This window comes from Devosia sp., assembly GCF_017744655.1.
Lineage (GTDB): Bacteria > Pseudomonadota > Alphaproteobacteria > Rhizobiales > Devosiaceae > Devosia.
The window spans coordinates 1-57,671 of the sequence record NZ_JAGIAW010000006.1; the positions used below are offsets into that span (position 1 = coordinate 1).

Consider the following 57,671-nt stretch of genomic DNA (forward strand, 5'->3'; position numbering starts at 1 on the left):
ATGGCCCGAGCCACCGAACAGCCGATCATGGCCACCTTCGCCATAGATCAGGTCGTCGTCATCGCCGCCGAAGACATCGTCATCGCCATCATCGGCAAAAATGATATCGCGGCCTGCGCCTGCATCGACGAAGTCATCACCGGCACCAGCCCGGATCACGTCCACACCGGCATTGGCGATGATGTAATCCGTCCCGGCAAAGCCGAACACCAGGTCCCCACCAGAGGTTCCCAGCAACACATCATCCTGCGGCGTACCAAGAATGGGACCACCAACTACAGGCGCATCATCGTCACCATCATCATCATCATCCCAGTCATCATCGTCGTCGCCTGGGACATCGTCGTCTTCGCCACCGATCTGAGGGCCACTGCCGGCTGCCACGTAGGAAATGCTGTGCTGGCCATTGGTCAGCGTGGTGACGCCATCGGTGGTGGACGAGGTGTATTCGGCGGGATCAGCGCCATTGGGCAGTTCGATGACATCCTCGGGACGCAAGGTGCCGATGATGGTGTCGTGACCGCCGTTTGAACGGAACACGATGCGGTGCGCCGATGTCAGGGCCGAGATGTCTACCGTGTCGTCGCCCACGTCACCTTCGATGGTGATGGTGTTGAGGCGCAGGCTCGTAGTCGAGAAATCGCCAAAAATCTGCACTGTGTCGCCACCGGCCGGGCCATTGCCGGACGGGTCGATACCGTTAATGCGGATTTCTTCGATCTCGCGGAGTTCGGCGATAACCATCGCAGCAGCCAGACCAACCTGTCGGGTGATGACGATCTCGGTCGAAGCCGCCGAGGCGAAGCCGGCGGTTGCCGCCGCGGCCTTGGTATAGATGCGGTAGGTTTCGGACGCGGTATTGCCATTGACCACAAACGTGTCGCCGGCCGTGCCTTCGGTGCCGCCATCGACGATGTCGCGACCGTCAGTGGGGCCCGTGTCATTGGCGTTCCAGATGATGGTATCGTCGCCGGCATCGCCGTTGATGGTGTCGACGCCGGAATTGGGGCCGAGGGCCACGACCACATTGTCGATGTGGAAGGATTCTCCGGTCTCAAACCCGCCTGTGGCCACGAAGCGGATCGCCGAATGGGCAGGGTTGAGGGGGGAGGAGAAGTTGGAGGTCGCGTTTCCACCCAACGTGCCCAATGTTTCCCAGACGCTGCCATTGAGCGCCTGAACCACTACCGTTTCACCCGTATCGAGGCCGACCGCCTGATAGTCGAAGGACAGTGTGGGGGCCGTCGCGCCGGTCAGATTGATGGCGCGCTGGATGGAATCATTGTTGTCGGTGCCGGAAGCAAAGGTCAGACGGCCACCAGTCACCAGAATGTCGCCGCCGGTCGCGCCGCCATTGTCCGAGTTTTCGGACCAGTTGCCGGCAAAATTGACGTTTCCGTTGTTGTTTGAGTAGGAGGCGGACAGGAAATTGTCGACCATGGTGCCGTTTGCGATGCCCTGGCCACCCGAGAGCGTGTCGTTGCCGTCGCCGCCGTTCAGCGTATCGGCCCCCTCCCCGCCATTGATGACGTCATCGCCGCCGCCACCGCTCAAGGTATCATTGCCGCCCAGACCATTGATGGTGTTCGCCTGGCCATTGCCGGTGATGGTGTTTGCGCCATCGGTCGGAGAGCCGAAAGCGGGCGGAGGAGTGTTCGAGGCGAGAATGAAGTCCGCGCTGGTGATATCGTTGCCGTCTACTTCTTCGATGTAGATCGTGCCGATGACAGCATTGGAGGCATCACGCACAGTGACCCGCGTGTCATCCACGACGCCGTCTTCCACGTCCTGGATGGTAACCCGCGAGGCGAAGTTCGCGGCCGTGATGCCAAGGGCGCTCAGATCGATCTGATCCTGACCGCCGCTGGCGTTGGCGTCGAAGCCGTGGATGGTGTCGTTGCCGAAATTGGCCGCCGTGTAGCGGACAATGTCGTTGCCATCATTGGTGATGCCGGAATTGGTGTTGAGATAGATGGTGTCGTTGCCTTCCCCGCCGATCAGGATGTCGGTGTCGTTGCCGGCGCCGCCATGCAGGATATCGTCGCCGGTTCCGCCATCGATGAGGTCGGCGCCGTCGCCGCCATTGATGGTGTCATTGCCGGCACCGCCAAAGAGCTGGTTGGTGCCGCTATTGCCGGTGATGACATTGTCGAGAGTGTTGCCGGTGCCGTTGACGCCATTGGCATTACCGGACAGCGACAGGTTTTCGATGTTGGCGCCGAGGACATAGTTGGCGGCGGAGACGACCGTGTCGATGCCGCCATTTTCGGCCTCGATCACGACGTCGCCGGCCGTGACGAGATAGGTATCGTTGCCGCCGAGGCCGCTGAGCGTATCAACGCCTGCGCCGCCCTCGATGACGTTGTCGAGTTCGTTGCCGATACCGATGAAGGTGCCGGCACCCGTATAGGTCAGGTCTTCGACATTGGCGCCGAGCGTGTAGGTAGCCAGATCGGTGCGGACTTCATCGATGCCGCCGCCCAAGGCTTCGACAACCACATCATCGACGTCGTCGACGATGTAAGTATCATTGCCCAAGCCGCCGACCATGGTGTCGGCACCGGTGCCACCGTCGAGTTCGTCATTGCCGGCACCGCCGACAAGGAGGTCATCGCCGGCATTGCCGAAGAGGTCGTCATTGCCATCGTGGCCGAAGAGCAGGTCGTCGCCATCGGCGCCGACGAGGTCATCGCCGCCGGTCGAACCGGCAAGGAGCGTATTGACTCCGGCAGCCCCGGTGCGATCGCCATTGTCGTCGGTGCTGAGGGCATAGTCGCCGTCGAAGGCATAGCCTTCATAGGTCGCGCCATCGAGGTTGACGGTTTCGACGGCTTCGCCGGTGGTGGCGAAGTGATCGGTTACAGTGACCGACTGACCGTTGAACTGCAGGACCAGATCTTCGCCGGCAGTGCTGGAGGCGTTGAGGCTGGTGAGTGTTGCGGCGCCGATGACAATGCGGTCCGTGCCGCTGGTTTCCTGGATGGTGTCGTTGCCATCGCCGGGATTGAAGACGTAGGTGTCGTCGCCTGCCCCGCCGTTGAGCTGGTCGCCGGCGGCAACTGTCGTCGAGGTCGTGTAGCTGATCGTGATCTCGTCGATTTCGACGTTCTCAGCCGTGCTGTTGATGGCCGAGGTTTCGAAGCGGATGCGGGCAGTTGTCGAGAAGGGTCCAGTGACGACATGGCTGCGGGTGCCGCTATCGTCGCCCGTGATCGTGTAGAGCGTCGTGTAGTTGACGCCATCCGCCGCGAACCGCACCCGAACTTCTTCGCCAGTATCGAGACCGTCCGCGTCATAGGTGTATGTGATGGTGGCAGTCGTGGCTGCGGACAGATTGACGGCACGGGAGATCTCGGCACCGTTCATGCCGTTGCCGCCGTAGAAACGAAGCGCGTTGTTGCCGTCGTCGATCCGGATCTGGTTGGTCTGGCCCGTGCCGTCGTTTGTCTCGGTCCAGCTTGTGTTCCAGTTGAGCGAACCGCTGGAATTGCTGGAGCCGGAACTATTGAAATTGTCTATATAGGTCGACGTTGTCGTGACCGTTGTGACACCGTCGGCGCCGCCGATCAGAACGTCGTTGCCGTCGCCGCCGTTGAGGGTGTCGGCACCGTCGCCACCGAGGAGAACGTCGTCGCCGACGCCGCCATTGAGCGTGTCATTGCCGTCGCGGCCGGAAATCAGATCGTCGCGGCCGAAGCCGATATCGACGGCCGTGCCATTGAGGGTTTCGCCCGCAGCGGTGCCTTCGATGACATTGAGATAGCGGTTTTCGCTGAAGGCCAGCAGTTCGATGTTGCGGAAGGTGTCCTTGCCGTCCGAGAGCGGGTTGGGCGTGCCTTCGCCTTCGGGCTCATCATCATTGTTCTGCGGCTGGACGAAGCCGGAGTGATCGATGAAGAGGCTATCATCGGAGTTGAGGCCGAACGTGTAGTTGGCGCGGACATCGGTATAGACGGCGCGGTCGAAGTCGCCGGCGACATTGCCGTTGACGATCTCGCGGACGATGCTCAGCGCGCCGGGATTGATGGCGCCTTCCAGCATCCAGGTCGCCAGGGACTTGGTCACTGCAATGGCGTTTAGGGTGCCAGCGGGGACCAGTTGGCCCTGCGTGTTCCTATAGAGCGTGACCGGACTTTCCAGATAGTCGGCGGAGAATGGCGTACCCAGCTTCGAGGTGCCGGCGATGCGGACGTTGAGCCACATATCGCCGTCGATGATGTCGTTGCCGGCGAGACCCTTGATGGTGTCGCTACCGCCACCGCCGAGGATGATATCGGAGGCGTCGGCCGTTTCGAGGACGACGGATTCGATGACGCCGTTGCGGCCGGTCTGCTGGGTACGAGTGATGTGGGCGACGAGCGCCCGCAGGCCGTCGATGAGATCGACATTCTTTTCGAGAAGCGCGTTGGAATAGCTGTCGAGGGGAGAGCCTTCGGCAGGGATGGCGGCCGTGCCTTCGAGTTCGGCGCGCGTGTTTACCGCGACGCTGCGGCCCGTGAGGGTGTCGTTCTTGTTCCAGCCCGAGAGACCTTCGACGAGGTCGAAGCGGTCGCGCAGGATGAAGGCCTCCTGGGTTTCGAAGATCGGAATGCCGAGGTCGGTATTGGCAGCCTGGCTGTCGCCCTTGTGGATGGCCCAGTCGAAGCCGGCCATGCCGTTGTTGCGCTGAATGCCCTCGCTGTTCTGGAACATGATGTCGTCGCCGGATTCGGCGTCGTAGTCGGTGTCGCCGCTGCCGCCATTGAGGACGTCATGGCCGACGATGGTGGAATTGAAGAACAGTTCGGAGTTTTCGCCGGCGAGGGTATCGAAGCGCTCGCCGCCTTCGATCCAGTCGTCGCCCTCGTTGCCGGTGAGGAAGTCCATGCCGCTGCCGCCGAGAATGAAGTCATTTTCGGTGCCGCCGAACACGCGCTTGCCGTCGGGGCCGGCGATCAGGAAATCGCTGCCCTGATTGCCGAAGATCAGCGACAGGCCGGAGCCGCCATGGATGACGTCATTGCCTTCATTGCCGTGCAGGAAATCGGCTTCGCCGATATCGGTACCGGCATTGGTGATGATGTCATCGCCCTCGCCGCCAAAGACCTTGTCGACGCCATAGCCGGCCTCGATGCGGTCATTGCCGCCCTTGCCCCAGATGGCGTCGTCGCCACCGCCGGAGACGATGACATCGTCTCCCTCGGTGCCGCCGATGGTGAAGTGTTCATTGCTGTTGACGCGGATGTAGGCGGCGACGGTGGTGGTGTCGCCGATGGCGATCAGATTGCCGTTGGCATCGCGCCGCTCGACGATATTGGCGAAGGGCAGGAAGGGGTCGTCCTGGACCGGATCGTCGCCAAGTTGCTTGCTCGGATCCATTTCCAGGGTGGGCATCTGGAAGGCCGAGAACAGATTGCCGGGCAAGGTGGTCGAGTGCTCGTCGCCGAGGTCGGTATTGCGCATGACCAGTTCGGCAAAGCTGTTGTTTTCCAGCTCGTTGAGGAGGTTGAGGCCTTGCGTGCGTGACAGATAGTAGAACCGGTCGGCATCCTGCAGGTTTTCCATGGTCATCTGGAAAACGAAGGCGAAGGTCGAGCCCAGCATGCCGCCGAAGGACATCTTCTTTTCGGCGAGGCCGCCGATCCAGAAGTCGACGTCATTGAGACCGCCGAGCTTGCCGCCGGCATATGCGCCTTCGGCATTGAGGAAGTCCAGGCGGTCGGCTGGCGCACCCTCGCCGCCCAGGACGAGCAGGGTTGCGGCCTCGCGCAGTTGCTCGATGGTCTTGGGATTGGCCTGAGTGTTGACCAGCGTTGAATGCGTGCCGTAGGCCGCGATGAAGTTGATGATCGAAGCCGGATTCATCAGGTTGAGCGCGAAATCGGCCCAGCTTTCATAGGGCTTGAGCAGCGTATCGCCGGTTTCAGTGTAAAAACGCTGGCGCGCTTCGTTAAGCGGCGGCGTACCCACATCGCGGCCACGGGCGAGGTTGATGGTGGCGAGATCGAGCGGGATGCCGAGCAGTTGGTTGCGCAGCACATCGGTGACGAATTCGTCGATGGCGCTGCCGGTCTGGCGGCTCATGCCGCGGATGATCGCACCAGAGGCCTCTTCGGCAGAACCCAGGGAGTCGTATTTGACGGGGTTGAGGAAGCCTTCGAACAAGGTGATGTCGTTCTGAACCGGCTTGCCGTCGGGACCCATCTCGATGACGGCAATGTCCTGGCGCAGCATCGAATGGCCAAAGCGATAGACGACGTGGGCGAATTCTGCGGCGATGCTAGGATTGATATCGGCGGCTGGTTCGAACAGGAACACGTCGATATCGGGCTGCATCATGCGGCCGAATTCTTCGAACACCAGATGCTGGTATTCCATTTCGTTGGTGAAACGGCCGGCCTGGAAGAGGCGTTCGCCGTTCCAGACCAGGGCGTTTATATCGGCCGCAAGTGTCGGAATGGCGTCAACTTCGATCAGCAGCCATTCGTTGAGGAAGTCGAGATCGCCGCCTTCGAGCGCGATCTTTTTGACCATTTCCACCACGCGGTTGTGCTCGGAGTGGAAGACCTGGTGAACGGCGGTCAGGGCGATGTTTTCGTTGACGCGACCATCGCCGGCGATGAAGTGACGATCGAGCAGTTCGTTGTCATAGGCCGTCGGACCACGCTGGCCTTGCGGTCCGGGCGTGCCGTCGGCATTGGCGTAGCCGAGGTCGGAGTCCGAGTCTTGCTGCAAAACGCCGGCCTGGGACACGATCGGGACCGCGGCATGAGCAATATCATCGAGGAAGGCGTGGCCGGTGAGCGTGACGCCCTGGGCGCTGACCGGGGTCAGGAGATTGCCTTCGCGCAGCACATCGTCGGGGGTGCCTAGGATACCGTCTGGCCCCCAGTTCACCACCAATTGGGGGAAGCCGTTGGGTCCTGGGATGAAGTTGCCGTATTCATCGGCAGCGATCAGGGGGATATTGCCGACATTGAGGTCGGTGAGTTCGATGCCAAGCTTGATCCTGGCCTCATGCTTGATGTCGGCCCAGGTGGCCAAGCCGCCATTGCTCCCTTCGAGTAGCATGCCGGTAGCAACCGGCTTGCCGTCCAAGAGAATGTACTCGCGCATGAAGACCTGTTTGGAGGCCGTCGACGCATAGGTCTGGTTCTGGTCGATCCACGGGGTGGTCAGGTTCTTGGGGCCGGGGCCATCGTCGGCCGTGCCGAGAATGCCATCGGCGCCGGGATTGACGGTCACGCGGGTGAGCGGGATGTAGTTCTGGCCGCCTGGAACATAGAGCGGGTCATCGGGCGAGAGCGGCACATAGACCGTGCCGTTGCCACCTTTGGCGACGAGATCGAGGCCGTGGTCGAAGAACTGGCCGAAGATGGTCATCCAGCCGTTAAAGGGCGAGGAAAGTCCGTCGTCGGGTGAGACGTTGGGCAGGAAGATGGTATTGCCGTCCATCTCCACGCCATAGGCGCCGAGCAGGGACGTGAGGTGAGACTGGGCGACGGCGAGATCGGGCGCGGTCTGCAAGGCGGCGTCGAGGTCCGCCTGTGCTTCGGCGAGGGCATTTGTGGCCGGGCCGACGACATCGGCCAAAGCCTGCGCGGATGCAGCGGCATTGGCGGAGGCAAACGTCACATCGGCCTGGGCAGTAACAAGCGCAGCCTGCATGAGATCGGAATGCGCAATGGCGTCAGCAAAGGCGGTGCTCTGATCGGCGTTTGGAATGTTGTCGGTGAGGAGCGCGGCGACTGCGGCAACAGCCTCAGTCGCAGCGGTTTGAGCGGCTGCAAGAGCTCCTTCCGCGGCGGTCAGCAAGGCCTGATCGTCGGCCGCCGCAGCAATCAGTGCGACCGCACCAGCGCTCGCCTGCGCCAAGGCCGCCTCGGCGACATCGACGGCGGCTTCGAGGCTTGCGATCTCCTGAGGGGTCGCGTTCCCCGCCGCGGCGGCGTCGACTGCGCGCTTGGCATCGACGATCTGGCCGAGAATTTCATAGAGCTGTTCGTTGGGAACGCCGGCCAGGGTCAGCGCCGCGGCTATGGCGGCCGGATTGTTCAAGGTCTGATCGACGACGAGATTGGAGATGATCCGCGGATCAGCGTCGATCACCGTGCCACTGCCCGCACCCGGCTGCGAACCCGTACGCGGGCCGGCATTGGCATAGTCGTTGTTGGTGTACCAGGTCTCCATATTCGGGAGCGGGTTGAAGTCGTACTGGTCGCCATCCGCGTCGTTGAGATAGGTCGGCGTGAAAAGCCCCGGAAAGCTCTGATCGGAGGCGCCCCAGTTCTCCCGGCCGGGCAGCAGGTTGTTGTAGCTACCGTCGACAGTGCGGAGGCCGTAGGGCAAGAGATGCGCCTGGGCCAAGCCATCATTGCCGCCATAGCCGGCGACCAATGCCGCAAGATCTCCGCCAGCGGCGTGTGCTTCCGCGATCTCGATCTGCTTCAGGATGAATTCCAGATCGTGCTTTACGAGCGTTACCATTCTCATCTCCCAAACAATCGAAAACGCTGCTGGGGCCAAACACTGAGCGCAGGGGTTTTCGTTGTGGAGACGCTAAAACGGCAATGCGTTGGCCGTAATATCGGTAGGTCCTGAGACTTTTTCCCTTGAAGTCGGAACCGGTCCTATCGGCGTGGCTAGCGTGCGACTAGCCAAGTGGCTAGGGCCTTGGTCGAGCGTTTTTGCCCGCGCTTCAAGAAGTTGCGCAGTTCGGCGTTGTTGAAGTCAAAATATTGGAGGATGGTAATTGCTCCGGCGCATAGTGTTGGCCGGAGAAGACGGGGAGATCGAAAGTGCGTTGGGGGAGTCTACTGGCACCATGCTTGCCTGAGAGACGTTTCGGGACATGATTGGGCTCAGGCAGCATGTTCAGGGTGCTGTTCTGCGCTGGCGCGACCTCGAGCTGGCAACGCAATACCTGATCGCCAGCGTAACCGTGGTGGTGCTGGTCAGTGTCGTTTCAGGCATGCTCATCAGCTCGGTTCTCAATCGTAACGCGATCGACGATCGATCCGAGCGCACCGCACTTTTCCTCGAAGGCGTTTTTGCCAATGCGCTGCAAGACGTGGCCGAAGATGGCACCCTGTCGCCCGACAGCATCGCGTATCTAGACACCGTTATGGCCAATGAGGATTTTGCGGCACGCTTTCCTTATCTTGAGGTCTGGCTGCCGAATGGCCAGATCATCTATTCAAATTCCTCGTTGCTCATGGGGCGCCAGCTCGCCCTGCCCATCGAGGCACAGCACGCCTTTGCCGACTCGGTTCGCTGGACCTTTGCGGACCTGGACGCCGAAGAGCACACATTGCGCCGTTTCCAGTCGCCCCTGCTCGAAGTCTATGCACCGGTGCACCGGCTGGGGAGCAACGAGATCATCGCGGTCGCGGAAATCCACGAGACGGCCGAAACGCTGGAGCGCTCGCTGAACAGCACCAATCTGCTCGTCTGGTCGTTGGTCGTTGCAGGGGCTTTGGTCGCCATCATCATCCTCTTCGGTATCGTGCAGAGGGGCAGCCGCACCATTCAGGCGCAGCGGCTTGACCTTGCCGAACGATTGAAGGCGTCGCTGCATTTGCGGGCGCAGGTCGGCGAGGTGCGCAACGCTGCGGCTCTCGCCGAAAAGCGCCTGAAACTGGCGAGTGCGGACCTGCATGACGGGCCATCCCAGCTCATCAATTTTGCGCTGCTCAAGGCGCAGGAAAGCGCGCTGGCGAAAACGCCGGCCGAGCGCGCGCGGATATTGAACGCGATGCGCACGTCGCTGATTACGGCATTGTCTGAAATCCGCAGCATCAGTTATGGACTCATCCTGCCCGATATCGCCAATCTCTCGCTCGACGCCATCGTCGACCTGGCGATCGAAGCGCATGAGGCGCGCACCGGGGCGAGCGTCGTTCGCGAGGGGGAGTTCGGCGCCGCCAATGCCGGCCTTGAAACGCAGATCGCGCTCTACCGTATCGTGCAGGAGGGATTGAACAACGCGTTCCGACACTCCCAGGATTCGATCGTCACCGTGACCTGCGCCATGTCGGGGCAAAGGGCGCGGATGGAACTGCGTAATGCGATATCGATGGCGCGGCCGCGCGAACTGCTTGAACTGTCAGGGATGGGGCTCGACGGGCTCAAGGCGCGTGTGGAAATCCTCAATGGTACATTTGCGGCGCGGCGGATCGGCGACGAATTTTCGCTGGAAGTGAGCCTCGATGTGGAGGGGCCAGATGAGTGAGGTCACCACCGTCGTCTTTGTCGACGACCATGCCATTTTTCGCGCCGGGCTGGCCCAGGCACTCGCGGCATCCGACAAAATCTCGGTTGTGGCGCAAGGTGGCAGTCCGGCCGATGCGATAGAGCTTGCATCCCGGCACCGGCCCGACATTCTGCTTCTCGATCTCTGGATGCAGCGGGCCAGCAGCGTGGGGCACATTCGCTCGATTCTCGAAGTGAGCCCGGGCACGAAGGTTGTCATCCTGACCGCTTCCGAGGAAGGCCAGGACGTTGTGGCGGCGATGAGCGAGGGGGCGGCGGGGTTCGTTACCAAAGAAACGTCTCCGGACGACCTTATCGCCATCATCAACGACGTGCAGAACGGGGAGACCTATCTCTCCTCGCAATCGCTTGCCGGCTGGCTGACGACGCTCAACAACGCCTCCAAGGCAAATGCCGATCGGATTTCGATCTCGGCACTCTCCGAGCAGGAACGGGCCGTGTTGCGGGCCATCGCGAGGGGCAGCAGCAACGGGGAAGTGGCGGAACATCTCGGGATCAGCACGGCGACGGTAAAATACCACCTTGGCCGCATTTTCGTAAAACTCGGGGTACGCAACCGCGTGGAGGCGGCCGTCTTTGCGCGCAGTATGTTCGGGGGGGAGGCCTGATTTAGCTCAATCGGCGCAGGGCACTGGGCGGGGTTTGGCTGACGCGGCTCCAGGCGCGGCGGAGCTGGCGGCTGGAATTGAAGCCGGATTTTTCCGCGACGCGCTCGATATCGAGGCGGGTTTCGGTCAGCAATTGCTGGGCGAGGGCGACGCGGAGCTTGTTGAGATAGTCGGGGATGCTCATGCCCGCGTGGTCGTTGAAGATACGGCTCAGATGACGCGGGCTGGCATAGGCGATGGGCGCGAGGGTTTCGAGGGACCAATCGCGGGTGGGGTCGGCCGTGATGGCGTCCTGCACGCGATGGATGGCGGGATGGATGTGATTGCGGCCTTCGAGCCAGGGGGATAGCTGCGGATCAGTGCCGGCGCGGCGGAGATAGACGACGAGCTGCCGGGCCACGGCGGCTGATGTCGCCGGGCTCGTGAGGCGGCCGATGATGTGGAGCATCAGGTCGATGCCGGCCGTGATGCCGGCGCTGGTATAGCGATTGCCATCTTCGACATAGAGGCGGTTTTCCAGCACTTTGGCAGAGGGTGCGACGGCGGCGAGTTCGCCGCAATCGGAAAAGTGCGTGGTGCAACTGACGCCATCGAGAAGGCCGGCGCGGGCGGCGAGCAGCGCGCCGGAGCAGATGGAGACGAGGAGGGTTTCGGGCCCGACCACGTGGCGGAGCCAGGCGACAGCTTCTTCAGCGCCAGCATCGAGCGGATCCATGGGATGGCCGGCATGCAGGGGCTCTTCGGTGTGGCCGGAGAGGATGATCATGGCGCCCTGCTCTATCGTCTTCGGCAGTGGCTCGATGGCGGAGATTTTTAGGCCGATGGAGGTCGTCACCTCGGGTAAGGCGCCGACATAGCGGACGTCGAATTGCACCTGATCCTGGGCGCGATTGGCGTAGCGCAGGGCTTCCACAGGCCCCGCGACGTCGAGCAGCAGCGTCCGCGCCGGCAGGACGACATAGGTCGGGATGCGGCGCGGAGATGATGTCATGCGGCGGCGGCCTTGGGGGCACCTGCGAGGGCTTCGGCAATAGTGCAGACGCGGGCGAAGCGGCCGTCAAGGACCGCAGCGGTGCGGGCCTTCAGCTCTTCGACGGCCCAGGTTTTGCCGGTGGCGTCGGTGAGCGGCATAGTGTGGGTCGCTTCGGTGACATAGTCGACCTGCCAGCCGAGGTCGGAGCCATGGCGGGTGGTGGTTTCGCAGCACTGCTCGGTGCGGATGCCGGAGACAACGAGGCGGCGGATGCCGTTTTCGACGAGAAAAACTTCGAGCGGCGAGCCGACGAAGGCCGAGTGGCGCTGCTTGATGAACTCGAGGTCGGGCTTGTCGAGGGTGAGTTCGCTGAGGGGTTTCACAAAGCCAGAAGCGAGCGAGAAAATGCCTTCGGGCTCGCCATGGAGGACGCGGACGATCTTCCAGCCCCTGGCTAGGGCACCATCGATCAGGGCCTGCTGGTTTTTCAGATAGGTGGGGCTGTCCACTTCGTGCCAATTGGCGCGCTGGCGAAAGCTTTCCTGGGCGTCGATGACGAGAAGAGCCGTGTCGGTCATTTCTGGACACTCCATTGTGTTGGATATGACGCGATCCTAGGCCTTCTGTCGAGGATTTCGAGGCACAGGCGAGACGACGAGCGGACAAAAAAAGACAAGCATGAACATTAGTTCCGGCCAAGGTCCTTCTCGGCCAGTTCGCGGAACGCGTCGGGGACGGAGTTTTTGCGCTCAAGATGGGCGGAGGCGTAGCCGATGGCGTCGCGGCCGAAGCGGGTACGGGCTTTGTCCATGGCGCGGTCTGCCGACCAGCGGGCAGCGCCCTGGCGCGAGCCGGGGCGGCGTTTCTCGTCGTCGAGACCGAGAGAGAGTTCGAGCTGGATCTGGCGCTGCTCCTCGATATGCGAGACCGAGACGGCGAGCAGCGAGATCGACTTTTCCTTGGGGTGGTCAGCGAGGGCCTGGCGGACCAATTCTTCGGCGATTTCGGCGACAATCAGGGTGGCGGAGACGGGTGCATCGAGTGTCATGGCGCGGGTGACGGTCCGCATATCGGCAAAGCGGACGCGGACGGTGATGGTACGACCCGCGAGGGATTTTGCCCGCAGGCGCGAGGTGACGCGATCGGCCAGATGCTGGAGCACGGGGCGGAAAACGGCCTGGGTGGCAGGCTGGCGACCGAGGGCGGATTGGGCGCCGGCGGAGCGGGCACGATGCTCCCTGACGATGGCGCGGGTGTCGCGGTTCCAGGCGAGATCTGAGAGCTTTTCGCCCGCTGCATCGCCGAGAAGGCCGCGTAGGGAGTGGCCGGGCGTGTTGGCAAGCTGGCCGATGGTGAGGATGCCTTCGGCCTTGAGCTTGCCTTCGGTGACAGGGCCGACGCCCCACATGAGGCCGACGGGTAGATCGTGCAGGAAATCGAGTTCGGTGGTCGGATTGACGACGACCAGACCATCGGGCTTGGCGACCTGGGAGGCGACCTTGGCGAGGTGTTTGGTGCGGGCAACGCCGACAGAGATGGGCAGGCCAAGTTCGTCGCGGACGCGGCGGCGGATGGTTTCGGCGATTTCGCGCGGGGAACCGAAAAGGTGGGTGCAGCCGGCGACGTCGGCAAAGGCTTCGTCGATGGAGATGCGCTCGATGAGCGGCGTGTAATCTTCAAGGATGGAAATGGCTGCGTCGCCGAGGCGCTGGTACTGGTCGAAATTGCCGCGGACGAAGAGCAGGTGCGGGCAGAGTTCGCGCGCCTTGCGACCAGACATGCCACCGCGGACGCCAAAAGCCTTGGCTTCGTAGGAGGCGGCGAGCACGACACCGCCGCCCACGGCCATGGCCTTGCCGCGCAAGTCCGGGTTTAGAAGCTGCTCGACCGAGGCGTAGAAGGAGTCGAGATCGGCGTGGAGGATCGTTGGTTCTCTCGACATGTTGCCACCGATGCCAATCCTGCCCGATCTAACTGTTCTCTATTTGTTCCATTGAATGTGAGAGAGTCAAGCGCGGCGTCTATGTCGTGTGTGGGTCATTGGAGTGGGCCGGCAAATCTCGGGATGAGCGCCGGTGACAATCGAGGTGGGGAATGTTGGAGAAAAATAACCGCGGCGGGAACCAGCGGGCAGATCGCGCGTTGTGTCAGTATCGGAAAGCGATTGAAAATATCGAAGACCGATAAACGGCCCCGAAGGCGAAAGCCTCCGGGGCTTTTTGCTGTCAGGCGACAGCCTTTTCCACGTGATGGCGGCCGATGGGTACGATCATCGGCGTATCGGAAATGGGATCGACGACAATGCGGGAGTTCATGACGAAGACTTCGCGGACGACCTCTTCGGTCATGACATCCACGGGGCGACCTTCGGTTACGATCTTGCCGGATTTCATCGCGACGATGTGATCGGCGTAGCGACAGGCGAGGTTGAGGTCGTGGAGGACGACCACCACCGTGCGGCCGCGCTCCTTGACGAGATCGGTAAGCAGATCAAGGACTTCGACCTGGTGGTTGATGTCGAGAAAGGTGGTCGGCTCGTCGAGGAGAAGGAGGTCGGTCTGCTGGGCGAGGGCCATAGCAATCCAGACGCGCTGGCGCTGGCCGCCTGAAAGTTCGTCGACGGGGCGATCGGCAAGCTCGCCCATATCGGTGGCGCCAAGGGCTTCGGCGACAGCGGCGTCGTCCTCGGGTGTCCAGCGGCGGAACCAGCCTTGATGAGGATAGCGGCCGCGGCCGACGAGGTCGGCGACGGTGATGGCGTCGGGCGCGATGGGGGATTGAGGGAGGACGCCGAGAAGGGTGGCGACTTCGCGCGTCGGCATCTGGTGGATGGGTTTGCCATCGAGATAGGCGGCGCCCTTTGTGGGCGTGAGCAGACGCGCGAGCCCGCGCAGCAGGGTGGACTTGCCGCAGGCATTGGCGCCGACGATGACGGTCAGCTTGCCGGCGGGTACATTGAGATTGAGATCGGAGACGATTTCGCGGTCGGCATAGCCGAGGTGCAGACCGGCGGCCATGAGCTGGTGGTTTTGCGTCATGTTCGTCTCCTTCAATTCACCCGGCCGGAGCGGCCGGATACGACGAGCAGCCAAAGCAGGAAGACTGCGCCGAAGCCGCCGGTGACGACACCGGTCGGCAATTGCATGTTTGGCAAAGCGTGTTGCGCCAGAAGGTCCGATACCAGCATGACCAAAGCGCCGACGAGGGCGGCCTGCGGAATGCCCCGCCCTGCCCCGCCCGTAAGGCGGCGGGCGATGGGGCCTGAGACAAAGGCGACGAAGCCGACGGGTCCGACTGCGGCCGTAGCGAAAGCGGCGAGGGCAACGCCTGTAACCAAAAGGCCGAGCCGGGTTTGCTCAACCCGGGTGCCGAGAGCATGGGCGGTGTCGTCGCCCAGCTCCAGACCATCGAGGCCGCGCACGAGCATGACCAACAATGGCAGGGTGATGACGAGCGTGATGGCGAAAACTACGGAATCGCCGGGGCGCGCCGCATTGAGGCTGCCGACGAGCCAGGCCATGGCCTGCTGCACTTCCATAAGGCGGGCGCGGGTGAACAGGTAGGAAATGACGGCGCTGAGCATGGCGGCGGCGCCGATGCCGATGAGCACGACGCGATAGGCGGTGACGCCATTGCGCCAGGCGAGAATGTAGATGGCGAAGGCCGTAAGCAGAGCCCCGGCAAAAGCGCCGAGGGAGACGGCAAGGCCGGTCCAACCGAGGACGATGATGCAAAAGACGGCGGCGGCGCTGGCGCCGTGGGCGATACCGATAATATCGGGGCTGGCCAACGGGTTACGCAGGAGCGTTTGGAAAATGATTCCGGAGAGACCGAAGGCGGCGCCCGAGAGGAGCGCGAGGAAAAGACGAGGGACGCGGACCTGCAGGACGATGAAATCGACGCCCTTATTGGTGATGCCGGTCAATGGGGAGAAGAGCGAGCGAAGGATTTCTTCAGGCGGGACCGGAAAGTCGCCGAGGGTCAAGGCGGCGGCGCTGGCGAGGACCAGAGCCAGAACCAGGCCAAGGGTGACGCGGCGGCTTTTGCTTTCGCGCTGGTGGCGGCCCCCTGCAATGTTACTGGCGTCGATGGCTGTCATCAGAGAGCCGCCAATTTGCGGCGCCGGACCAGGGCGATGAAGAAGGGCGCGCCGATGAAGGCAGTGACGATGCCCACCTGCACCTCGCCTGGCGGGGCGATGACGCGGCCGATGACGTCGGCGCCGAGAAGAAGGATGGGCGCCATTAGCATGGAATAGGGCAGGATCCAGCGATAGCCGGGCCCGGTAATGGCGCGGGCGACATGGGGGACGGTGAGACCGACAAAAGCGATGGGGCCGGCGGCGGCAACGGCTGAGCCGGCGAGGACGACGGAGGCGAGGCCGGCAAGGCCACGGGAGAGGCCGATGCGTTGACCGAGAGAACGGGCAACGTCGTCGCCCATGCTAAGGCCGTCGAGAAGGCGCGCCGTGGCGAGGGCGAGCGCGGCGCCGACGAGAATGAAGGGGCTGACCTGGAGGGCGATGTCCATGGAGCGGCCGGCGAGCGAGCCGACCTGCCAGAAGCGCACTTCATCGAGGGTGCGCGGGCTGGTGAGGAGGACCGCGCTGATGATGGCTTGCATGACGGCCGACATGGCGGCGCCGGCAAGGGCCAGTTTGATGGGCGTGGCGCCTTCTCGGCCGAGCGAGGCGACGGCATAGACGACCAGCATGGCGATACCGGCGCCGATGAAGGCGAGCCAGACATAGAGGCTGAGCTGGGTGATGCCGAAGGCGGAGACGCCGATCACCACAAAAAGGGCGGCGCCGGAATTGATGCCGAGAATCGATGGATCGGCCAAGGGATTGCGCGTGGCGCCCTGCAGGACCGAACCGGCAAGGCCAAGGGCGGCGCCGACGAGAACGCCGACCACGGTGCGCGGCAGGCGCAGGTCCCAGATGATGCGGTGTTCGGTGGAATTGGGATCGTAAGAGAAGAGGGCGGACCAGACCATGTCGACGGGAATGGGCCGTGCGCCGGTCGCCATTGAGAGCAGGACGATGGCAGAGAGCGTCACGCCCAGGAGGGCGAGACCGAGGCCGAGCGCTGTTGCCCGGCCTGTCCTATTGTTCGCCTGCTCCGCTGGCATCAGGGGGTAAGGTCGGCGTTGGCCGCGTTGATGGCCTTGGTCAGTTCGGTGAGTGCGGCGGCGTAGTGGGTGTAGTTGCGCAGCCAGAAGGCCGGCCATTCTGCAACCTGACTGGCCTTGGCGCCGGGATTGAGCGTCCATGTGGGCTGGGCCAGCGCCGTCTTCATGGTGGCTGGTGAGCGGTTGTCGACCAGGATCAGGTCGGCCGGGTATTTGTCGGCGTTTTCCCAGCTGACGGTCTCGAAGTAGTTGTTGCCGGCGGCATCGACACCTTCGGGCTCGACGAGGTCGAGGCCCCAGGACTGCATGTCGAGGAGTTCCGCAGCGCCCGCGGGGTCAGCGACGTAGAGGGCATCGTCGCCGGCATAGACGGCGAGCACTCTCAGGCCGGGCTTGGCGGAGATGGCGGCCTTGAAATCGGTCAGGGCGGTTTCGAAAGCCGCCTTCTCGGCAGCAATGGAGGGCTGGGCGAGATCGGCGCCGAGGCTGGCGGCGAGGGTTTCATAATCCTCGATCATGCCCAGAATGGAATCGCCGGCCGTGACGCCGGTGATGGGGGCGAGTTGGGTCAGCAGCGTGACGACGTCTTCGCCGCCCGACCAAGTGGCGTTGCGATCCCACCATTCGGCGAGAACGAGATCTGGATTGAGGGCGGCGGCCTTTTCGATATCGACCTCGCCCCAAGCCTGGCCGATGATTTCGATCCCGGTGAGATCGAGACCCTGCAGGGCCTTGGCATCGGCTATCGGGCCATCAGCATAGATACCGACGGGGCGAATACCGAGGGGGATGAGGCCGGCGGCGGCGTCCTGGCTGGCGATGATGCGTTGCGGGGCTGCGTCGAGCGTGACCGTCTGACCCGATTCATCGGTATAGGTCCAAGGTTCGGCATGAGCGGCGGCAGCCAGTGCGAGGGATGACAGGGCTGCGAGAGCGAGGGCGCGAAGGGTCATGGGCTCACCTGGTTGCAAAGTGCGCGTTTTTTGCCTTCGTAAAACTGAATGGTCAAGTCAAGTTTTGGCGGTTGGGGATGGTGGGAGCGTCTCGCGGAGAACACAAGCTTTCACCCTCCCCCGGGATGTCATCCCCGCGAAAAGGCGGAAGTCCGCTTTTCGCGGCGAAAGCGGGGACCTCCGTTTCAAAACAGGGGTTCCCGCTTTCGCGGGTATGACACCGAGGATGGATAGGATGGGGATCGTCGATACCGGACCTGGCACGACCTCACGCAGGTCGGCGATATTGGTAGATGCCGACGTCGATGGAGCCTTCGGTGAAACCGGCTTCGCAATAGCTCAGGTAATAGACCCATTTGCGCTTAAAGGTTTCGTCGTAACCGAGCGGGGCGATCATGGGCCAGCGTTCGAGGAAGCGCTCACGCCAGAGTTTTAGGGTCTTGGCGTAGGACAGGCGGAAGGTTTCGACGTTTTCGAGAACGAGGCCATACTTTTCGCCGAATTCGCGCATCACCGTCTTGGTCAGCAGCATACCGCCGGGGAAGATGTAACGCTGGATGAAGTCGGGACCGCTGCGATAGCCGTCGAAATCAGCTTCGTTGATGGTGATGGCCTGGATGGCGGCGGTGCCGCCCGGCTTCAGGCGATCATGCACGGTCTGGAAATAGCTCGGCCAATTGTCCTCGCCTACCGCCTCGATCATCTCGATGGAGCCGATATGGTCGAACTGCCCTTCGGTGTGGCGATAGTCTTCGAAGACCAGGGTGGCGAACTTGTCGAGGCCCTGGCGCGCAAGGCGCTCCTGGCCGTATTTGAGCTGTTCGGCGGAGAGAGTGATCCCACGCAGATTGGCCTCGTAGTCGCGGGCGACGGTTTCGGCAAAGCCGCCCCAGCCGCAGCCGATTTCGAGCACGGAGGAGCCGGGCGTGACCCCGGCCATATCGGCAACACGACGATATTTGGTGCGCTGGGCTTCTTCGAGGCTCTGATCGCCGGAGGTGAAGACCGCTGAGGAATAGGTCATCGAAGGGTCGAGCCATTGGCCATAGAAGTCATTGCCGAGGTCGTAGTGCTCGGCGATGTTCTTCTTGGAGCCTTCGAGCGTGTTGCGGCGCGACATGTGGTAGTGGAGATCGGTGGCGGCGCGGCGGAAAAAGCCGTTGCCGGCGCTCTCGAACATGTCGCGGTTTTGCAAGAAGAAGCGGAACAGCGCCGTGAGATCGTCGACCTCGATATCGCCATTCATATAGGCGGCGGCAAAGCCGACCGTGCCGCGGCGCATGGCCTCGGTGATGACCTTGAAATTGTTCAGTCGCAGGACGGCGTGTTCGCCCGTCTTGGTATTGCCCATGGTCCGCGTGCGGCCATTGGGCAAAATGACGGTCACGGCCCCGAACTTTGGGTGGCCGATCAGGGCAAAACCGATCTTTTCGACCAGAAAGGAGGCAAAACGCGTCCATGGCGTTACGCCGGTATTGGAGTGGTCTACTGCTGTTTTACTCATTGCGCCGCTACATCCAACCATCGCGATGCGGGCCGGAGCGAGCCAGGCAAAATGCACAGCTTCGGCCGCGGGGTCATCCCCTTGAGCCGAAGCAATAGTGCTTCCCAGTGGATGCCCATCAATAGTTTAACGGGCATTAACGGATATGCAAGCAGCAGTTTGATGCCCGATGCCGGACCGACGGAACCCGACCCGCAGGGAGCCAGAGGCTCACGAGGATCGTTGAAAAAATGATTCCGGGAACTGACCCAAGCCGTTGATGGGCCAAGCCTCCCGGCGCTGGCGAAAGCACTTAATGAAGCACGCACGTCGCTGTTTCCCCCGTAGTCTCATCTCGACTACGAGGTGAGTAACGCGTTGGATCAGATAGAGTTTCCTCCTTATCGCGGAATGCGCGCGATATCGGTGAGGCGGAATTGGACCTGTTCGCGGCCCTGATAGTGGTCGAGTGAGAGGCTGCCGGCAAAATGCAGGGGCTGTTCGCCATCGCGCAGCAGGATATCGCCGAGGGGCGTGCCGGCGGCGCGGAAGGCGATGGCTTTCAGCTTTGCGCCATCGTCGGACGACAGGGTGAAGCTGACATGACCGCCCTTGCCGACTACCTGGGCGAAGCGCGCCCGATGGGACGGGAAGGCGAAGACCGGGCCGGGATTGCCGGAGCCAAAGGGGCCGGCACGTTCGATATTGTGGAGGAGGTCGACGGTGGCGCCACGGGCCGTGAGAGCGGCATCGACCTTGAGTGCGGACGCCGCGCGGGCCGTGGTGACGCTGTTGCTCAACTGATCGGAGATGAAGGAGCGGAAGGGGCCGAGATCGCCGGGGCGGAGGGTGACACCGGCGGCCATGGCGTGACCGCCGCCTTTGGGGACCAGGCCGGCTTCGACGGCTGCAATCACCGCACTGCCGAGATCGACGCCGGGCACAGAACGGCCTGAGCCGGTGCCGGTGCCATCGGGGTGGAGGGCGATAGCGAAGGCCGGGCGATCGAAACGCTCCTTGAGGCGCGCGGCGACGAGGCCGACGATGCCGGGATGCCAATTGGCCGAGGCGAGGACGAGAACCGGGGGCCCCTCGCCTGCCCCGATTTCGGCAGCGGCGACGGATGTCGCTTCTTCGACGGCTTCGACCTCGATGCGCTGGCGTTCGGTGTTCAGCTCGTCGAGCTTTGCGGCGATGACGAGGGCCTGGTGCTCGTCATCGAGGGCAAGGAGCTGGGTGCCGAGGGCGGCGTTGCCGATACGACCGCCGGCATTGATGCGGGGGCCGATGAGGTAGCCGAGGTGATAGGGATTGAGCGGGCCGCTGACGCGCGAGGCGAGGGCCAGCGCGGCCATGCCTTGATTGTCACCGCGGCGGGCGACTTCGAGGCCGCGCAGGACGAAGGCGCGGTTGAGGCCCACGAGAGGCACGACGTCGCAGACGGTGCCGAGGGCGACGATATCGAGCAGTTTCAGGAGATCCGGCAGGCCGGTATCGCCGCGCTGGCGCAGGGTGCGGTTTACGGCGACCAGAACCATGAAGGTGACGCCGGCGGCGCAGAGATAGCCGAGGCCAGAAATGTCGTCGGGGCGGTTGGGATTGACCAGGGCCGTGGCGGGGGGAAGGTCGTGGTCGGAAAGGTGGTGGTCGATGACGAGGACATCGACGCCGCGGGAGCGGGCGTGGGCGATGGGACCATCGCTGGTGGTGCCGCAGTCGAGCGTGATGATGAGCGAGGCGCCGGCATCGATCAGCTTGTCCATGGCCGCGATATTGGGGCCGTAGCCTTCGAAGATACGGTCGGGGATGTGGACCTGCGGGGTGAGGCCGAAATGGGCGAGATAGCGCACTATCAGGGCGCACGAGCTGGCGCCATCGACGTCGTAGTCGCCGAAGAGCGCTATAGACTCGTTGTCGGCGATGGCGCGGGCGAGACGACCGGAGAGATCATCCATGGCCGTCAGCGTCGAGGGATCGGGCATCAGGTTGCGGATGGTGGGTTCGAGATAGGCTTGCGCGCTATCGATATCGACGCCCCTGCCCGCGAGGATGCGCGACAGGATGTCCGAAATGCCGGCACGTTGGGCGATGGCGGTGGCCATGCGCGCGCCCGACGCGTCCAGACGGTCGACCCAGGCCCGGCCGAGAACCGACTGAGTGACGTCAAGAAAATTGCGGCGCGTTTCCAGCATGGGCTGGTGTTAGGCGATTTGGCGGGACTGGTCGAGAGCTAGGTTGCCGGTGGCGGCGTTGCAGCCACCGGATCGTCGGCCAGCCGCCCAAATAGGGACATGTCCAAACGCTGACCATCGAGCACCATCTTTTGGCGCTGTTTGCCTTCATAGAGGAAGCCAGCTTTGAGCAGGACGCGATCCGACTGCTCATTGCCCTCGAGCGTCCAGGCTTCGAGCCGAAAGAGACCCATTTCTCTGTGGCCGTGCTGTGCCACGGCGCGGAGCGCTTCGGTGCCATAGCCGCGGCCCCAAAAGCCCGAGCCGATCTCGTAGCCGATAATGCCGGTCGATTGCTCGTGGTCGATGGAGTTTATGCGGATACAGCCAAGAAGTTGGCCGGTCTCCCTATCGCGGATCATCCAGGCGAACCCCTTACCGGTCTTGCCGATGCGAACCATCCAGGCCACCACGCCCTGCGTGCGCTTTTGCGTCGGATTGCGTGGCAGGTTCGAGCGGTGTCCGCTGGCCGGATCGGCTAGAATTGGGTGGTATTCGCGCCAATCTTCGAGAACGGCGGGCGTGAGGCGCAGGCGAGCGGTCTCAAGAGGAAGGGACATGACCTACCTTGCGTGCCTTGCCTTGATCCAGCGGGTGGTCTGGCTCCAGGAGCGCATGACGACGGTTGAGGTTTCGACCCATTGGCGGCGGAGTTTTACGCCTTCAACCAGGGAGCCGTCGGTAATACCGGTAGCCGAGAACAGGACGTCGCCGGAGGCGAGGTCGCCGACATTGTAGACGCGGTTGGCGTCGGTGATGCCCATTTCGCGGGCGCGAGTGCGCTTGTCGGGGGTGTCGAGGATGAGTTTGCCCTGCATCTGGCCGCCGATGCAGCGGAGGGCCGCCGCGGCTAGCACGCCTTCGGGGGCGCCGCCGGAGCCGAGATAGATGTCGACGCCGGTATCCTCGGTGTTCACGGCGTGGATGACGCCGGCAATGTCGCCATCGCTGAGAAGTTTCACCGAGACGCCGGCCATGCGGAGCTCTTCGAGGAGGCCGGCATGGCGCGGGCGGTCGAGGACGATCGCAGTGATTTCTGAAACAGGGACGCCCTTGGTCTTGGCGAGGGCTTTTACATTCTCGGTGGCGGACCACTCGATATTGACCGTGTCGGCCGGATATTCGGCGCCGATGGCGATCTTGTGCATGTAGACGTTGCGGGCAACATTCAGGAGGCCGCCGCGCTCGGCCATGGCGAGGACGACGAGGGAATCGGGCTGGTTCTTGGCGCAGAGGGTGACGCCTTCGAGGGGATCGACGGCGATGTCGACCTCGGGGCCGTCGCCGGTGCCGGCGGGCTGGCCGACATAGAGATCATCACACTCGAATTCCTCGCCCTCGCCGATGACGATGCGGCCGGCAATGGAGACGCGGTCCAGCTCGGCGCGCATGGCTTTTACGGACGCCTCGTCCGCCGCTTTTTCGTCGCCCTTGCCGCGCCATTCGGCGGCCGCGATGGCGGCGCGCTCGGTGACGCGCACCATTTCGAGGGTCAGCGAGCGATGGAGGTGTGCCGGCGATCTGCCGTCATCGGCCTTGCTGAGCTTCATTTTCTCTCCCGGTGCCTGGCACCGGGAGGGTGTCAGAGCTTCTCGATGCGAATTAGCTGCGGTTCGCCGACTATGAAACCGTCCGCAGCGATTTGCGCAAGCGCTTCGCGCACGGATGATTCCAAAGTCTGTTGGGTAATCATCACAACGGTGCGTGAAGGCGAGCCATCGGGGGCGATGGCCTTCGCAGCCAGGTCGGAGCGCTGGATGACCGAATCGATGGAGATCGACTTTTCGCCCATGCGGGTGGTGATGGCGGCGAGTGCACCGGGCACATCCTTGGCGGCGAGGCGGATATAGAAGCCGCCTTCATGGGCGCGAGCCGGCGCTTCGCGATAGGGCAGAAGCTCGTCGCTCGGCACGCCGAGCGGGGGCACGCGGGTTCCACGGGCGATGTCGAGGATGTCGGAGAGAACCGAGGAGGCCGTGGGCGGGCCACCGGCGCCGGGGCCGGCGAGCAGGAGCTCGTGGACGTGATCGGTTTCGAGTGCCACCGCGTTCATGACGCCATCGACGCCGGCAATGGCTGAGCCCTTGGGCACGAAGGTCGGATGCACGCGCTGCTCGATGCCGTTTTCGGTGCGCTCCGCAATGCCGAGCAGCTTGATCTTGTAGCCGAGATCGGCTGCGACCTGGATATCGTGCTGGGTGATGCGCGAAATGCCTTCGATGCGCATCTTGTCGGGCGCGATCTCATAGCCGAAGCAGAGCGTAGCGAGAATCGAGAGCTTGTGGGCCGTGTCGAAACCTTCGACGTCGAAGGTCGGATCGGCTTCGGCATAGCCCAATGCCTGCGCGTCCTTAAGGCAATCGGCGAAGGTGATACCTTCATTGCCCATGCGGGTCAGGATGTAATTGCAGGTGCCGTTCATGATGCCAAAGACCTTGGCGATGCGAGCGGAGCCCAGGCCTTCGCGAAGAGTCTTGATGACGGGGATACCGCCGGCAACAGCCGCTTCGAAGCCGAGCTGGGCGCCCGATTCTTCGGCGAGTTTTGCCAAGAGAACGCCGTGTTTGGCGAGGAGTGCCTTATTGGCCGTGACGACCGGACGGCCGATTTCGAGGGCGGATTTGACCGCGGCGAAGGCCGGGCCGTCTTCGCCGCCGATGAGTTCGACGAAGAGATCGATGCTGTCGGATTTGGCGAGGGCGACCGGATCGTCGAACCACTCAAGCCCAGAAATATCAATGCCGCGGTCGCGGGAACGCGAGCGCGCGGCAACGGCGGTCACCTGCAATTGGCGGCCGAGTTTTTTATTGAGCTCGGCGCCGTCTTTCTGGAGGATACGCACGAGCGTGGCGCCGACATTGCCAAGACCGGCAACGCCGATGCGGAGCGGCGTCTGGGTTTCCGTTTCGCCAAATTCGGTCATGGCCTTGAGGATGCGCGCGCGCGTTTCGCTGCGCGGCTCACGGCCGTCGCGCAGGTCGAAAACGAAGAGCGGATCGCCTGCTACAATGCGGCCAAAACGGGTCGGAGTCCAACCGCGGGCGGAGATGAAAGATTCGACGGATTGGCGGAAAGACTGGATATCGCTCATGGTGCGCGACATGTGCATAGGAACTTGCCTAGCCGTCAATAGGCATTTTGACGGCCAGGCAGTGTTTCGCAGGCGATTACTGCGCCTTAGCCGCAGTTGCGGCACGGCCGACTTCGGCGGCGACGGTTGGAAAACCCCAGCGGAGGGAAACCGGCGTGACGGCGCCGCTGACGGCCATGGTGATCTCGTCGCCGACGAGCTTGGTATAAGCCTCCCTGGCGACCAGCGGGGAAAGCTTGATCAGGTCCATGCCGAAGAACTCGTCGGCGGACTTCTGATCGTTGAAGAAGCTCAGCAGCATATCGGCGGGAATTTTGTCAAAATTCTCGTAGCTGACGAAATAGGAAATGCCGGTATCGTTGGGGATGGCTTCGCTTGGTTCATGGGCGGAGACGAGGCCGATATCGACGAAGAGCTGGACGCGCGGGTCGCCTTCAAGGCGCACCGAAACCTGGCCGTCATTGCGGTTGACGACGTTGGCGAAGACCGTGCCCTGGGCGTCGGGATATTTGCTGATTTCGGCTTCGAGGAAGGCCTGGGTGTCGGCGACCAACTTGTCGGCTTCGGCGGAGAGGCCGAGGGCCTTGGCGGTGAGGGTGACGACATCCTGCCAGCCGGCGAACCAGGGCTTGTCGGGATAGGCGACGACGGGGGCGATATTGCTCAGGAGGGCGTATTCGTCTAGGGTCAGGCCGGAATAGGGCGCAATGATCACGTCGGGCGCCAGAGCCGCGATGGCTTCGATTGGCGGCTCGGTGACATTGGGCAGGATGGTGGGGGTCGCAAAGCCGTGCTCTTTGAGAGCAGCTTCGGTCCAGGGGAGGAGGCCATCTTCACCGCCGCCATAGGCGAAGAAGGGAATGCCGACCGGGGCGACGCCGAGATCGATCACCACGTCCTGGGCCGACCAGCCCCAGGTGACGACGCGCTCCGGCTTGGCTTCGATGGTGGCCGAGCCCAGGGCGTGTTCGATGGTGACGGGGAAAGTGTCGGCGGCGAAGGCCGGTGCGGAAACGCAAAGGGCGGTAGCGAGGGCGAGAGCCCCGATGAGCTGACGCATGGTGTTTCTCCTTTATTAGGACGGCTTACTGGCCGGTGACCTTCTCGGCGGCTGAGGCCAAAACATCGAGATAGGTCGGGAAGCCCCAATGCAGGGACAGCACGCTCGGCGGGGAGACGGCCGCGACATTTTCGGTGCCGACCAAGGCGGCGAGGCCGCCATTGACGATGGGGGGATAATTAGCCGCGTAGGATCTGGCGAGCCATTCGTCGAGCGCGGACTGCTCTTCGTAATAGGTGACGAAGATATCGCCCTTGAGATTGTCGAACAGTTCGTAGCTGAGGGAATAGTAGAAGGCGCCGTCGTTGGGCGCGTTCTCGGCGACGCTGGGATCGAGGGTCATGCCGAGATCAGTCAGGAATTTCATGCGGGCATCGAGCGGCGCGTAGACAGCGATCGAGCCATCGTAGTCATTGGCGCTGGCGAAGGTGATTTCCTTTAGCGCGGGGTGTTTTGCGACTTCGCTTTCGAGCCAGGTGGTGGTTTCGGCAACGAGAGCCTCGGCTTCGTCGGCCTTGCCCAGCGCCTTGCCGATTGTCGTCGTTACCTCCTGCCACGGCGTCGACCACGCATCGCCGCTATAGGCGACAGTCGGGGCGATGGCGGAGAACAGCGCGTATTGCTCTTCGGTGATGCCGGAGAAGACGGCGAGGATCAGGTCGGGCTCGAGCGCTGCGATCTGTTCGAAGGGGGGCTCAGAGCCGTTTTCGAGCACGGTCGGCTTGTCGCCTTCGACCTCGGCGAGCGCTTCTTCGATCCATGGCTTGATGCCATCTTCGCCGCCGCCATAGGCGTGGAAGGGAATGCCGACGGGCGTGACGCCGAGGGCGAGGACGGCGTCTTCATTGCCCCAGCCCCAGGTGACGATCCGCTTGGGCTCGGCGTCGATGGTCGTTTCGCCCCAAGCATGCTCGAGCGTGACGGGGAAGCTCTGGGCCAGCGCCATGGTGGGCGATGTGGCCACAAGAGCGGCAAAAACCAGCGAACGGAGGATCATGGATCACCTTCTGTGTGGAAGTGCTTCTCCATACAAAAGGTGATTTCTGATGTCATGTAATATTTGGTGGTTTGCCTCAGCCGGCCGCCGGACGACGGGTCAGTAGCACCATGACCTCGTAGTGGTGGGTCTGGGGGAACATGTCGAACAGGCGGACGAACCGGGGCTCATAGGCGGGCATGGCGGCGATGTCGCGGGCAAGGGTGACCGCGTTGCAGCTTGAATAGATGATGGTCTCCGCGCCCGAGGTTTCGAGCGTTTGGCAAAGCCGGTCGCCGAGGCCGCGGCGCGGCGGGTTGACGATGATGGTGTCGGGCGCCTCGCCGGCAACGAGGGCGGTCGCGTCGCCGGCTGCAAAGGTTACGTCGCTGAGGCCTGCTTTGGCGGCGCTGAGGCGCGCGGATTCCACGGCGGGTTCGCTGAGTTCAACGCCGTGGACGCGTCGGCCGGGCGCGGCGACATGGAGGGCAAAACCCCCTACCCCGCAATAAAGATCCCAGATCGAGCGGGCGTGGACTTCGTCGGCCCACTCCTGCGCCTGGAGGTAGAGGCCTCTGGCGATTTCGGTGTTGGTCTGGAAGAAGCTGGCTGGACGCAGGTGCAGGACGCGATCGCCGAGACGCATGGGCAAGGTTTCGCTGCCGCTGAGCGCGATTTCCTCCTCACCTTCGAGGACGGCCTTGTGCTCGGGCAGGATATTGGCGGTGGCGACGGTGATTTGCGGGAGCTCGGCAAGCAGGCTTGGCAGATGCTTTTGCATGCGACCGAGGGCTTCGGTCGAGCGCAGCACGAAGCGCAGCATCAGTTCGCCATCGGCGGATTCGGTCAGGAGGACATATTTGAGCTCGCCGCGGCGAGTGGGAACGTCATAGGGCGTGATGCGGGCGCGGGAGATGAAGGTCTTGATGGGCTCGAAGGCCGCGCGTAGCCCTGAGGTAAGGATGCCGCAGCCGGTGAGATCGACGCCGTGCTGGGTTGCATGGAGGATGCCGAGGGTAGGTGCATCGGACGTGCCGCCGACCACCATCTTGGCCTTGTTGCGGAAGGCTTCCGGGCGGCTGGCCATGGGCGGGAGCCAGATTACCTCGGGCCATGCGGCGAGCAGGGTTTGGGCGTGCGTCAGCTTAGCGTGGAGCTGGGCGTCATAGGGCGTGCCCATGAGCGTGCATGAGCGGCACGTGCCGTTGTCGAAATAGCCGCAATGCATGATGGCGTTCAGTTTTGCCTCCATGCGGCTATCTCAAAACAGCAGTACACTTTTCAGGATGGACACCCACCAGCTGTCATCCCGGCGCAAGCCGGGATCCATCGTGAGATCGCAGGATGGGCCCCGGCTTGCGCCGGGGTGACAATCGCGTTCGTTGGCATTCCAGCGCAAGAATGAAGCGGTCTGGTCCTATTTCGTGGCCGAGGCGAGCGGAACGATGTTGCTCTGGTCGCCCTTGCCGCCGAGCAGCTTCTTGATGTTGCGGGCGGCCTGGCGGATGCGCTGTTCGTTTTCGACGAAGGCGAGGCGAATGTACTGATCGCCATATTCGCCGAAGCCGACACCCGGAGCGACGCCAACGCCGGTTTCCTGAATGAGGAGTTTGGCGAATTCGAGCGAGCCGAGATGGGCGAACTGGGCCGGAATCGGGGCCCAGGCGAACATGGTGGCCTGCGGCACGGGAATGTCCCAGCCGGAGCGGCCAAAACTTTCGACCATGACGTCGCGGCGGTGCTTATAGACCTTGCGGACTTCGTCGATGACGTCGTCCGAACCATTGAGGGCGGCAACGGCGGCGACCTGAATGGGGGTGAAGGCGCCGTAGTCGAGGTAGGATTTTACGCGGGCTAGGGCGGCGATCAGGCGCTCGTTGCCGACGGCGAAGCCGACACGCCAGCCGGGCATGGAATAGGTTTTCGACATCGAGGTAAATTCCACCGTGATGTCGATGGCGCCCGGAACCTGCAGCACGGAGGGCGGCGGGTTGTTCTCGTCGAAATAGATCTCGGAATAGGCGAGATCGGAGAGAATGAAGATGTCGTGCTGCTTACAGTATTTGACGACCTCGGTGTAGAAATCGAGGTCGGCAGTGTAAGCGGTTGGATTGGCTGGGTAATTCAGCACCAGCGCGATGGGCTTCGGGATCGAATGGCGCACGCCGCGATCGAGCGCGCGCATGAAATCCTCGCCTGGATCGGCCGGCATGGAGCGGACGACGCCGCCCGACATGATGAAGCCGAAGGAATGGATCGGATAGGTCGGATTGGGCACCAGCACCACATCGCCCGGGGCGGTGATGGCCGAGGCCATATTGGCAAAGCCTTCCTTGGAACCCAGGGTCGCGACGACCTGGGTGTCGGGGTTCAGCTTCACGCCGAAGCGGCGGCCATAATAGCTCGCCTGAGCCTTGCGCAGGCCCGGAATGCCGCGAGAGGTCGAGTAACGGTGGGTGCGCGGGTCCTTCACCGTTTCCTGCAACTTGGCCACGATATGCTCGGGCGTCGGCATGTCGGGGTTGCCCATGCCGAGGTCGATGACATCGACGCCTTCGGCGCGCGCCTTGGCCTTGATCGGATCGATATGGGCAAACACGTAGGGCGGCAGGCGGCGGATGCGATGAAAAACTTCGCTCATTTGATTCCTCGGAAGGTCTCTTTGAGACCCTGAACTGTCGCGACGCGCGGGGAGCGCTGCGCCATGATGCGGCGCCGATTATCGCGGAATTATGGTTTTGAAGGGGTTAAAAGGACCCTTTTGGGGCCGTAACGATCTATTCGGCTCTTCCCGGCCACACCGTGGCCACGCGGGAAGAGCTATCGGGCGCTTGCCGCCGCGAAGGCGTCGGCGGCGGCAATAGCAATCACCATGCCGGCGAGCCGTGCTCGAACCAATGCAACAGTGAATGGAGACACCATGTCTCTTGCCCTTCGAAGGTCGTTTTTGTAAGAAATGCAACAATCGACAGGCCGTTCATAATTCCTCCGCAAGGTCTTGTAAATGGCTCGAAGCGGAACAACCTTCGGGCAAGAGCGGTGTATGATGAGGTTCCACACTTGAAGCGCATTGCCCTGGTGACGATCGGCACGCAAGGCGACGTCCAACCCTATATCGGGCTTGCGCTGGCTCTGCAGGAGCGCGGCTATGCCGTGGCCCTGGGCGCCACCGAAGAGTTCGAGGACCTCGTCGGCCTTTATGGGCTGGAATTCCATTCTCTGGGACCCTCGATCCAGTCCTTCCTCAAGGAATCGCGCTTCGAGAATGCGATGAGCACGTCCATGCTCATCAACGGCCCTTCCCTGTTGCGGCAAGGCCAGCAGATCGTCGATACGGCGGCGCGGGCCGCATGGCGCATGTGCCAGGGCGCGGAAGCAATCGTGGTCAACATGAACACGAGCTTTGGCATCGACATTGCCGAGGCGCTGAAAGTGCCAGCGATCATGACGGCGCTGCAGCCGCTCAACTCGACGACCGAATTTCCGCTTTCGATGTATTACGTCGCCGACGATCTTGGGCCGACGCTCAACAAGCTCTCCTATACCGCCGCGACCATGCAGCAGGCCTATTGGAACCTGCCGCGCAACCGGCTGCGGCGTGAGCTAATGGGGCTTGAGGCGCGGAACATGGGTGGCGTGTTCACCAATACCGATGGCTCGCCACTCACGACGCTCTACGCCTATTCGACGGCGGTGAGCCCGCGTCCGCGCGACTGGCCGAAGACGGCACTGGTGACCGGCTACTGGAATCTGCGCGACCGCAGCCATTGGGAGCCGACGCCGGAGTTCGAAGCGTTTTTGTCCGCTGGTGAGGCACCGGTTTATATCGGCTTTGGCTCCATGCCGTTCGGGGCGGAGCGCAATACGCGCATCCTCAAGGAAGCCGTGGAGCTTTGGGGCGGGCGCGCCGTCGTGGCGCGGGGTTGGGGCGGCATCGATCCACGCGACCTGCCGGACACGATTTTCCCGATCGAGAAGGCGCCGCATGATCGGCTGTTCCGCTATGTCAGTGCCGTGGTGCACCATGGCGGGGCGGGCACGACCTCGGCGGGCCTGCATCTGGGGCGGCCGAGCTTTGTGGTGCCGCAGGCCATGGACCAGCCCTATTGGGGGCGGCGTGTCTATGAGCTTGGTTGTGGGCCTAAGCCCATCCGCTTGCGAAAACTGACGGCGGAACTGCTGGCCGAGGCGCTGGCGGACCTTAACAGCAACGAATCCTATCGGCGCAATGCCGCGCTCGTGGCCGAAAAGCTGCGCAGCGAGGACGGCACGGACAAGGCGATCAAGGTGATCGAGCGGGTCATGACCAATTTCGTGCCCAAGGCTGCCAAGGTCGCGCGGAAATCGAAGGCCAAGAAGCTTTCGCTCAAAAAGGCCGTCTAAAGCGTTTTCAGCCGCGAACGCGGAGGCGCGCTATTTCGGCTTCGAGTTGCTCGATACGCTCCACGACACCCGAATTGCGGGCTGACAGGCGATTTTCGAGGGCGCTCAGGCGACGCTGCAATTCCGGCACCCCGTCCTGCGGCGCATAGGGACGGCTCTCTGCAATGGCCAGAATGACCGAGCCCTTGGCGACGAAGACGCCGCCAATGCCGGCAAGGATCAGCGCCCATTGCGTGAGATCGGACTGACCCATGGTGGTGAGCCAGGCCGCAATCGCCGCTCCAGCCGCAGCCAGCGCTCCGATGACATTGGAAACCATGCCCAGGGCAACCACTGTACGCCGACTGTCCCAGGCGTTGCGCGATCGAGTCATTTCGTTCCTACCCAATGATTGCTTGCCGACCTAGCGGGCAAAGAAGGCGTCAAAGCGGCCGTGCTGCACTCTCGCGCCGGGCGAAGAGGTAGCTGTAAACAATGCCGGCAAGGCTCGGAGCGGCGGTGCATAGCACGATGAGTGTCAGGAGCCAAAGCGGTTCAGTGACGAACAATGCTGCGATGGCGAGGACGATGCCGCCGAGCATCATGAACGTGCCGGTGAAGCGGTTGGTGGCAACCCAATTGGCTGGGCTTTCGAGTGTCCAGCGCAGGCGGAAGCCGGCATAGCTGTTGGGTTGGGATTTCGGCATGACATTGCCTAGGCCGATGAAGAGCAGGCCCACGCAGAAGGTGATGACGCGGACCATGTCGACGGAATAGCCGAGGGCTATGGCAATGGTGGCGATCTGGATCACCGCCATGAGCATGCCGATGCCGGCGAAGGCGGCGCGAAGCCCCTGGCGGGCGCGATCCACCTCCCCTCCCCGCTTCAGCATCAAAGCGAAGATCAGCCAGAGCGCTGCCAAGATGACTGGCGGCATGAGGAGGGCCAGGTTGCGCGGCCAGAAGGCATCGGCCGCGCCATCGGGACCCCAGTGGACTGGCATCATTGTTTCAGACGGGAGCATGACATAGCCGGCGACGGTCGCGACGGCGAGGGCCGCGACGGAGGCGAGAGCGAAGGGACCGAATAGACGCAACTGGTTCATTTTTCTTCCCGCAGCGAAAGGACATCGGCGAGCGCCTGCTCGAGGACCGATGTATTGAGGTGATAGATGAGGCTCGTGCCCTGACGCTCGACAGCGACCAGATCGGCCTCTTTCAACTTGGCGAAGTGAACGGACAGCGTGGGGCGGCTGAGCTCGAAATGATCGGCCAGTTCGCCGGCACTTTTGGGCCCCGATTTCAAGAGCGCCAAAACCTTGCGGCGCACCGGATGCGACAAAGCTTCAAAGACAGCATTTATGCCCACGGCGTTCTCCTTCGATGTTTTTCTAATTAGTGTTTTTGCTAATTAGAGTCAAGACGAAGGATGACAAACAAAAGGGGGAGGCATGGCCTCCCCCTTTCGGCATTCGTATTGCGACGCTTATTGCGCCGGGACTGCCTGGACGTCGTCGAGGGCTTCGATGCTCTCGCCGCGGTCGTAGGTGGCCTGATTGAGAATACCTTCGCGCTTGGCGACGATGGTCGGGATCAGGGCCTGACCGGCGACGTTGACGGCGGTACGGCCCATGTCGAGAATCGGGTCGACGGCGAGCAGCAGACCAACACCTTCGAGCGGCAGGCCGAGCGTGGACAGGGTCAAGGTCAGCATGACGGTGGCGCCGGTGAGGCCAGCCGTTGCGGCCGAGCCGATGACGGCCACGAAGGCGATCAGCAGATAGTGCTCGAGCCCCAAGGAAATGCCGAAGAACTGGGCGACGAAGATGGCCGAGATCGCCGGATAGATCGAGGCGCAACCGTCCATCTTGGTGGTGGACCCGAGCGGCACGGCGAAGGCGGCATATTCACGCGGCACGCCGAGGTTCTGCTCGGTGATGCGTTCGGTGACCGGCAGGGTGCCGATGGAAGACCGCGACACGAAGGCGAGCTGGATGGCTGGCCAAGCGCTCTGGAAGTAGCGGATCGGGTTGAGGCCATGGACCTGCAGCAGAACCGGGTAGACCACGAACAGCACGATGGCGAGGCCGATATAGATGGCGGCCGAATACCAGCCGAGCTGGGCCAGCGCATCCCAACCATAGACGGCAACGGCATTGCCGAGGAGGCCGATGGTGCCGATGGGCGTTAGGCGGATCACCCACCACAGGACCTTGTGGATGACCTTGAGGAACGAGCGGGTGAAGGCGATGAACGGATCGGCGGCCGGGCCGACGCGCAGGGCGGCGATGCCGACAACGATGGAGATCACCAGGATCTGCAGCACGTTGAAGCTGAGGCTGGTGGACGCGCCGCTATCGCTGACGCGGGTCGAGGCCTGGAGACCTAGGATATTGGAGGGGATCAGACCCTTGAGGAAATCGAGCCAGGAGCCGGTCGAAGACGGCGCCTTGGCGGCTTCCGCGGCGACTTCGGTATTAAGGCCGGGCTGGATGATGAGGCCGAGCGCAATGCCGATGACAACGGCGATCAGCGCGGTGATGGCGAACCAAAGCAGGGTCTGCCAGACGAGCTTGGCCGCATTGTTGAGTTCGCGCAGGTTAGCGATGGAGGCGACGATGGCGGTGAAGACCAGGACCGGCACCAGAGCGCGCAGCAGCGACACGAAGGACGAACCGACGGTGGCGAGGGTCTGGGTCAACCAATTGGCATTGCCGGCGGCATCGGGCCCCATATTGCGGGCGACGAAGCCGAGGGCGAGGCCGATGACCATGGCCGCGAGGACCTGGAAGCCGAAATTGGCATAAAACGGCCTGGGCGCCTTGGGAGCGCGGGCCGCGGAGACGGAAGTGGGAGACATAGGGTGACCTTTCGGCTGGCAGGTCACTTGCTCAAAACTTGAGCGCTGTGCCCGCAGATTGGCCAAACCATACGCCTGCCTTAGTTTTGCCGCAGCGCATGCCGTTCCATTTCTCGCCGCATTAGAAGAATTTTCTCATTCTGATCAGGGAAAGAGAGAATAGAAGTTGTCAGGCGCGACTTAGAGCCAGAGTCACAAGGCCGGCAAAGAGCGGCAGGCCAAGGAGACTCAGGGCGAAAGCCAGGGCCAGAATGCCGGGGCCGGCATCGAGCCAGGCCAGAGCCGCGACGGCCGCGCCGGCAAACAGAGCGGCAATCCCACTGATGCGATGAACCAGGAGCCAGGACCGGTCGGAAGCGATCGGCCAGGGCATACGCAGGCCACCATAGCTGTGGCGCTCGGCATGGAAGAAAACGAAGCCCAGGAGGATCAGCGCTGCGGCGAACAGGAAGCCGACGCCGCGGATGAGATCGAGGTCGGAGCCTATGCCCATGAAGAGGAGGCCGAACTGATAGGCGGCGGGCACGGCGAGGGAAAGGCCAAGCGCGGGATCGAGAATGTGCCGAACTTTTGCCATGTGGCTGCGCGTGAGAGCGCGGCCGAGGATGAAGAAGGCCAGCATCAGAAAGGCTTGCAGGATCGGCGCGACAGCGAGCGCCGTGCCGCGCGGCCAGAGCCAGTCGGCATTGGAGCCATGCCAATGCGCGGGGAACATGAAATCCGTCGGCACGCGAAGGACCGCGACTGCCGTGATCGACAGCGTCACGGAAAAGATCAGTAGATGAAAGCGTGTGACGAGGCTGGGCATAATGCTTTGCTGCACGTGTTGTTCAGACATCTTCCCAACCAATGGATGTCACCCCGGCGCAGGCCGGGGCCCAACTTGAGATCTCAGGATGGGCCCCGGCCTAAAGCCGGGGTGACAATCGAGAGAGTGAAAGCCTCAATGGCACACCGAGGCCATGTAGGTCGAACCGGGCAAAAGAAAAGGGCCGGTTGCCCGGCCCTTTCCAAGAATTTCGGTGTGAAGCTTAGCGCTTCGAGAACTGGAAGGAGCGGCGGGCCTTTGCCTTACCGTACTTCTTACGTTCAACGACGCGGCTGTCGCGGGTCAGGAAGCCACCCTTCTTGAGGATCGGGCGGAGGCCCGGCTCGAAGTAGTTCAGCGCCTTGGAGATGCCGTGACGGACGGCACCGGCCTGACCGGAGAGACCACCACCGGCAACGGTAACGTTGACGTCGTACTGGTCGAGACGGTCGGTCGCAACGATCGGCTGCTTGACGATTAGCTGGAGAACCGGGCGAGCGAAATAGGCAGCGAATTCGCGGCCATTCACGGTCACCTTGCCCTTGCCCGGCTTGATCCAGACGCGAGCGACGGCGTTCTTGCGCTTGCCGGTGGCATAGGCGCGGCCGAGGGAGTCGAGCTTCTGCACGTGAACCGGAGCCGAGGCGGCAGCGGGAGCAGCAGCGGAGGTGCCCAGGGCTTCGAGGGAGTTGATGGTTTCAGCCATATTACTTCACCCGGACGTTCTTGGTGTTCATAGCGCCGACGTCGAGCGTGCTCGGGTTCTGCGCTGTGTGGGGGTGCTCGGAACCGGCGTAAACGCGGAGGTTCTTGAGCTGGGCGCGGGTCAGCGGGCCGCCCGGCATCATGCGGCGAACGGCATTTTCCAGAACGCGGTTCGGGAAACGGCCTTCGAGGATCTCGCGAGCGGTGCGGTCCTTGATGCCACCAGCAAAGCCGGTGTGCCAGTAGAAGCGGTGCTGATCGAGCTTGCGGCCAGTCAGCTTCACCTTGTCGGCATTGATGACGATGATGTTGTCACCCATGTCCATGTGAGGCGTGAAGGTGGCCTTGTGCTTGCCGCGCAGACGCGAAGCAATGATCGAAGCGAGACGACCCACGACCAGCCCTTCGGCGTCGATGAGGATCCACTGCTTTTCGATCTCGCTCGGTTTTGCCGAGTAAGTGGTCATTGTTGAAATCCCTAGAAAACTCTGGTTTGTGACCTCATCCAGAGGACGGATCACAGGTTTCGGAGGGGTCTCTAAGGGGGATTCTGGAAGCCGTCAAGCGTCTTTAAAAAGCGCTGCAATTTCAATGACTTGCGAATGCGGTATTATATTACCGCACTCTCCGCATGTCGGCGACATAGGCGGCGGTGGCGCCGGCAAGCATGAAGGCCAGGGACTGGTGGCCGACCGCCAGCGAGATCGGAACGCTGGCGAGAAGCGTCGCGACGCCAAGGCCGACCTGGAGCAGGACCAGAATGCCAAGGCGCGGGAGCCAGCCATGGACGCCGCCAAAACCGCCATCTCTGGAACGGCGCCAGATCAGATAAGCGACATAGGCCACTATAACATAGGCAATGCCCCGGTGGATAAATTGCACCGTGAGGGCGTTTTCGAAGAGGTTGCGCCAGGCGGGGTCCATGACGAAGAGACCCTTGGGAATGATGGCGCCATCCATCAGCGGCCAGGTGTTATAGCCCATGCCGGCATCTAGACCAGCGACGAAGGCCCCTGCCCCGATCTGGAAAATCAACAGCACACCCAGGATGATAGCAGTGCTCAGGTGCCAGGAATTTACGCGGCCGAGGACGCGTCCAGGCTCGATGCTACGCGCCACATAGATGAGTGCGACGAAGAGCAGCGAGGCGGCGCAGAGGTGGGCGGCAAGTCTATATTGTGAAACGGAGGTTAGTTCGGAAAGACCCGAAGAGACCATCCACCAGCCCAGGAAGCCCTGGAAACCGCCCAGAATGAAGAGGGTAAAGAGCGGCAGGGCCAGATTGCGCGAAAGGCGCTTCTGGAACAGGAAAATGACGAAGGGGACAATGAAAATCAGGCCCAGCGTGCGCGCCAGGAGGCGATGGAACCATTCCCAGAAGAAGATGTACTTGAAGTCGTTGATGTCCATCCAGGAATGGACGATCGAATATTGCGGAATCTGCTTGTAGGCTTCGAACTCGGCCTGCCACTGGGCGTCGTTGAGCGGGGGAATGGTGCCGGAAATCGGCTTCCAACTGGTGATGGAAAGACCCGATTCCGTTAACCGCGTGATACCGCCGACCACGACGATCAGCAGGACAAAGCTAGCAAGGGCATAGAGCCAGATGCGGACCGGCCGGAGAAGGTCACTCGCATAGCTGATTTGTCCTGGTGCGGCATTGTGCTGGGTGGTCACGGCAACATTCCGGTATCGATGGGGCTGGCGGAGTGGTAATGCCACCCTCGTCCAGTCGCAACAGTCCAGATGCCGCACATGACCCAACGCAACCGCAAATTGATCGGCGCGCTTTTGTGCGTAGCCTCCATCTTCGTCTGGGCGAGCCTGGCGACGTCGATCTATCTGACCTTTCCGCCCGATCTGCCCTGGTATGTGCTAATCGCGTATTTTGTCGTGGCGGGGATGGGTTGGGTATTTCCGGCGGGGGTGATCATCCGGTGGATGGCGAAGCCGGATGTGAAGGCTTAGCGCCAGAGGCCACCTAGGACGCACCCTCACCCGTCTCGCGCTACGCGCGATCCACCCTCTCCCCGATGGGGAGAGGAATAAGAGGGGCTCAGCCGGTCAGTTTGCCCAGCACCGTAAAGATGCCGCCGCTGGCGAAGACATCGACGTAGCGTTCGGACTGGAAGTGGCCGTTGAGCGAGACGCGGGGGAGCGCGGTCAGGGATTCGAGGTGGTGGGGATAGAGGCCGCCGGGGCGGGTGGTGACGGCGGTTTTGAAGCCGAGGTCTTTGGCAAGGGCGAATTCACGGGGACCGCAGGAGAGTGGGCCGCCGAGCGGATAAGAAAAATGCTCGGGGCGAATGCCGAACTGGGCCTGGATGACTTCCACTGATTGCAGCATTTCCTGGCGGGCTTCGTCTTCGGGGAGTTTGGCCAGTTCGTAGTGATGCACGGTGTGGGCGCCGATGGTGCAGAGCTGCTCGCCGGCGAAGAGGCGCAGTTCCTGCCAGCTCATGATCAGGTCGCGACACTGCTTTTCGAGGTCGTAGCCATAGTTGTGGCAGAACTCGGCAAGGAAAGCGCGGCGGTCGGGCTCGGGCAATTTGCGCAGGTGCCAGTAGAGGCGGTTGAAGGCGTCCTTCTTCTGGGCCGTGGTTGCCGTATCGACATATTCGACTTCGCCGTTGTCGGTGAAGGCGACGGCTTCCTGGCGGGCGATGATGTCTTCGATGGCCTGCCACCAGAGTTCGCCGACGCCGTCCACGAATGCAGTGGGCACGTAGAGCGTGAAGGGCGCTTCGTGGCGGAGGAGGATCGGCAGGGCGTATTCGAGATTGTCGCGATAGCCATCGTCGAAGGTGAGGACGACGAAGGGGTTTCCCTTTTTGGGGGAAGCGAGGCGCTCGACGGCTTCATCAAGGGTGATGATGTCGATGCCGAGGTCGCGGACGCGTTCTATGACATAATCGAGGAAATCGGGACGGACTTGCAGGATGGCGTTGGGGGAGAAGGCCGGTGGCGTCTCCGGCAGGACGCGGTGGAGCGTGAAGATGACGCCGCGGGATGAGGAGAGTGCGCGGGACAGGGCCGGCAGGCGGGAGAGCCAGAGCAGTTCGAAGGCGGCGCGGATGGCGGCGTATTTCATTGAGGCAACCTCGCGCCTTATTGGAAACGTGGCGTGATGTCGTCACACCCACCGGTGTTATCCCGGCCTTGAGCCAGGAGCCATCTTGAGATCTCGGGATGGGCCCCGGCCTTCGCCGGGGTGACAATCGCGTTTGGTAAAAAGACAGTGCGACAGCTAGGCCGCAACGGCGTCTTCCAGAGCCGAGATTTCGACGCGTGGGAGACCAGCGTCGAGAAGCTGTTTGCGCAGGGTTTCGGCGGTGTCAGCGTCTTCGTCTTCGCTGGTGACGAGAACCACGCGGCCGTCAAGATCAGCAAAAACTGGCAGGGTCGAACGGGAGCCGACGCGGCCGGTGAGGACGATCACGACTTCGTAGATGTCGCCAAGCGCTTCGATAAGAATGGAGGGTTTGGCGGAGGTACGGTCGACCGTATCGCCCTGCCCCCAGGGCACTTCGGCAAAGCTCTGGTCGGCGGATTTTTGCACGACATCGCCAAAGCCGGCCTGGCCGGTGCTGAGATCGGAAAGGCCGGGCGCGTCGCTGGTGCGGCCGCTGCCGGCGTCGACGAGCACGACGCTGAGGCCCTTGGCGAGACCGTCTGCCGCGAGGGCATCGGCCATGCGGCGGGCGGGTTCGCGATTACCGTGGTCGGCGAGCAGCAGGAGATGGGTCTTGCCGAGGACAAGATCGGCGGCGAGGTCAGCATAGCGGACCATGCCGGTGATCTGGCGCGAGAACGGAGGACGAATGGGCGTGACGGTGAGCGGAGCTACTTCCGGTGCGGATGCCATGGCGACGCGGGCGGCGTCGCGCTGGTTGCGGCGGTCGGCCAATTCCTGCAGCAGCCGACGGGCGCTATCCGAGGCGGCCTGTGCCGGATCCGGTTCGACATGGACGAAGGCGACAGGCCGCGCAGGCTCGTCATGGGCGGGATCAGCTTCGACCGCTTCGGGTTCGGCGTCTTCGATCTCGGCCACGGGCTCGTCATAGACTGCCTTGTCTTCATATGGCGGCTCGACGGGGTCGGGCTGGACCACGACAGCGGGTTCTTCGCGACGAGGGCGTTCCCAGGCATAGGGTTCAATGGGGCGCAGGGCGCGGCCGGACATCAGCTCACCGAAGACGACGGCGCCGAATTGCACGGCAAAGGTGACGACGCCGACGCCGGCAAGGATCAGCGCGGTTTTCGGGAAGGCTGGGGTGACCGAGGGCGCGGCTTCGGTGACGACGCGGACGTCGGGCAAAGCGGAGCCGGCATCGGCGCGCGACGAGGCCTCGTTGTAGCGCAGGAGATAGGATTCCAGCAGGTCGCGCTGAGCCTTGGCCTCGCGCTGGAGGCTATCGAGGGCGACTGTGTCCTGCGTGGCGGTGGAGGCCGTGGCCTTGAAGCGGCTGAGGTCGGCCTGGAGCGAGGCTTCGAGATCGGCTTCGACCTGGGCTTCGGCCTCAAGGGCGGCGGCGACGCGATAGCCTTCTTGATTGATGCGGCTGTCGAGCTCGCCGATCTGGGCGTTGAGGGCGCGGATATTGGGGTGGTTCGACAGAAGCGTGGCGGAAAGCTGGGCGAGTTGGCCCTGAAGGCGGGCCTTTTCCTGGCTCAACTGCTGGACGACGGCGGAATTGCGCGCGTCGGCAACGCTTTCGATGGGCTGGCCGCGTTCGAGGAGGCCCCGAATGACGGCGGCGCGCGACTGCGCCGTGTTCTTGCGCTCCTGGGCAGAGGTGATCTGGGTGGTGATGGTGGAAAGCTGCTGATCAAGCAGGCTGGTATTGTTGGCGCCAACATAGAGATCGTTGTCGACGCGATATTTGGCGACGGCAGCTTCGGCTTCGCTGACGCTTGTGCGAAGGCGCTCGATTTCCTGGCGCAGCCAATCGGAGGCTTCGGCTGTGTCGGAGAGCGAGAGCTGGGCGCGGCGGGCGACATGGGCCTCGGCCACGGCATTGGCGATGTCGGCGGCAAGCTGCGGATCGGTCGAGCGCACCAGAATGGAGATGATGCGAGAGTCGCGCTGCTGGATGACCGTCATACGATCATAGAGCGTGTTGATGACGCGCTCGTCGATGCTGACGGGGGTCGAGCCACGGCCGAGAAGCTGCATGATGACGCCAAGCGGAGAAAAGCTGGCTTCGCTGCCGTTGAATTCGGGCTTTGAGCGCAGGTCGAGCTTGTCGATGACGCCGAGGAGCGTGTCGCGCGACTTTATGAGTTCGATCTGGCTGGAGACGACGCTGGCATCGCCCGAAGTACTGGCGGGGGCCTGCTCGTTGGCGGCGCGCACATAGACGTTGGAGCGCGGCTCGACGAGGATCGAGGCCGAAGATTCATAGAGCCGCGGCAGCATGGTGAGGACGAGGAAGGCGGCAGCGAGCACCAGCAGCGTGACGATGATGATGCGCGGCAAGCGCCTGCCGACCGCGGCGAGCACCGCAGTCACGTCAATTCGCGCATCGCGCATTGTCGGGGCATATTCGCTCACGGCAGCTCCTCATCATGCAGCTGCACTATCGGGCTTCGTGGTCAAAATTCAGTTAATCGTGGCGGCATATTCGGAGCAAGCTTGTCCGGCATAAGGAAAATCTTAACCATGACAGGGAATGCTAAGGGCCAATCAAAACGCGCGGATTGACCATGCGCTGGCTTCCCATTCTCGCCTTAACATTGATGATGCCGCTTGCGGGTTGCGCTACGACGCGGCCCGGAAGCTATTTCGTCGAGCCGACCGGCCCCTACACGCTCGATACAGGCGATGTGGTGCGCGTTTCGGTTTATGGCGACCAAGAACTGAGCAATACCTATCGCGTCAGCGATAGCGGGGCGATCGCCTTCCCGCTCGTCGGCCAGGTGCAGGTGCGTGGACAGACAACCAGCGTTGCAGCTTCGCGGCTCGCCGGGGCTCTTGCCAATGGCTATTTGCGCAATCCCAATGTGGCCGTGGAAGTGGCCGAATACCGGCCCTTCTTTATCCAGGGCGCGGTGCGCACTTCCGGGCAGTTCTCCTATTCGCCCAACATAACCGTTCGCGCTGCCATCAGTACGGCGGGCGGCTATACGGAAACGGCGGACCGCAACCAAGTGACGGTCTATCGTCGCCAAGGCAATGAAATGGTGCGCGGCCCGGCCGATCTCGACTTCCCCATTTATCCCGGTGATACGATCGTCATTTCCGAACGCTGGTTCTAGGCGGGATGGAGCGGCCCCTGCGCATCTTGCAGGTTATGCGCGCGCCTGTGGGCGGGCTGTTTCGGCATGTCGCGGATCTGACGCGCGGGCTGAAAGCGCGGGGACATAGCGTCGGACTGATCGTTGATTCTCTGGCGAGCGACGCGCAGACCGAGCGGCGGCTCGATGGCCTGAGGGAATTTGCCGATCTCGGTGTGCATGCCATGCCGATGCCGCGCGTTTTGGGGCGCGGCGATCTTTCGACGCCCTTTGCCGTGCGGAAACTGGCGCGGGATCTTTCCATAGACATTCTGCATGGTCATGGCGCCAAGGGCGGCTTTTACGCCCGACTGGCTCATATCGGGCGCAAGCGGCCGGTGGCGCTTTATACGCCGCATGGCGGGGTGTTGCATTTCTCGGCGCGCTCGCGGAGCGGCAAGGCGTTTCACTGGCTGGAGCGGAGGTTGCTCGGGCAGACCGGAGCGATCATTTTCGAGAGCAATTTCGCGCGGGACACCTATGGGCGGTTGATCACGCCGCCCACCTGCCGGACCGAGATCATCTATAATGGGCTCGATGCCGCCGAGTTCGAGCCGGTTGTCATTGCCGAGGATGCGGCGGACTTTGTGTTCGTCGGCGAATTGCGCGAGCTGAAGGGAATTTTTCCGCTGGTTGAGGCCATGGTGGGGCTGAAGCGGAAGGAAGGAGCCCCGGCCACACTGGTCATGGCGGGGGATGGGCCGCAGCGGGCAGAGCTGGAAGAGCGGATCGCGGCGCTATCGTTGACCAAGCGGGTGGCGCTGGTTGGATCGCAGCCGGCCCGGGCGGTTTTTGCGCGGGGTCGGGTTGCGGTATTGCCGTCGCTGGCGGAATCCCTGCCCTATGTGGTGCTGGAAGCGACGGCAGCGCAATTGCCGGTGGTGACGACTGATGTCGGCGGCATTCCCGAGATTTTTGCGGGGACGACCGATACCCTGGTGACGCCGGACGATGCCGAGGCGCTGGCCTTGGCGATGCAGGCGATTCTCGACCATCCGGACGCGGCGCAGGCGGAAATGCAGGTGCGGCTCAGGCGCGTGGCCAGCGAATTTTCGCTCGAAACCATGGTGGGACGAATCGAAGCGCTCTACCGGGACGTGCAGGAAAAAGGCTAAAGACCCGCTTCACCTGATATAAACGCATTGCGCGCATCATGCCGCCCGGGTGTGAGTGAGTTTTCCGGTAGCGCGTGATGTTTCGTGTCGATCCCAAGCAGGCCATCGAAGACCATGCCGCGCGTCAGCCCGGCGGGGATGGCACTGGATCGACGCTCTCCGCTGCTGCTGCCGAAATCGCCGGCCAACCGGTAGAGCGCACCTATTCAGGCACCATTATTGTTGGCGTGGCACAGGTGGTGGAAGCCGTGCTGCTGGCCATTCTCGGCTATGGCATTCATGCCGTCTATGTCGAGCGCGGCCAGGAAGGTTTTTACCTGCTCGTGACCCTGGGCGTGTGCCTTGCGACCAATATCGGGCTCAACCTGTTGCGGGCGCACCGCATTACCACCTATCGGCGCGTCGTCGGGCAGTTTGGCCGTGTGCTGGCGGTATGGCTGACCGTGATGGCGGTGGTGACCGCTGCGATCTTCTTTTTCAAGGCGGGCGACATGGTTTCGCGCGTCTGGCTCTTCAGTTGGTTCCTGTCGGGCGCGGCGCTGCTCATCCTTTATCGGCTGGCACTACGCTTTCTGGTGCAGCGCTGGACCGATCTCGGACGCCTCAAGCGCCGCACCGTCATTGTCGGTGGCGGGCGCGACGCCGAGGTGCTGATCGAGCAGATCAAGAATGGCGCGGACAAGGATCTGGAACTGCTCGGCCTGTTCGACGATCGCTATGACGAGCGCTCGCCGGATTCGGTGGCCGGCCTCGCCAAGCTCGGCAAGGTTTCGAGCCTAATTGAATTTGCGCGGGTGACGCCGGTCGATCTCGTCATCGTTTCGATGCCGCTTTCGGCCGAGAAGCGCGTACTCGATATGCTGACCCAGCTCTGGGTGCTGCCGGTGGATATCCGCCTCTCGGCGCATATGAGCAAACTCAAGTTCACCGACCGGGCTTATTCCTATGTCGGCGGCGTACCTGTGCTCGACATGGCTGACCGGCCGATCTCGGACTGGAACCTCGTCTTCAAGTGGGTGTTCGACAAGCTGGTGGCGATCACGGCGCTGATCCTGCTTTCGCCGATCATGATTGCGACGGCCATTGCCATCAAGCTCACGAGCAAGGGGCCGGTCTTCTTCGTGCAGAAGCGGCACGGCTTCAACAACCAGCTCATCAACATCTACAAATTCCGCTCGATGCGGACCGATGCGCAGGATGCGGGTGCCGCAAAGCTCGTCACCAAAGGCGATCCGCGCGTGACACGCGTCGGAAAATTCATCCGCAAGACGTCGATCGACGAATTGCCGCAGCTTTTCAACGTGTTGAAGGGCGAGCTTTCGGTGGTGGGGCCGCGTCCGCATGCGCTGCAGGCCAAGGCGGACAACAAGCTCTATTATGAGGCCGTGGAAGGCTATTTCGCGCGGCACCGCGTCAAGCCGGGCATGACCGGCTGGGCGCAGATTCACGGCTGGCGCGGCGAGACCGACACGATCGACAAGATCATGCAGCGCGTGAACCACGATCTCTACTACATCGAGAACTGGTCACTCCTGCTCGATCTTTACATCGTGCTGATGACGCCGGTTTCCCTTATTGCCAAGAGCGAGAACGCCTATTGACGGTCTCCGGCACATTCGACGCCGCGCTGGGATCGAGATGGGCCGGCGCTGACTTCGTGCGCCAGCGGGCGCTGAAACTGCTCGATGGCGTGGTGGCGCTGTGGATCTTTGCCGGCGGCATCGTGCTCATCGAGCCCTCACCCTACGAAGTGATGTTTCTGGCGGTGCTGCCAGTGGCCATCATGGCGGGGATCGGGCTCTATCGCTCGACCTTCGGGCTCCTCGCGATCATGCTGTGCTTCACGCCCTTTGCGCTGATTGCGGCCATGCAGGTGCGCTTCACGCCGATCAGCGAGGCGCTGATCTTCACGGCGGTGACGATCTTCCTGATGCTGACGAGCTACTTCGTCGCCAACTATCTTGCCGAATCCACCGAGAAGCGCATGCGGGTGATCATGCGCGCCTATACGGTGATCGCCGTAATCCTCGCCATTATCGGCACCCTCGCCTATCTGCGGCTGATGCCGGGGGCGGACATGTTCCTGCGCTATGATCGCGCCAAGGCGACGTTCAAGGACCCAAACGTCTATGCGCCGTTCCTGGTGCTGCCGGCCATGTTTGCGCTGCAGCGCGTGCTGCTGGGGCGCGGATGGCAGTCGTTTATGGCGGCTGGCGTCTATTTCGTTCTGTTCGTCGGGGTGTTCGTCAGCTTCTCGCGCGGCGGTTGGGGGCATTTTGCGGCCTCGTCGCTGATTACGCTGGTGCTGGTTTTCCTTCTCGAGGCTGGCGCGCGAGACAAAGTGCGCATCCTCCTCATGACGCTCATCGGAGCGGGCATGTTGATCGTGGCGTTGGGCGGGCTGCTCTCAGTGCCGGCGGTGGCTAATTTCTTCGAGCTGCGTGCGTCTTCGCAGAACTATGACACGGGCGAGACAGGTCGGTTCGGACGGCAGGGCTACGCCCTGGAACTGGCGCTGGACCACCCCTGGGGCATCGGGCCGGGTGAATTCCGCAACCTGCGCATCATCGAAGAGCCGCACAACGTCTACATAACCGTCATCCATGTCTATGGCTGGGGCGGCGGGCTGCTCTACTACCTGATGATCATCACGACGCTCTGGAAGGGGTCGGTGATGCTGCTGCGCCCCTCCCCGTATCGGCTGATGGCCATTCCGGTGATGGCGACCTTCACCATGGTCGTCGCCGAGTCTGCGATCATCGACTCCGACCACTGGCGGCATTTCTTCCTGCTGATCGGACTGATCTGGGGGCTGTCGACAGCCATCGCCAATGAGCAGCGCGCCACGGCACGGCGCGAGCAGATGCTGATCTAGAAAACATGAGGCCGCGAGGGGATCGCGGCCATCAGGCATTTCAGCTCTTTTGGTGAAATGGTCGGAGCGGCCGGATTTGAACCGACGACCCTTTGTCCCCCAGACAAATGCGCTACCAGGCTGCGCTACGCCCCGACTGCGCGGAGACATAGAGAACCGGGGCTTTTCGTGCAAGTGCGAATTTCACCGAAGGCATCAACTCACGCAAATTCCACAGGGATCATCATAGTTCGTGGCAGAACGTCCCACGAAAAGTCCCACGGAGGTTTCCCTGTTCGTTCTCAGGAAAAGGTGGCAGTCCTGTCGGGATCGCCAGCTCATTTTCCGACCATTGATATCGCTCATCAAATCGACCGATTTTGTCCCACTTTCCCGGGCCTCAAAAAAGTGGGACACTTTCGTTCAGCGAAGGTTCCTTTTCGGCAGACCCAAAGTCCGAGGGCATTCAATGTTTAGAAAAACGCCCGATCCAAACGTTGAGTTTCTAGCTGACAAAATCCTGCCTGAACTGGTGGGCGGAACAATTGTTGGCATTGCCACCGACCAGCCCGACGGCGAGGAATTTGGAACAGCTGGTATCGGGCTTGTTGTGCGTCTCGCAGGAGGCGAACACAAAGTGGTTTGGATTGATCGAGACGAAGAAGGCAACGGACCTGGTTGGGCCTCGGTTGAGGAACTTGGCGACATCGCCCTGCAACTTCGCGAACCGACTATTTAGCCGTGCTCCGCGTTCCATCGGTCAATCCAGGCAAAGATAGACGCATCGCTGCGCTCGAGGCGAAGCTAGCTGAGCTACGTGCCGTCCCAGAGAATCGTCGAAGCGCCGAGTTCATTCCCGAGAAGGAAGAGACCGTGCTTGAACTCTTGGCCGCGCTAAGACACTCCTGACGCAGGTCCATCATCCGGAAAAATCCCAATAGTAAAAATCTGAGGACCGTGCTGTCGTCGGTTCAATCAGCTCGGCCGGCTAGACCGCACAACGGTAGTCTCGGCGCAAATCTATCTGCAAATCCAACAACTTCTATATCTTGACGCAAGCAAGCAACTTTCGCGCGCCTTGTAATAGTTGATATTTATTTGCATCGCATTGACAGAATTTATACCTACTGGTCAAAATCTCACTTATGGATGCACCCAAAAGCTCCGAGGGAGATGCTTAAGTGCAGCGCGTGCCCGATTGGACTGAACCTCAGCGACTATTCCGCGCCTTGATGGAAAACTCTCGGCTGCTCGGATGGATTTGCGAAGCTGATGGCTACTGTATCTATCTCAGCAGCGCCTGGCAGGAATTTACAGGTTCAGAAAATGGGCTTGGCATAGGCTGGTTGAACGCCATTCATCCCGCCGACCGCGTGCCGACTTATAGGGCCTTTACTGACGCGAATTTTAGTCAGACCGAATATAAGGTCGACTACAGACTGGAGCGTCCCGATGGTAGCTACTCCATGGCCATGGCTCACGGATCACCGCACTTCGCTGCTGACGGCCAGTATATAGGAATGTTCGGGATTACAACGACCGTCCACCAGTACGCCGCTCAAGCAGATTTTGTCGCAACGGTACTGCCGCCGGAGCATAAGAGGATACTCAGCGACCGAGAGAGAGAAGTGCTCCAACTGGTCGCACAAGGATACACCGACGGAACGGCCGCCACCCGCCTAGGCATCGCCGAAAGCACTGTTTCAGGCCACATGAAGCACGCCGCCCTAAAGCTGGGCGCCCTCTCCCGATCTCACGCGGTTTTCCAAGCCGTGAGGCTTAATGAGCTAGACCTGACTGTATCATCCCATCCCTGAATGATTGACTGTGTGAGAGACGGCCCCACTCTGCCGGCCACGCCGAAACGTCGCCCGCCAGCGTAAGCCTCGTCCTCGCGAGTGCCGCAATCATCACGCCATAGCCGAGTGCGAATTCGAGGCCCATCGTGCCTACAACATGATCCATATTCATTTCTTCAAGCTGCGCCGAAACATGCCCAGGTGCCTCGACACGGGCGGCAGGAAGGCCATCCAGCCATTCCATCCAAACCACTACGTGCTGACTGCTTGGCCTGTCTGAAAAGCGAAACTGCCCGATCATCCCCTCTCTCCCAGAGAATCAGTGCCGCAGTTCCAATAAGCACACGACAGAAAGACTGACGCAATTTGTCTTTGCTTTGTACGACAAGATTTGACCGAACGCGGCGTCCGCATACCGACTTTCAGGTATTGACAGGGTTAAATGTGCTGATTTGTTGGAAATATACTTACCTAGAAGCGGTTATTTCGCGGCGTTCAACCATGAGGCAATCTACGTGCATCTCGAACGTAGGGGGCTACGATGGACACTCTCAGCTTTACTCCTCGCATCGCATCGAAAATGCACATACGCATCATCGACCCAGACTTGGCTATGTGCGAAGCGCTCAGTGTGGTGTTCAGGCTCGAAGGGTTTCAAACGAGCTTTTCCATTGACCTTGAGCGCGCGCTTTTCAGCAATACCGCCATCAACGTCATTATTCTAAACCTCGATCTGCCGAGCGCTAGCGGGATAGCTTTGCTTCGCCAAGCCAAGGCTGAGCTTGGCGCCGTACCCGTCTTCATGCTGGCCAATTCTTCCGACGTAGATGCAGCTGTGTTGGCCATGAAGTTTGGTGCTGAAGATGTGCTGACAAAGCCCATCGACGTCGAACATTTGGTGAACCTCGTCCGAACTGCGCTTCGCCGCGACGTCCATTTGGGCGCCAGCAGGGATGGGGAGCGCCACGTAGAGGTGCGCGGCTTTTCTCAGCTCACCGATCGCGAACGGGAGGTGCTGCAACTCATCGTCAATGGGCGTTCTAACAAAGAGACCGGACGCCAACTGAACATATCTCCTCGAACTGTCGAGGTTCACCGGGCAAGAGTAATGCAGAAACTTGATGCCAAAAACGCCGCCGATCTAATCCGCATCGTGATGACAAGGTGAGTGTCGAAGTGAACCGCGAAGACATCATTAGTGTCGGAGAGCGCATCCCAAGGCTGCTGGCTGTGCATGCCGCTGAGGGTCGTCGGGTTGTTCTGACCTGGGAGGATGGATCTGTGGTCACCGTCGACCTAGCCGACCATTTTTCGAGCTCCAAGCTGTTCGATATCTTGAAAAGCGATTTTTTGTTTAAGAAAGTAGCCTTGGGGGAATGGGGGTTGGATATCGTCTGGCCAAACGCTCCACATGCAGCCGTACCGACAACTGTGCTTTGTCGTATTCCGCCCGTAGGCTAGTTCTCAACGTTACCAGGGCGGCGCTGGCGCCGTCACCTGACCGCCATCCTCAGCCCTTCCCTTCCCGACGCACACGGCACGGCCATTTTCCCAGCCACAATAGCTGAGCCGGCCCTCCGCACGCGATCGGCCGAAGGCGGCATCGGGCGCGCCGCATCCTTCACAAAAATAGATCGGGAACTTGTGCTCGTCGTCAGCGGTCAAGGAGATCGATCCTTTGTCGGATTGAAACTTAGTCGGCATGGTCTTGGATGGAATCGGAATGAAGATGCTGCAATGATCGCACCATCGTTGGAGCCAGACCATGTGCAACCTCTATAGCCACACATCAAACCACACCGCGATCACCCAGTTGGTGATGGACATCAAGCGCATCAACGACAACATCGGCAACATGGAACCGCAGACGGGCATTTTTCCGGACTATCCGGCGCCGATCGTCCGCAACACACCTGAGGGCCGCGAGTTGGTGAATGTACGCTGGGGCCTGCCGTCGAGCCAGAAGGCGCTCTATGACGCCGCGGCGAAGCGCGCCGACAAGCTGCGCGAGAAAGGAAAGCCCGTAGATTTCGACGAGCTGCTGAAAATGGAGCCCGACAGCGGCACCACCAACGTCCGCAACATCAAGACGGCTGCGGGTAAATGGAACGCTCATTGGAATCGATGGATGGGTGTCGAGAACAGGTGCGTTGTGCCGTTTACGTCGTTCTCCGAGTTCGACAACACCGTCGACGAGACAGGCAAGAAGAAGGGTGACACCTGGTTCGCATTCGATGAAAGCCGACCCCTCGCCTTCTTCGCCGGCATCTGGGTCGGAGGGTGGGAAGGCGTTCGAAAGGTGAAGAAGGGTATCGAGAAGGAAATGGAGCTTTTTGGCTTCCTCACCTGCGAGCCAAATGATGTTGTGGGGTCGATCCACATGAAGGCGATGCCGGTTATCCTGACGGAGCCAGCCGAAATCGAGATGTGGCTGACAGCACCGAAAGAGGAGGTGATCACCCTCCAACGCCCCTTGCCTGACGGAGTCCTCAAGATCGTCTCGGTTGGACGAAAGGAGGACCCTCCTTCCCCAAGAGCGCCGTCCTAACTATCTGCCGAACTTTCGACCGCCCTTTCGCTTGCCGACCCATGGCATGTCGCCTGCGATGTTGTCCTGGCGATCTCGCTGCATTGCTGCCAGCGTTTCGTGGGGCAGTGGAACCGACCCTGCCCCGTGAGTACCTGAGAACTCCGGTGGGCTTCCCGCATGACCGAGAGCAAAATCCGGGTAGTACCACCCGCAAACAGAGCATCTGAGGCGACCTGCTAGATAGGTTCGTCCGTCGTAAATATCGAACTGCCACCCTAGGTAGTGCGCCAGCGTATCGAGCGCCAGTTGGGCATCGTGGCTGCAGACCCAGTAGTGGCTGCAAAAGGCATGGATGGCCCGATGGGTATCATGGAAATCTTGCAGCGTCCTGATCGCCCTCGTTGCCATCAGTGGAAGTTCCGGCCAGACGGCAGGGCATCCATCAGCCGCTTCGTAGCAGCGGCGTCATATTGATCCTGCTCTCGATTTCTTCCCTTGGGCGCACCTGACCTGCCCTCATCTGCACGAGCCAGTGTGCGCTCGCCAATTTCCACCCCGCCAGCGATTGCCGCAATCTCACCGGTCAGGTCGAAGAACTCTTTCGCGATGACGTGAATGATAAGGCCTTCGCGTTGCAGTATGCCCCGCACCCCCAGAACACGAGCCGCGAGCACGACGCGCCGATTGGCCTCAAATATCTTTGGCCAGACAATCACGTTGGCTACGCCTGTTTCATCCTCAAGGGTCGCAAAGATGACACCGCTGGCCGTGCCTGGCCGCTGCCTTACGAGCACAAGGCCGGCAACAGTCACCATCCGTCCTGGTTGAGCGGTACGCAGATCGTCTGCCACCAGAACGCGTCGGCGCTCCATACGCTCTCGGATGAAGGTCATGGGGTGGGCCTTCAAAGATATCGATAGGGTCCGATAGTCGTGAATGACCTCTTCGCCCAAAGTCATGGGCGGCAGATTGCTCTCCTCATCTGCCCAGGCAGGAGGCGCTTCGCCCGCCTTGAAGAGCGGAAGCCTTTCGGCGCCATGCTCACCGTCCATGCCCTCGATGGCCCACCTGGCGTCCCGCCGCGATAACCCGAGAGACTGGAAAGCGTCAGCATCAGCAAGCGCCACAAGATACTTGGACGAAAGGCCAGTTCGGAGCCATAGATCCCGGATGCTGTCATATCCGTTGCCGCGGCGCGCGATGATCAGGTTTGCATGCTCGACGCGGAGCCCGCCAACGAGGTTGAACCCCAGCCGCACGGCCATGTTCCCCCAGATGTCGCCCGCCATCTCAGCATGCCGCTGGGCCAGAGTTACGCCGGCCTGGTTAGTCCGCTCCATGACAACTTCGAGATCGCTTAGATTGATGTCGACTGGTCGCACATCCACGCCATGATCGATTGCATCGCGAACGATTTGAGCCGGCGCGTAAAAGCCCATCGGCTGTGAGTTGAGAAGCGCCGCGGCGAACACGTCCGGGTAGTGGCATTTCAGCCAGCAGGAGACGTAGACCAGTAGGGCGAAGCTCGCAGCATGGGACTCGGGGAAGCCGTAGGAGCCAAAGCCTTCGATCTGTCGAAAGCAGGCCTCGGCAAAGTCCTTCTCATAGCCACGTTCAAGCATGCCGCCGACGAACTTGTCGCGGAAGATGCCGACGCCACCGGTTTTTTTGAAGGTCGCCATAGCGCGCCGGAGCTTGTCTGCCTCGCCCGGCGTAAAGCCTCCTGCCACGATGGCAATCTTCATCGCCTGCTCTTGGAAGAGCGGCACGCCATAGGTTTTCCTCAGGACATGCTCGAGCTCGGGCGACGGATAACTGGTCGGTTCCAGCCCTTGCCGCCGTTTGAGATAGGGATGGACCATGTCCCCTTGGATAGGGCCAGGCCGAACGATCGCCACTTCGATAACAAGGTCGTAGAACTCGGTCGGCTTGAGCCGCGGCAGCATGGACATCTGCGCCCGGCTTTCGATCTGAAAGACACCGATTGTGTCGGCCCGATGAGTCATGCGGTAAACGCGTGGATCTTCCTGAGGCACTGTAGCAAGGGTCAGTGATTGGCCGTAGTGCTGGCGCATCAGGTTGAACGCTCGGCGAATGCAGCTCAGCATTCCTAACGCCAAGACATCGACCTTCAGGATGCCGAGCTCGTCGAGATCATCCTTGTTCCACTCGATGACCGTCCGGTCCTCCATTGCGGCGTTCGAAATGGGCACCAGATGGTCAAGGCGATCTCGCGTGATGACGAAGCCACCGACGTGCTGCCCAAGGTGACGCGGAAAGCCGTAGAGCACGCTGGCGATTTCCAGAACCATCGCAATGGTCAGGTCGTCCGGATCGATCCCCGATTGTCTCAGCCGTTCGACGGGAATGTCGAAATGGCCCCATCCCCAGGTTGCGCCGCTGATGACACGGATAAGGTCATCTGAAAGTCCCATGACCTTGCCGACATCGCGGACCGCCCCTTTGGTGCGATACGTGATGACGTTGGCCGTCAGTCCGGCACGATGCCGGCCGTATTTCTGGTAGATGTATTGCATCACCTCTTCGCGCCGTTCGTGCTCGAAATCGACGTCGATATCTGGCGGCTCGTCACGCTCGGTGGAAACGAAGCGTTCGAAGAGCAGATCGACCAGCATTGGATCGACCTCGGTAATGCCGAGGCAGAAGCAGACCGCGGAGTTTGCCGCCGATCCCCTGCCCTGACAGAGGATGCCGCGCTCTTGGCGCGCAAAACGAACGATGTCTTGAACCGTGAGGAAGTAAGGCGCGTACTTCATCTCAGCGATAAGCGCGAGCTCGTGTTTCAAACCCTTCTCGACCTTTTCGGGAATTCCATCAGGGTAGCGCGATCTGGCGCCCTCGTAGCTTAGTCGCTCAAGGGTCTGTTGCGCAGTTTCGTCCGTGCCGACTGTCTCTTCCGGATAGATGTACCGGAGTTGGTCCAGCGAGAAGTAAATGTGGGAGAGGAAGCGTTGCGTTTCGGCCAGTGCTTGGGGGTAGTCGGGGAAAAGTGATGCCATCTCCTCGGGGCCGTGAATTCGTCGCTCCCCATTGGGCCAAAGCAGATGTCCCGCATCGAAGATCGTTACGCCCTCGCGAATGCAGGTGACGACGTCGTGCAGAATGTGCCGCGTCCGCTCGTGGTATAGCGGGTCAGTCGAGGCCAACATCGGCACACCGGCCGTAACGGCGATTTGGGCGAGATGGTTGATTCTCGCGTCGTCGGAACCATTGTAGAAATATGGCGCTGCCAGCCACACGCGTCGCGGCGCCTTTTCTGCCAACCATCCAGCTATTGCGCCGTCTTCATCCAACCTGTCGACACGGGGAACAACGATCAGAAGCTGACCTTCCGAGTAGTCGATCAGATCCTGGCGCGTGAGGAGACATTCGCCCTTGGGCGCTCGCCGATTGCCTAACGTCAAAAGCGCGCTCAGCCGACCATAGGCCGCTCGATCAGTCGGGTAGACAGCAATGTCAGGGGTGTCATCGGAAAATACCAGGCGAGCCCCAATGATCAGCTTGAAGTGAGGATAGTCCTTCGCAAGGTCACGGGCTGCAGCGAACGCGCGGACTACCCCCGAAAGGGAGTTTCGATCGCAAATGCCGATGCCTGACAATCCCAGTGCTGCAGCCTGACCGACCATTTCAAATGGATGGCTGGCGCCGCGCAAGAAGCTGTAATTCGTGGCAGCTAATAGCTCGGCAAAGGGTTGGGAGGCCTGGGAAGAAGGCTCATCCATGATTGACTCTTGGGTGTATTTGTTCTCATTATGTTCTCATTCCGAGTGAACCCAAGAGTCAAGACGGGAGCGATCACGATGCGCGAATTGTGGAAACCGGTTGCGCCCTTCGGTGAGGACGAGGACCGAGGATTTGCCTTTGGAGGCTTGGAGCTATGGGAAGTCGCGGACATGGAGACGGGCGAGGTTGACGCGCTTTACCGCACGCTCTCGCTCTCCGGAGGCCCAACCCTGCTGATCCTGCTTTGCGACGAAGACCGCGCGTTCCACATCGCATCTGATTTCGCGTCACGCCGGGATTGGACGAAGATCGATGACTGGGATGGGATCGACCTCTATCCCGAGCAGATCGATGTCATTGCCCTGTACCCAGGGGAGGCAGTTCCACCGGGAGTACCATATCTGGGCGAGTTTGATGGTGAAGAAGCCCTTCCCCCGACAGACTGGGAATAGTCTGTCCGTCGCTCTCTACTTCCCGCCGCTATTGATCCACTGCCAGAAGCCCGATCCGAAGATTATCATGGCCACGCCGATCAGAGCGGTGAGGACGGCAGTCCCTACTTTCCGGGTTGAGCCGTCCCATGTGAGGCGTAGGCGTCGGAGGAATCGGAAATCCTCTCTGGCCTCGTCCTGATGCTCGGCACCGTCGAGGCGCAAGCCGGCATCTGCCAGTTCCTCCCGCATCGCAGCGCGGATTTGGGCGAGCTGCTGATCGGTGAAGCCCTTCCCTACCTTCTCGACGAATTCGGTAAGGGCGCGTGATTGCTGGGCGCGATCGCGCTCTAGGAGATCGACGCGCTTGCTCAGGGTGAACTTGCCGCGACCAAGCGGATCTTCTTCAGGCGTTGCCGTCATCAGGCTACTTTCCTTTGAACTGCCGCGCCGCGAAGGCCCCGGCGTCGGCAATCACGATGGCCGGAACCAACACCAGAGCCATGTCATGAATTCGGGCAGGAACGTCGATGACGACGAGGTCGAGACCGAACCACGGGTTGATGATCTGGACCAGGTAGATGGCTGCCCACCAGAAGCCGAAGGGCACGACGATGAGCCACCGGCCCACCGATGTTGCAGACCATGCCCTGCCCGCTTCGGCGACGGCGATGTCGCGGGCAGCCTCGATCTTGGTGATGATCTGCTCGGCGGCCAGCTTGTCGGCATCGTTCTGAGCGTCGAGCTTCGCCTGATAGGCCGCCAAGAGCGGCCCAGTGAATTGCTTGATGACGCCGCCCCCGAGCCAATCGAGGATAGCCCTAAGCACGGATCACCGCCTTGGTCTCGCCGTTCTCGATGACCTTGATCGTCGAGGGATCAGAGGTCTCGCTGATTGCCATCTTCACCTGGACTTCAGGATCGGACGCCACCGACGCCGGCCGCGGGCGCATCCAGACGTTGAGGACGATCACCGCCAGCGTGACATAGGGCATGTACTTGGCAGGGATGATGCTGCCCCAATCGAAGCCAAGCAGCGCCATCAGCAGCTCGGGCGTGAGAAGGATGGCGAAGACGACGTTCACGAGCCAGGTGCGCCAACGGACGAGGGTTTCCCAAAGTTTGTTCAATTATGCCTCCTTGGCAACGGCAGAGAGCGCCTGAGCGCGCTGCGCGTTGATGACGGTGCGGATGATGAAGATGCCGGCGACGATGACGACGCCGGCGATGACGAAGCCGATGGGCAGGCCGGAGAGTCCGTTGACCTGATCGGCAGTGCCCACACTGACCGTTCCGCCAGCGCCCACACCCTGGCTGACAGCCTTGCCCGCCGCATCCTTGGCGTCCTGCTCGAGCTGTGCTTTTGTGCTGACCCAAGAGAGCGCTTTTGCCTCGACACCTGCCACACGACGCGCCCAACCGCTCTTGTAGGTCTGCCAGATGGCCAGAGACTGAAGGAAGCCGAGCCGCTTGGCGCAGTGCCCCTTGATGACGACGCGGGGATTGGCGGCCTTGGCTGCGAGGATGGTGGCTGGACCGATGCGCCCATCAACGTTGACGCCGAGCACGCGTTGAAGATCCTTCGCCGATCGCGACACGCCCGAGTTGACGCCATAGTCCCAAGTGGACAGGTCGACGCCGGCCGGCAGTTCATCGCCACGGATCGGTACCCAGTATTTGCCGTGATAGATATCGGCGATCTGGTTGTCGTTGAGGGCTTTGATATCGAGGTGCGGGAATGCAGCAGCCGAGATGCCCTTCTTAGTTCCTTTGAGCACGCCGACGCCGCGCTTGCCGCCCGTCCAGTTGCCCGGATCGCGTGGGTCGTCGGTGAAGCCACCCTCGTGCACGAGCACGTTTTTCAGCGCAGGCTGAAAGTTGCCTTTGGCCATTAAGGCCTCCTGATTTGCAAAGTTAAAGAGAAGAACCGGCGCGACCTGCTACGGACGTCCATCACAATGGAGGAATCGCCCTTGCCAAGTTTTCGCGTCATCGATCTGCGCTCTGGCGTCATCGAGCCAGAGCACATAGTTGATGCCCGCTCACCTGAAGAGGCGGCGATGCTGGCATTGGGAGAGAAAGGCGTGCGAGGCGGCCAAAACCGCAGCCGTCTATTTTGCCGCGTCTATTGGGTTCAGGACGGCCAGACCAACATGGTCAGGCTCTATCGGCCACTCTGGGAAGAGGCGGAACCTTCTTCTTGATGAATGCATTGATTGCTCAGCGCCCCATGTCCCCGGACGCTGGACTATTCCTACCTTGCCCCGGCTAGACCGGGGCTTTTTCGTGACAGTTTCACGGAACTAAAATACCTGAGAGCCCGTTGCGACGGACCTACCGGCAAGAGAGGCTTCGACTGTGAGGGCGGTCGGAGCCTTTCTCTTTTGTCGGGAACCAAGTCCCCTGAACGCAGTTCATAGAGCCGAGCATCTGGCCCGGTTTTGACGCTGACCGCTTGGCTGGATGCTCACCCCAAAGCCGCCGCGTGATCCAACAGAGGTCACGAGAGGCGGCTTTTCTGCCTCCGGGAACTCCTGTGATGTTCGAAAAGAAAAGGCCCCGCAGAAGCGAGGCCTTTGGTTGATCGTTGCGCTGTCCGGCGTCCTTGTCGTCCTTGTCAGGACTTCGGAAAATTACTGTAGAGCGCCGAACGAAATCTGAGGTGCTGGAATCTGCTGCTGCACGTGACGCACCGCAGCCTTCCCTTCGTGGTTTTCGACCACCTTCAACGCGGTCGTGCTGGACATGGTGTGAGCAAATGCGTGATGCACTGACATGACCGCATCTTGAAGCGCCTGATCATCCTCCAGCGCCTCTACCCTGATCCCCAACTCTGCCAGCTTGTCGAAATGAATGTGCTTGTTATGCGCCTTGTTTACGGCCGCACTTGAAAGCGCATTCACAACCTGATCCGCCATGGCGCCAGGATCCTGCTCAGCCGAGAACATGTTCGCCACTAGGCTGTCCCTTACGAACCGCTTCGACCAGTCGACGGCATATTCACACTGAGTTAGAAACGATGGTGTGTATCGGTTGAGGATCGGCCCCCATACGTGAGCCTTGGTGATGTCCTCCTTGATCTCAGTATAGGCACGGGCAAACTCAGTGACCACGACATCCGCAGGAATTCCTCCAATTTGCGGGTCGATAGGGCCAAGCGAGGAGTGCTTTCCGATGAGAACAGACTTGCATGACAGAGCGAGCATCGTGCCCGCCGACATGGCAATTTGGGGAACGATAGCTCGGATGTCGTTCCCGAACATTTTTTGCAGGTAGGTGGTCAAGGACTCCGTGGCTGCGATGCCGCCGCCCGGTGTGTGGAGCACCAAATCCAAACCCTTTGACCTGTCCATCCCATGGATGCAGGCCATAAAGGAGTTGATGTCGTCGTCGTTGATATCGATGCCTTCCACACCGCCCTTCGTGAGAAA

General features: G+C 61.6%; 47 protein-coding genes and 1 tRNA gene (1 of these 48 running past the window's edge). 14 read left to right on the forward strand and 34 right to left on the reverse strand.

Going from position 1 to position 57,671, the window contains the following annotated elements; genetic code table 11:
• On the reverse strand, positions 1-8,466 hold an 8,466-nt coding region (locus J7557_RS12340), incomplete at its 3' end, for a peroxidase family protein (protein WP_291420370.1).
• 364 nt (positions 8,467-8,830) lie between these two features.
• Between J7557_RS12340 and J7557_RS12345 the strand changes: the two genes are divergently transcribed.
• Entirely contained in the window at positions 8,831-10,210 is a 1,380-nt protein-coding gene (locus J7557_RS12345; RefSeq protein WP_291420371.1) for a hypothetical protein, read from the forward strand.
• A complete protein-coding gene (locus J7557_RS12350; RefSeq protein WP_291420372.1) occupies positions 10,203-10,859 on the forward strand; it encodes a response regulator transcription factor in 657 nt (218 codons plus the stop codon). Before J7557_RS12345 ends, J7557_RS12350 begins: the two co-directional genes overlap by 8 nt.
• A 1-nt stretch (position 10,860) precedes the next feature.
• Here the strand turns inward: J7557_RS12350 and J7557_RS12355 are convergent, their stop codons facing one another.
• From J7557_RS12355 to J7557_RS12430, 16 genes are all read right to left on the reverse strand, one after another.
• A complete protein-coding gene (locus tag J7557_RS12355; RefSeq protein WP_291420373.1) occupies positions 10,861-11,850 on the reverse strand; it encodes a GlxA family transcriptional regulator in 990 nt (329 codons plus the stop codon).
• Positions 11,847-12,425, reverse strand: coding sequence for an isochorismatase family protein (locus J7557_RS12360; RefSeq protein ID WP_291420374.1), 579 nt, complete (start codon positions 12,423-12,425; stop codon positions 11,847-11,849). The genes J7557_RS12355 and J7557_RS12360 overlap by 4 nt, the downstream gene beginning before the upstream one ends.
• A 92-nt stretch (positions 12,426-12,517) precedes the next feature.
• Complete coding sequence (gene dinB / locus J7557_RS12365) at positions 12,518-13,774, reverse strand: DNA polymerase IV (RefSeq protein ID WP_291420375.1); 1,257 nt, start codon at positions 13,772-13,774, stop codon at positions 12,518-12,520.
• A gap of 283 nt (positions 13,775-14,057) precedes the next feature.
• Entirely contained in the window at positions 14,058-14,870 is an 813-nt protein-coding gene (locus J7557_RS12370; protein WP_291420376.1) for an ABC transporter ATP-binding protein, read from the reverse strand.
• 11 nt (positions 14,871-14,881) lie between these two features.
• On the reverse strand, positions 14,882-15,931 hold the full coding sequence (locus J7557_RS12375) for an iron chelate uptake ABC transporter family permease subunit (protein ID WP_291420377.1): 1,050 nt from the start codon (positions 15,929-15,931) through the stop codon (positions 14,882-14,884).
• The gene (locus J7557_RS12380; protein ID WP_291420378.1) at positions 15,931-16,962 is read right to left on the reverse strand and encodes an iron ABC transporter permease; all 1,032 of its coding nucleotides are present in this window, start codon (positions 16,960-16,962) and stop codon (positions 15,931-15,933) included. Before J7557_RS12380 ends, J7557_RS12375 begins: the two co-directional genes overlap by 1 nt.
• Complete coding sequence (locus J7557_RS12385; protein ID WP_291420379.1) at positions 16,962-17,915, reverse strand: ABC transporter substrate-binding protein; 954 nt, start codon at positions 17,913-17,915, stop codon at positions 16,962-16,964. Before J7557_RS12385 ends, J7557_RS12380 begins: the two co-directional genes overlap by 1 nt.
• Before the next feature lie 268 nt (positions 17,916-18,183).
• The gene (locus tag J7557_RS12390; RefSeq protein ID WP_291420380.1) at positions 18,184-19,419 is read right to left on the reverse strand and encodes a cyclopropane-fatty-acyl-phospholipid synthase family protein; all 1,236 of its coding nucleotides are present in this window, start codon (positions 19,417-19,419) and stop codon (positions 18,184-18,186) included.
• Between the two features lie 380 nt (positions 19,420-19,799).
• Entirely contained in the window at positions 19,800-21,590 is a 1,791-nt protein-coding gene (gene recJ, locus J7557_RS12395) for a single-stranded-DNA-specific exonuclease RecJ (protein ID WP_291420381.1), read from the reverse strand.
• A 38-nt stretch (positions 21,591-21,628) separates the two neighbouring features.
• On the reverse strand, positions 21,629-22,189 hold the full coding sequence (locus tag J7557_RS12400; RefSeq protein WP_291420382.1) for a GNAT family N-acetyltransferase: 561 nt from the start codon (positions 22,187-22,189) through the stop codon (positions 21,629-21,631).
• Between the two features lie 3 nt (positions 22,190-22,192).
• Entirely contained in the window at positions 22,193-23,179 is a 987-nt protein-coding gene (gene glpX, locus J7557_RS12405; protein ID WP_291420383.1) for a class II fructose-bisphosphatase, read from the reverse strand.
• Between the two features lie 32 nt (positions 23,180-23,211).
• A complete protein-coding gene (locus J7557_RS12410) occupies positions 23,212-24,552 on the reverse strand; it encodes a homoserine dehydrogenase (RefSeq protein WP_291420613.1) in 1,341 nt (446 codons plus the stop codon).
• Between the two features lie 244 nt (positions 24,553-24,796).
• Entirely contained in the window at positions 24,797-25,780 is a 984-nt protein-coding gene (locus J7557_RS12415) for an ABC transporter substrate-binding protein (protein WP_291420384.1), read from the reverse strand.
• Positions 25,781-25,805: 25 nt separating this feature from the next.
• A complete protein-coding gene (locus J7557_RS12420; RefSeq protein ID WP_291420385.1) occupies positions 25,806-26,777 on the reverse strand; it encodes an iron-siderophore ABC transporter substrate-binding protein in 972 nt (323 codons plus the stop codon).
• A gap of 76 nt (positions 26,778-26,853) precedes the next feature.
• On the reverse strand, positions 26,854-28,008 hold the full coding sequence (gene rlmC / locus J7557_RS12425) for a 23S rRNA (uracil(747)-C(5))-methyltransferase RlmC (protein WP_291420386.1): 1,155 nt from the start codon (positions 28,006-28,008) through the stop codon (positions 26,854-26,856).
• 165 nt (positions 28,009-28,173) lie between these two features.
• A complete protein-coding gene (locus J7557_RS12430) occupies positions 28,174-29,397 on the reverse strand; it encodes an LL-diaminopimelate aminotransferase (RefSeq protein WP_291420387.1) in 1,224 nt (407 codons plus the stop codon).
• Between the two features lie 419 nt (positions 29,398-29,816).
• Between J7557_RS12430 and J7557_RS12435 the strand changes: the two genes are divergently transcribed.
• Positions 29,817-31,139, forward strand: a complete 1,323-nt coding sequence (locus tag J7557_RS12435) for a glycosyltransferase (RefSeq protein ID WP_291420388.1) — start codon at positions 29,817-29,819, stop codon at positions 31,137-31,139.
• A 7-nt stretch (positions 31,140-31,146) separates the two neighbouring features.
• On the opposite strand, the gene J7557_RS12440 is transcribed toward J7557_RS12435, so the two are convergent.
• From J7557_RS12440 to J7557_RS12475, 8 genes are all read right to left on the reverse strand, one after another.
• Positions 31,147-31,512, reverse strand: a complete 366-nt coding sequence (locus tag J7557_RS12440) for a hypothetical protein (protein WP_291420389.1) — start codon at positions 31,510-31,512, stop codon at positions 31,147-31,149.
• 49 nt (positions 31,513-31,561) lie between these two features.
• The gene (locus J7557_RS12445; protein ID WP_291420390.1) at positions 31,562-32,224 is read right to left on the reverse strand and encodes an SdpI family protein; all 663 of its coding nucleotides are present in this window, start codon (positions 32,222-32,224) and stop codon (positions 31,562-31,564) included.
• Complete coding sequence (locus tag J7557_RS12450) at positions 32,221-32,487, reverse strand: metalloregulator ArsR/SmtB family transcription factor (RefSeq protein ID WP_201772915.1); 267 nt, start codon at positions 32,485-32,487, stop codon at positions 32,221-32,223. Before J7557_RS12450 ends, J7557_RS12445 begins: the two co-directional genes overlap by 4 nt.
• Positions 32,488-32,604: 117 nt before the next feature.
• A complete protein-coding gene (locus tag J7557_RS12455) occupies positions 32,605-33,978 on the reverse strand; it encodes a dicarboxylate/amino acid:cation symporter (protein ID WP_291420391.1) in 1,374 nt (457 codons plus the stop codon).
• Positions 33,979-34,147: 169 nt separating this feature from the next.
• Positions 34,148-34,816, reverse strand: a complete 669-nt coding sequence (locus tag J7557_RS12460; protein WP_291420392.1) for a hypothetical protein — start codon at positions 34,814-34,816, stop codon at positions 34,148-34,150.
• A gap of 193 nt (positions 34,817-35,009) precedes the next feature.
• Complete coding sequence (rpsI, locus tag J7557_RS12465; protein ID WP_291420393.1) at positions 35,010-35,492, reverse strand: 30S ribosomal protein S9; 483 nt, start codon at positions 35,490-35,492, stop codon at positions 35,010-35,012.
• A 1-nt stretch (position 35,493) separates the two neighbouring features.
• Positions 35,494-35,958, reverse strand: a complete 465-nt coding sequence (gene rplM, locus J7557_RS12470; protein ID WP_291420394.1) for a 50S ribosomal protein L13 — start codon at positions 35,956-35,958, stop codon at positions 35,494-35,496.
• A 148-nt stretch (positions 35,959-36,106) separates the two neighbouring features.
• Complete coding sequence (locus tag J7557_RS12475) at positions 36,107-37,168, reverse strand: COX15/CtaA family protein (RefSeq protein WP_291420395.1); 1,062 nt, start codon at positions 37,166-37,168, stop codon at positions 36,107-36,109.
• Between the two features lie 78 nt (positions 37,169-37,246).
• Here J7557_RS12475 and J7557_RS12480 point away from each other — a divergent pair, with 78 nt between their 5' ends.
• Positions 37,247-37,459 (forward strand): DUF2842 domain-containing protein, encoded by a 213-nt coding sequence (locus tag J7557_RS12480; protein WP_291420396.1) that lies wholly within the window; start codon positions 37,247-37,249, stop codon positions 37,457-37,459.
• A gap of 88 nt (positions 37,460-37,547) precedes the next feature.
• Here J7557_RS12480 and J7557_RS12485 read toward each other — a convergent pair whose 3' ends face one another.
• Both J7557_RS12485 and J7557_RS12490 read right to left on the reverse strand, forming a co-directional pair.
• Positions 37,548-38,582 (reverse strand): polysaccharide deacetylase family protein, encoded by a 1,035-nt coding sequence (locus J7557_RS12485; RefSeq protein ID WP_291420397.1) that lies wholly within the window; start codon positions 38,580-38,582, stop codon positions 37,548-37,550.
• 156 nt (positions 38,583-38,738) lie between these two features.
• Positions 38,739-41,045 (reverse strand): GumC family protein, encoded by a 2,307-nt coding sequence (locus J7557_RS12490; protein ID WP_291420398.1) that lies wholly within the window; start codon positions 41,043-41,045, stop codon positions 38,739-38,741.
• A 152-nt stretch (positions 41,046-41,197) separates the two neighbouring features.
• Between J7557_RS12490 and J7557_RS12495 the strand changes: the two genes are divergently transcribed.
• The 4 genes from J7557_RS12495 (at position 41,198) to J7557_RS12510 (ending at position 45,757) form a co-directional block, all read left to right on the forward strand.
• Positions 41,198-41,749, forward strand: coding sequence for a polysaccharide biosynthesis/export family protein (locus J7557_RS12495; RefSeq protein ID WP_291420399.1), 552 nt, complete (start codon positions 41,198-41,200; stop codon positions 41,747-41,749).
• 35 nt (positions 41,750-41,784) lie between these two features.
• Entirely contained in the window at positions 41,785-42,882 is a 1,098-nt protein-coding gene (locus J7557_RS12500; protein ID WP_291420614.1) for a glycosyltransferase, read from the forward strand.
• A gap of 77 nt (positions 42,883-42,959) precedes the next feature.
• On the forward strand, positions 42,960-44,483 hold the full coding sequence (locus J7557_RS12505) for an undecaprenyl-phosphate glucose phosphotransferase (protein WP_291420400.1): 1,524 nt from the start codon (positions 42,960-42,962) through the stop codon (positions 44,481-44,483).
• Positions 44,480-45,757 (forward strand): O-antigen ligase family protein, encoded by a 1,278-nt coding sequence (locus tag J7557_RS12510; RefSeq protein ID WP_291420401.1) that lies wholly within the window; start codon positions 44,480-44,482, stop codon positions 45,755-45,757. The genes J7557_RS12505 and J7557_RS12510 overlap by 4 nt, the downstream gene beginning before the upstream one ends.
• 58 nt (positions 45,758-45,815) lie before the next feature.
• Here J7557_RS12510 and J7557_RS12515 read toward each other — a convergent pair.
• A tRNA-Pro gene (locus tag J7557_RS12515) sits at positions 45,816-45,892 on the reverse strand.
• 313 nt (positions 45,893-46,205) lie between these two features.
• Here J7557_RS12515 and J7557_RS12520 point away from each other — a divergent pair.
• The 4 genes from J7557_RS12520 to J7557_RS12535 all read left to right on the forward strand — a co-directional run bounded on the left by J7557_RS12520 (position 46,206) and on the right by J7557_RS12535 (position 50,083).
• Complete coding sequence (locus J7557_RS12520; protein ID WP_291420402.1) at positions 46,206-46,475, forward strand: hypothetical protein; 270 nt, start codon at positions 46,206-46,208, stop codon at positions 46,473-46,475.
• 442 nt (positions 46,476-46,917) lie between these two features.
• Positions 46,918-47,553 carry a LuxR C-terminal-related transcriptional regulator gene (locus J7557_RS12525; protein WP_291420403.1) on the forward strand — a complete coding sequence of 212 codons (636 nt, stop codon included), beginning with the start codon at positions 46,918-46,920 and terminating at the stop codon, positions 47,551-47,553.
• Positions 47,554-48,076: 523 nt separating this feature from the next.
• Entirely contained in the window at positions 48,077-48,703 is a 627-nt protein-coding gene (locus J7557_RS12530) for a LuxR C-terminal-related transcriptional regulator (protein ID WP_291420404.1), read from the forward strand.
• A gap of 597 nt (positions 48,704-49,300) precedes the next feature.
• Positions 49,301-50,083 (forward strand): SOS response-associated peptidase family protein, encoded by a 783-nt coding sequence (locus J7557_RS12535; protein ID WP_291420405.1) that lies wholly within the window; start codon positions 49,301-49,303, stop codon positions 50,081-50,083.
• Between the two features lie 389 nt (positions 50,084-50,472).
• On the opposite strand, the gene J7557_RS12540 is transcribed toward J7557_RS12535, so the two are convergent.
• Positions 50,473-53,808, reverse strand: coding sequence for an error-prone DNA polymerase (locus tag J7557_RS12540; protein WP_291420406.1), 3,336 nt, complete (start codon positions 53,806-53,808; stop codon positions 50,473-50,475).
• A 78-nt stretch (positions 53,809-53,886) separates the two neighbouring features.
• Here J7557_RS12540 and J7557_RS12545 point away from each other — a divergent pair, with 78 nt between their 5' ends.
• Positions 53,887-54,261, forward strand: coding sequence for a hypothetical protein (locus tag J7557_RS12545; protein ID WP_291420407.1), 375 nt, complete (start codon positions 53,887-53,889; stop codon positions 54,259-54,261).
• Positions 54,262-54,276: 15 nt separating this feature from the next.
• On the opposite strand, the gene J7557_RS12550 is transcribed toward J7557_RS12545, so the two are convergent.
• The 4 genes from J7557_RS12550 to J7557_RS12565 are packed head-to-tail and all read right to left on the reverse strand — an operon-like array spanning position 54,277 to position 56,132.
• Positions 54,277-54,663 carry a hypothetical protein gene (locus J7557_RS12550; RefSeq protein WP_291420408.1) on the reverse strand — a complete coding sequence of 129 codons (387 nt, stop codon included), beginning with the start codon at positions 54,661-54,663 and terminating at the stop codon, positions 54,277-54,279.
• 4 nt (positions 54,664-54,667) lie between these two features.
• The gene (locus J7557_RS12555) at positions 54,668-55,069 is read right to left on the reverse strand and encodes a hypothetical protein (protein ID WP_291420409.1); all 402 of its coding nucleotides are present in this window, start codon (positions 55,067-55,069) and stop codon (positions 54,668-54,670) included.
• Positions 55,062-55,370 (reverse strand): hypothetical protein, encoded by a 309-nt coding sequence (locus J7557_RS12560; protein ID WP_291420410.1) that lies wholly within the window; start codon positions 55,368-55,370, stop codon positions 55,062-55,064. The genes J7557_RS12555 and J7557_RS12560 overlap by 8 nt, the downstream gene beginning before the upstream one ends.
• Positions 55,371-56,132: a glycosyl hydrolase 108 family protein gene (locus J7557_RS12565; protein WP_291420411.1), complete on the reverse strand. Its 762-nt coding sequence runs from the start codon at positions 56,130-56,132 to the stop codon at positions 55,371-55,373. It abuts the gene before it with no gap.
• A 66-nt stretch (positions 56,133-56,198) separates the two neighbouring features.
• Between J7557_RS12565 and J7557_RS12570 the strand changes: the two genes are divergently transcribed.
• Positions 56,199-56,444 carry a hypothetical protein gene (locus J7557_RS12570; protein WP_291420412.1) on the forward strand — a complete coding sequence of 82 codons (246 nt, stop codon included), beginning with the start codon at positions 56,199-56,201 and terminating at the stop codon, positions 56,442-56,444.
• 429 nt (positions 56,445-56,873) lie between these two features.
• Here the strand turns inward: J7557_RS12570 and J7557_RS12575 are convergent, their stop codons facing one another.
• Positions 56,874-57,671 carry the 3' portion of a hypothetical protein gene (locus tag J7557_RS12575; protein ID WP_291420413.1) on the reverse strand. The gene runs 153 nt beyond the window's last position, so 798 of the gene's 951 nt are visible here — the last part of the coding sequence; its start codon lies beyond the right edge, outside the window — the gene reads right to left on this strand; it ends in the stop codon at positions 56,874-56,876.

What these genes read in the sequence shown, in the direction of transcription:
- J7557_RS12390 (WP_291420380.1), bottom strand. Translation starts at nt 19,419, where the DNA reads ATGAGTAAAACAGCAGTAGACCACTCCAATACCGGCGTAACGCCATGG.
- J7557_RS12530 (WP_291420404.1), top strand. Translation starts at nt 48,077, where the DNA reads ATGGACACTCTCAGCTTTACTCCTCGCATCGCATCGAAAATGCACATA.
- J7557_RS12505 (WP_291420400.1), top strand. Translation starts at nt 42,960, where the DNA reads ATGTTTCGTGTCGATCCCAAGCAGGCCATCGAAGACCATGCCGCGCGT.
- J7557_RS12535 (WP_291420405.1), top strand. Translation starts at nt 49,301, where the DNA reads ATGTGCAACCTCTATAGCCACACATCAAACCACACCGCGATCACCCAG.
- J7557_RS12545 (WP_291420407.1), top strand. Translation starts at nt 53,887, where the DNA reads ATGCGCGAATTGTGGAAACCGGTTGCGCCCTTCGGTGAGGACGAGGAC.
- J7557_RS12385 (WP_291420379.1), bottom strand. Translation starts at nt 17,915, where the DNA reads ATGACCCTTCGCGCCCTCGCTCTCGCAGCCCTGTCATCCCTCGCACTG.
- J7557_RS12430 (WP_291420387.1), bottom strand. Translation starts at nt 29,397, where the DNA reads ATGAGCGAAGTTTTTCATCGCATCCGCCGCCTGCCGCCCTACGTGTTT.
- J7557_RS12440 (WP_291420389.1), bottom strand. Translation starts at nt 31,512, where the DNA reads ATGACTCGATCGCGCAACGCCTGGGACAGTCGGCGTACAGTGGTTGCC.
- J7557_RS12570 (WP_291420412.1), top strand. Translation starts at nt 56,199, where the DNA reads ATGGAGGAATCGCCCTTGCCAAGTTTTCGCGTCATCGATCTGCGCTCT.
- J7557_RS12500 (WP_291420614.1), top strand. Translation starts at nt 41,785, where the DNA reads ATGCGCGCGCCTGTGGGCGGGCTGTTTCGGCATGTCGCGGATCTGACG.
- glpX (WP_291420383.1), bottom strand. Translation starts at nt 23,179, where the DNA reads ATGAAGCTCAGCAAGGCCGATGACGGCAGATCGCCGGCACACCTCCAT.
- J7557_RS12360 (WP_291420374.1), bottom strand. Translation starts at nt 12,425, where the DNA reads ATGGAGTGTCCAGAAATGACCGACACGGCTCTTCTCGTCATCGACGCC.
- J7557_RS12480 (WP_291420396.1), top strand. Translation starts at nt 37,247, where the DNA reads ATGACCCAACGCAACCGCAAATTGATCGGCGCGCTTTTGTGCGTAGCC.
- J7557_RS12355 (WP_291420373.1), bottom strand. Translation starts at nt 11,850, where the DNA reads ATGACATCATCTCCGCGCCGCATCCCGACCTATGTCGTCCTGCCGGCG.
- J7557_RS12375 (WP_291420377.1), bottom strand. Translation starts at nt 15,931, where the DNA reads ATGACAGCCATCGACGCCAGTAACATTGCAGGGGGCCGCCACCAGCGC.
- J7557_RS12455 (WP_291420391.1), bottom strand. Translation starts at nt 33,978, where the DNA reads ATGTCTCCCACTTCCGTCTCCGCGGCCCGCGCTCCCAAGGCGCCCAGG.
- rplM (WP_291420394.1), bottom strand. Translation starts at nt 35,958, where the DNA reads ATGACCACTTACTCGGCAAAACCGAGCGAGATCGAAAAGCAGTGGATC.
- recJ (WP_291420381.1), bottom strand. Translation starts at nt 21,590, where the DNA reads ATGCTGGAAACGCGCCGCAATTTTCTTGACGTCACTCAGTCGGTTCTC.
- rlmC (WP_291420386.1), bottom strand. Translation starts at nt 28,008, where the DNA reads ATGGAGGCAAAACTGAACGCCATCATGCATTGCGGCTATTTCGACAAC.
- J7557_RS12520 (WP_291420402.1), top strand. Translation starts at nt 46,206, where the DNA reads ATGTTTAGAAAAACGCCCGATCCAAACGTTGAGTTTCTAGCTGACAAA.
- J7557_RS12495 (WP_291420399.1), top strand. Translation starts at nt 41,198, where the DNA reads ATGCGCTGGCTTCCCATTCTCGCCTTAACATTGATGATGCCGCTTGCG.
- J7557_RS12350 (WP_291420372.1), top strand. Translation starts at nt 10,203, where the DNA reads ATGAGTGAGGTCACCACCGTCGTCTTTGTCGACGACCATGCCATTTTT.
- J7557_RS12410 (WP_291420613.1), bottom strand. Translation starts at nt 24,552, where the DNA reads ATGACCGAATTTGGCGAAACGGAAACCCAGACGCCGCTCCGCATCGGC.
- J7557_RS12540 (WP_291420406.1), bottom strand. Translation starts at nt 53,808, where the DNA reads ATGGATGAGCCTTCTTCCCAGGCCTCCCAACCCTTTGCCGAGCTATTA.
- J7557_RS12345 (WP_291420371.1), top strand. Translation starts at nt 8,831, where the DNA reads ATGATTGGGCTCAGGCAGCATGTTCAGGGTGCTGTTCTGCGCTGGCGC.
- J7557_RS12460 (WP_291420392.1), bottom strand. Translation starts at nt 34,816, where the DNA reads ATGTCTGAACAACACGTGCAGCAAAGCATTATGCCCAGCCTCGTCACA.
- rpsI (WP_291420393.1), bottom strand. Translation starts at nt 35,492, where the DNA reads ATGGCTGAAACCATCAACTCCCTCGAAGCCCTGGGCACCTCCGCTGCT.
- J7557_RS12550 (WP_291420408.1), bottom strand. Translation starts at nt 54,663, where the DNA reads ATGACGGCAACGCCTGAAGAAGATCCGCTTGGTCGCGGCAAGTTCACC.
- J7557_RS12370 (WP_291420376.1), bottom strand. Translation starts at nt 14,870, where the DNA reads ATGACGCAAAACCACCAGCTCATGGCCGCCGGTCTGCACCTCGGCTAT.
- J7557_RS12380 (WP_291420378.1), bottom strand. Translation starts at nt 16,962, where the DNA reads ATGCCAGCGGAGCAGGCGAACAATAGGACAGGCCGGGCAACAGCGCTC.
- J7557_RS12415 (WP_291420384.1), bottom strand. Translation starts at nt 25,780, where the DNA reads ATGCGTCAGCTCATCGGGGCTCTCGCCCTCGCTACCGCCCTTTGCGTT.
- J7557_RS12445 (WP_291420390.1), bottom strand. Translation starts at nt 32,224, where the DNA reads ATGAACCAGTTGCGTCTATTCGGTCCCTTCGCTCTCGCCTCCGTCGCG.
- J7557_RS12400 (WP_291420382.1), bottom strand. Translation starts at nt 22,189, where the DNA reads ATGTCCCTTCCTCTTGAGACCGCTCGCCTGCGCCTCACGCCCGCCGTT.
- dinB (WP_291420375.1), bottom strand. Translation starts at nt 13,774, where the DNA reads ATGTCGAGAGAACCAACGATCCTCCACGCCGATCTCGACTCCTTCTAC.
- J7557_RS12420 (WP_291420385.1), bottom strand. Translation starts at nt 26,777, where the DNA reads ATGATCCTCCGTTCGCTGGTTTTTGCCGCTCTTGTGGCCACATCGCCC.
- J7557_RS12565 (WP_291420411.1), bottom strand. Translation starts at nt 56,132, where the DNA reads ATGGCCAAAGGCAACTTTCAGCCTGCGCTGAAAAACGTGCTCGTGCAC.
- J7557_RS12485 (WP_291420397.1), bottom strand. Translation starts at nt 38,582, where the DNA reads ATGAAATACGCCGCCATCCGCGCCGCCTTCGAACTGCTCTGGCTCTCC.